At 74.5% G+C, this 54,825-nt stretch carries 52 protein-coding genes (1 of these 52 only partly in view); 26 read left to right on the forward strand and 26 right to left on the reverse strand.

What is annotated here, in order from left to right:
• Positions 1 to 111: 111 nt before the first annotated feature.
• A complete protein-coding gene (locus tag ABZ479_RS34580; protein ID WP_500465243.1) occupies positions 112 to 423 on the reverse strand; it encodes a hypothetical protein in 312 nt (103 codons plus the stop codon).
• Between the two features lie 164 nt (positions 424 to 587).
• Here ABZ479_RS34580 and ABZ479_RS34585 point away from each other — a divergent pair, with 164 nt between their 5' ends.
• Complete coding sequence (locus ABZ479_RS34585) at positions 588 to 1,385, forward strand: hypothetical protein (RefSeq protein WP_500465244.1); 798 nt, start codon at positions 588 to 590, stop codon at positions 1,383 to 1,385.
• Between the two features lie 47 nt (positions 1,386 to 1,432).
• Here ABZ479_RS34585 and ABZ479_RS34590 read toward each other — a convergent pair whose 3' ends face one another.
• Positions 1,433 to 1,636: a hypothetical protein gene (locus tag ABZ479_RS34590; RefSeq protein WP_500465245.1), complete on the reverse strand. Its 204-nt coding sequence runs from the start codon at positions 1,634 to 1,636 to the stop codon at positions 1,433 to 1,435.
• Between the two features lie 154 nt (positions 1,637 to 1,790).
• On the opposite strand from ABZ479_RS34590, the gene ABZ479_RS34595 reads away from it, so the two are divergent.
• Positions 1,791 to 2,798 carry a zinc-binding alcohol dehydrogenase family protein gene (locus tag ABZ479_RS34595; RefSeq protein WP_500465246.1) on the forward strand — a complete coding sequence of 336 codons (1,008 nt, stop codon included), beginning with the start codon at positions 1,791 to 1,793 and terminating at the stop codon, positions 2,796 to 2,798.
• A gap of 243 nt (positions 2,799 to 3,041) precedes the next feature.
• Here the strand turns inward: ABZ479_RS34595 and ABZ479_RS34600 are convergent, their stop codons facing one another.
• Both ABZ479_RS34600 and ABZ479_RS34605 read right to left on the reverse strand, forming a co-directional pair.
• Entirely contained in the window at positions 3,042 to 3,485 is a 444-nt protein-coding gene (locus ABZ479_RS34600; protein ID WP_500465247.1) for a group III truncated hemoglobin, read from the reverse strand.
• Positions 3,482 to 3,916, reverse strand: coding sequence for a hypothetical protein (locus ABZ479_RS34605; protein ID WP_500465248.1), 435 nt, complete (start codon positions 3,914 to 3,916; stop codon positions 3,482 to 3,484). Before ABZ479_RS34605 ends, ABZ479_RS34600 begins: the two co-directional genes overlap by 4 nt.
• A 176-nt stretch (positions 3,917 to 4,092) precedes the next feature.
• Here ABZ479_RS34605 and ABZ479_RS34610 point away from each other — a divergent pair, with 176 nt between their 5' ends.
• Both ABZ479_RS34610 and ABZ479_RS34615 read left to right on the forward strand, forming a co-directional pair.
• On the forward strand, positions 4,093 to 4,809 hold the full coding sequence (locus ABZ479_RS34610; RefSeq protein ID WP_500465249.1) for a class I SAM-dependent methyltransferase: 717 nt from the start codon (positions 4,093 to 4,095) through the stop codon (positions 4,807 to 4,809).
• Positions 4,810 to 4,848: 39 nt separating this feature from the next.
• Complete coding sequence (locus ABZ479_RS34615) at positions 4,849 to 5,187, forward strand: S26 family signal peptidase (RefSeq protein ID WP_500465250.1); 339 nt, start codon at positions 4,849 to 4,851, stop codon at positions 5,185 to 5,187.
• A gap of 114 nt (positions 5,188 to 5,301) precedes the next feature.
• Here ABZ479_RS34615 and ABZ479_RS34620 read toward each other — a convergent pair whose 3' ends face one another.
• A complete protein-coding gene (locus ABZ479_RS34620) occupies positions 5,302 to 5,973 on the reverse strand; it encodes an ATP-dependent DNA ligase (protein WP_500465251.1) in 672 nt (223 codons plus the stop codon).
• A gap of 270 nt (positions 5,974 to 6,243) precedes the next feature.
• Between ABZ479_RS34620 and ABZ479_RS34625 the strand changes: the two genes are divergently transcribed.
• Complete coding sequence (locus tag ABZ479_RS34625) at positions 6,244 to 8,073, forward strand: glycoside hydrolase family 15 protein (protein WP_500465252.1); 1,830 nt, start codon at positions 6,244 to 6,246, stop codon at positions 8,071 to 8,073.
• A 514-nt stretch (positions 8,074 to 8,587) separates the two neighbouring features.
• Here the strand turns inward: ABZ479_RS34625 and ABZ479_RS34630 are convergent.
• Positions 8,588 to 9,151 carry a GNAT family N-acetyltransferase gene (locus tag ABZ479_RS34630; RefSeq protein ID WP_500465253.1) on the reverse strand — a complete coding sequence of 188 codons (564 nt, stop codon included), beginning with the start codon at positions 9,149 to 9,151 and terminating at the stop codon, positions 8,588 to 8,590.
• A gap of 248 nt (positions 9,152 to 9,399) precedes the next feature.
• Here ABZ479_RS34630 and ABZ479_RS34635 point away from each other — a divergent pair, with 248 nt between their 5' ends.
• Positions 9,400 to 10,371 (forward strand): DUF8832 domain-containing protein, encoded by a 972-nt coding sequence (locus tag ABZ479_RS34635; RefSeq protein ID WP_500465254.1) that lies wholly within the window; start codon positions 9,400 to 9,402, stop codon positions 10,369 to 10,371.
• Positions 10,372 to 10,399: 28 nt separating this feature from the next.
• On the opposite strand, the gene ABZ479_RS34640 is transcribed toward ABZ479_RS34635, so the two are convergent.
• Together ABZ479_RS34640 and ABZ479_RS34645 are read right to left on the reverse strand one after the other, a co-directional pair.
• On the reverse strand, positions 10,400 to 11,377 hold the full coding sequence (locus ABZ479_RS34640) for an alpha/beta fold hydrolase (protein ID WP_500465255.1): 978 nt from the start codon (positions 11,375 to 11,377) through the stop codon (positions 10,400 to 10,402).
• 297 nt (positions 11,378 to 11,674) lie between these two features.
• Positions 11,675 to 12,517, reverse strand: a complete 843-nt coding sequence (locus ABZ479_RS34645; protein WP_500465256.1) for a prephenate dehydratase — start codon at positions 12,515 to 12,517, stop codon at positions 11,675 to 11,677.
• Between the two features lie 435 nt (positions 12,518 to 12,952).
• Between ABZ479_RS34645 and ABZ479_RS34650 the strand changes: the two genes are divergently transcribed.
• Positions 12,953 to 13,318: a DUF1330 domain-containing protein gene (locus ABZ479_RS34650; protein WP_500465257.1), complete on the forward strand. Its 366-nt coding sequence runs from the start codon at positions 12,953 to 12,955 to the stop codon at positions 13,316 to 13,318.
• On the opposite strand, the gene ABZ479_RS34655 is transcribed toward ABZ479_RS34650, so the two are convergent.
• Positions 13,301 to 14,245 (reverse strand): helix-turn-helix domain-containing protein, encoded by a 945-nt coding sequence (locus ABZ479_RS34655; protein WP_500465258.1) that lies wholly within the window; start codon positions 14,243 to 14,245, stop codon positions 13,301 to 13,303. The two genes, ABZ479_RS34650 and ABZ479_RS34655, sit on opposite strands and share 18 nt — an antisense overlap.
• Before the next feature lie 204 nt (positions 14,246 to 14,449).
• On the opposite strand from ABZ479_RS34655, the gene ABZ479_RS34660 reads away from it, so the two are divergent.
• Together ABZ479_RS34660 and ABZ479_RS34665 are read left to right on the forward strand one after the other, a co-directional pair.
• Positions 14,450 to 15,385, forward strand: a complete 936-nt coding sequence (locus tag ABZ479_RS34660; protein WP_500465259.1) for an alpha/beta hydrolase — start codon at positions 14,450 to 14,452, stop codon at positions 15,383 to 15,385.
• 40 nt (positions 15,386 to 15,425) lie between these two features.
• Complete coding sequence (locus tag ABZ479_RS34665; protein WP_500465260.1) at positions 15,426 to 16,091, forward strand: MBL fold metallo-hydrolase; 666 nt, start codon at positions 15,426 to 15,428, stop codon at positions 16,089 to 16,091.
• A gap of 69 nt (positions 16,092 to 16,160) precedes the next feature.
• Here ABZ479_RS34665 and ABZ479_RS34670 read toward each other — a convergent pair whose 3' ends face one another.
• Complete coding sequence (locus ABZ479_RS34670) at positions 16,161 to 16,805, reverse strand: class I SAM-dependent DNA methyltransferase (RefSeq protein WP_500465261.1); 645 nt, start codon at positions 16,803 to 16,805, stop codon at positions 16,161 to 16,163.
• A gap of 331 nt (positions 16,806 to 17,136) precedes the next feature.
• Between ABZ479_RS34670 and ABZ479_RS34675 the strand changes: the two genes are divergently transcribed.
• Positions 17,137 to 17,958 (forward strand): DUF1684 domain-containing protein, encoded by an 822-nt coding sequence (locus ABZ479_RS34675; protein WP_500465262.1) that lies wholly within the window; start codon positions 17,137 to 17,139, stop codon positions 17,956 to 17,958.
• A 151-nt stretch (positions 17,959 to 18,109) separates the two neighbouring features.
• Here the strand turns inward: ABZ479_RS34675 and ABZ479_RS34680 are convergent, their stop codons facing one another.
• From ABZ479_RS34680 to ABZ479_RS34695, 4 genes are all read right to left on the reverse strand, one after another.
• Positions 18,110 to 19,486, reverse strand: coding sequence for a CoA transferase (locus ABZ479_RS34680; protein WP_500465263.1), 1,377 nt, complete (start codon positions 19,484 to 19,486; stop codon positions 18,110 to 18,112).
• A 29-nt stretch (positions 19,487 to 19,515) separates the two neighbouring features.
• Entirely contained in the window at positions 19,516 to 20,439 is a 924-nt protein-coding gene (locus tag ABZ479_RS34685) for an acyl-CoA thioesterase (protein WP_500465264.1), read from the reverse strand.
• Positions 20,440 to 20,611: 172 nt separating this feature from the next.
• Positions 20,612 to 21,802, reverse strand: a complete 1,191-nt coding sequence (locus ABZ479_RS34690; RefSeq protein ID WP_500465265.1) for a hypothetical protein — start codon at positions 21,800 to 21,802, stop codon at positions 20,612 to 20,614.
• A 20-nt stretch (positions 21,803 to 21,822) separates the two neighbouring features.
• Entirely contained in the window at positions 21,823 to 22,335 is a 513-nt protein-coding gene (locus ABZ479_RS34695; RefSeq protein ID WP_500465266.1) for a 4-hydroxylaminobenzoate lyase, read from the reverse strand.
• A gap of 212 nt (positions 22,336 to 22,547) precedes the next feature.
• On the opposite strand from ABZ479_RS34695, the gene ABZ479_RS34700 reads away from it, so the two are divergent.
• Positions 22,548 to 23,768 carry a PP2C family protein-serine/threonine phosphatase gene (locus ABZ479_RS34700; protein WP_500465267.1) on the forward strand — a complete coding sequence of 407 codons (1,221 nt, stop codon included), beginning with the start codon at positions 22,548 to 22,550 and terminating at the stop codon, positions 23,766 to 23,768.
• Positions 23,769 to 23,805: 37 nt separating this feature from the next.
• Here the strand turns inward: ABZ479_RS34700 and ABZ479_RS34705 are convergent, their stop codons facing one another.
• Both ABZ479_RS34705 and ABZ479_RS34710 read right to left on the reverse strand, forming a co-directional pair.
• On the reverse strand, positions 23,806 to 24,507 hold the full coding sequence (locus tag ABZ479_RS34705; RefSeq protein ID WP_500465268.1) for a nitroreductase family protein: 702 nt from the start codon (positions 24,505 to 24,507) through the stop codon (positions 23,806 to 23,808).
• Positions 24,508 to 24,608: 101 nt separating this feature from the next.
• Entirely contained in the window at positions 24,609 to 25,271 is a 663-nt protein-coding gene (locus ABZ479_RS34710) for a TetR/AcrR family transcriptional regulator (protein ID WP_500465269.1), read from the reverse strand.
• Positions 25,272 to 25,538: 267 nt separating this feature from the next.
• Here ABZ479_RS34710 and ABZ479_RS34715 point away from each other — a divergent pair, with 267 nt between their 5' ends.
• Positions 25,539 to 26,417: an alpha/beta fold hydrolase gene (locus ABZ479_RS34715; protein WP_500465270.1), complete on the forward strand. Its 879-nt coding sequence runs from the start codon at positions 25,539 to 25,541 to the stop codon at positions 26,415 to 26,417.
• 45 nt (positions 26,418 to 26,462) lie between these two features.
• On the opposite strand, the gene ABZ479_RS34720 is transcribed toward ABZ479_RS34715, so the two are convergent.
• Complete coding sequence (locus tag ABZ479_RS34720) at positions 26,463 to 27,695, reverse strand: FAD-dependent oxidoreductase (protein ID WP_500465271.1); 1,233 nt, start codon at positions 27,693 to 27,695, stop codon at positions 26,463 to 26,465.
• A 121-nt stretch (positions 27,696 to 27,816) separates the two neighbouring features.
• On the opposite strand from ABZ479_RS34720, the gene ABZ479_RS34725 reads away from it, so the two are divergent.
• Complete coding sequence (locus ABZ479_RS34725) at positions 27,817 to 29,049, forward strand: cytochrome P450 family protein (RefSeq protein WP_500465272.1); 1,233 nt, start codon at positions 27,817 to 27,819, stop codon at positions 29,047 to 29,049.
• A 118-nt stretch (positions 29,050 to 29,167) separates the two neighbouring features.
• Here ABZ479_RS34725 and ABZ479_RS34730 read toward each other — a convergent pair whose 3' ends face one another.
• The 3 genes from ABZ479_RS34730 to ABZ479_RS34740 form a co-directional block, all read right to left on the reverse strand.
• Positions 29,168 to 29,638: an SPW repeat protein gene (locus ABZ479_RS34730; protein WP_499609406.1), complete on the reverse strand. Its 471-nt coding sequence runs from the start codon at positions 29,636 to 29,638 to the stop codon at positions 29,168 to 29,170.
• Between the two features lie 195 nt (positions 29,639 to 29,833).
• The gene (locus ABZ479_RS34735) at positions 29,834 to 30,223 is read right to left on the reverse strand and encodes a hypothetical protein (protein ID WP_499609414.1); all 390 of its coding nucleotides are present in this window, start codon (positions 30,221 to 30,223) and stop codon (positions 29,834 to 29,836) included.
• Positions 30,220 to 30,504: a ribbon-helix-helix domain-containing protein gene (locus ABZ479_RS34740; protein ID WP_499609416.1), complete on the reverse strand. Its 285-nt coding sequence runs from the start codon at positions 30,502 to 30,504 to the stop codon at positions 30,220 to 30,222. The genes ABZ479_RS34735 and ABZ479_RS34740 overlap by 4 nt, the downstream gene beginning before the upstream one ends.
• A gap of 130 nt (positions 30,505 to 30,634) precedes the next feature.
• Between ABZ479_RS34740 and ABZ479_RS34745 the strand changes: the two genes are divergently transcribed.
• The 3 genes from ABZ479_RS34745 to ABZ479_RS34755 all read left to right on the forward strand — a co-directional run bounded on the left by ABZ479_RS34745 (position 30,635) and on the right by ABZ479_RS34755 (position 32,937).
• Positions 30,635 to 31,300, forward strand: coding sequence for a maltokinase N-terminal cap-like domain-containing protein (locus tag ABZ479_RS34745; RefSeq protein WP_500465273.1), 666 nt, complete (start codon positions 30,635 to 30,637; stop codon positions 31,298 to 31,300).
• Positions 31,301 to 31,609: 309 nt separating this feature from the next.
• Positions 31,610 to 32,404, forward strand: coding sequence for an SDR family NAD(P)-dependent oxidoreductase (locus tag ABZ479_RS34750; RefSeq protein WP_500465274.1), 795 nt, complete (start codon positions 31,610 to 31,612; stop codon positions 32,402 to 32,404).
• A gap of 89 nt (positions 32,405 to 32,493) precedes the next feature.
• On the forward strand, positions 32,494 to 32,937 hold the full coding sequence (locus ABZ479_RS34755; protein ID WP_500465297.1) for a GNAT family N-acetyltransferase: 444 nt from the start codon (positions 32,494 to 32,496) through the stop codon (positions 32,935 to 32,937).
• A gap of 67 nt (positions 32,938 to 33,004) precedes the next feature.
• Here ABZ479_RS34755 and ABZ479_RS34760 read toward each other — a convergent pair whose 3' ends face one another.
• Positions 33,005 to 33,391, reverse strand: a complete 387-nt coding sequence (locus ABZ479_RS34760; RefSeq protein ID WP_500465275.1) for an Imm32 family immunity protein — start codon at positions 33,389 to 33,391, stop codon at positions 33,005 to 33,007.
• Positions 33,392 to 33,441: 50 nt separating this feature from the next.
• On the reverse strand, positions 33,442 to 34,752 hold the full coding sequence (locus tag ABZ479_RS34765; RefSeq protein WP_500465276.1) for an amidohydrolase family protein: 1,311 nt from the start codon (positions 34,750 to 34,752) through the stop codon (positions 33,442 to 33,444).
• Positions 34,753 to 34,851: 99 nt separating this feature from the next.
• Between ABZ479_RS34765 and ABZ479_RS34770 the strand changes: the two genes are divergently transcribed.
• The 9 genes from ABZ479_RS34770 to ABZ479_RS34810 all read left to right on the forward strand — a co-directional run bounded on the left by ABZ479_RS34770 (position 34,852) and on the right by ABZ479_RS34810 (position 43,342).
• Positions 34,852 to 35,610, forward strand: coding sequence for an IclR family transcriptional regulator (locus ABZ479_RS34770; RefSeq protein ID WP_500465277.1), 759 nt, complete (start codon positions 34,852 to 34,854; stop codon positions 35,608 to 35,610).
• A complete protein-coding gene (locus tag ABZ479_RS34775; protein WP_500465278.1) occupies positions 35,607 to 36,557 on the forward strand; it encodes an ornithine cyclodeaminase family protein in 951 nt (316 codons plus the stop codon). Before ABZ479_RS34770 ends, ABZ479_RS34775 begins: the two co-directional genes overlap by 4 nt.
• A gap of 35 nt (positions 36,558 to 36,592) precedes the next feature.
• Positions 36,593 to 37,792 carry a CaiB/BaiF CoA transferase family protein gene (locus ABZ479_RS34780; RefSeq protein ID WP_500465279.1) on the forward strand — a complete coding sequence of 400 codons (1,200 nt, stop codon included), beginning with the start codon at positions 36,593 to 36,595 and terminating at the stop codon, positions 37,790 to 37,792.
• Positions 37,793 to 37,947: 155 nt separating this feature from the next.
• Positions 37,948 to 39,846 carry an SMI1/KNR4 family protein gene (locus ABZ479_RS34785; protein WP_500465280.1) on the forward strand — a complete coding sequence of 633 codons (1,899 nt, stop codon included), beginning with the start codon at positions 37,948 to 37,950 and terminating at the stop codon, positions 39,844 to 39,846.
• Between the two features lie 29 nt (positions 39,847 to 39,875).
• Complete coding sequence (locus ABZ479_RS34790; protein WP_500465281.1) at positions 39,876 to 40,106, forward strand: hypothetical protein; 231 nt, start codon at positions 39,876 to 39,878, stop codon at positions 40,104 to 40,106.
• A complete protein-coding gene (locus tag ABZ479_RS34795; protein ID WP_500465282.1) occupies positions 40,100 to 40,699 on the forward strand; it encodes a hypothetical protein in 600 nt (199 codons plus the stop codon). The genes ABZ479_RS34790 and ABZ479_RS34795 overlap by 7 nt, the downstream gene beginning before the upstream one ends.
• A gap of 74 nt (positions 40,700 to 40,773) precedes the next feature.
• Positions 40,774 to 41,265, forward strand: a complete 492-nt coding sequence (locus tag ABZ479_RS34800; protein WP_500465283.1) for a hypothetical protein — start codon at positions 40,774 to 40,776, stop codon at positions 41,263 to 41,265.
• A gap of 74 nt (positions 41,266 to 41,339) precedes the next feature.
• Positions 41,340 to 41,975 carry a TetR/AcrR family transcriptional regulator gene (locus ABZ479_RS34805; protein ID WP_500465284.1) on the forward strand — a complete coding sequence of 212 codons (636 nt, stop codon included), beginning with the start codon at positions 41,340 to 41,342 and terminating at the stop codon, positions 41,973 to 41,975.
• The gene (locus tag ABZ479_RS34810; protein ID WP_500465285.1) at positions 41,975 to 43,342 is read left to right on the forward strand and encodes an MFS transporter; all 1,368 of its coding nucleotides are present in this window, start codon (positions 41,975 to 41,977) and stop codon (positions 43,340 to 43,342) included. Before ABZ479_RS34805 ends, ABZ479_RS34810 begins: the two co-directional genes overlap by 1 nt.
• A gap of 101 nt (positions 43,343 to 43,443) precedes the next feature.
• Here the strand turns inward: ABZ479_RS34810 and ABZ479_RS34815 are convergent, their stop codons facing one another.
• The 3 genes from ABZ479_RS34815 to ABZ479_RS34825 form a co-directional block, all read right to left on the reverse strand.
• On the reverse strand, positions 43,444 to 46,746 hold the full coding sequence (locus tag ABZ479_RS34815; protein ID WP_500465286.1) for a family 78 glycoside hydrolase catalytic domain: 3,303 nt from the start codon (positions 46,744 to 46,746) through the stop codon (positions 43,444 to 43,446).
• A gap of 67 nt (positions 46,747 to 46,813) precedes the next feature.
• Positions 46,814 to 50,215 carry a glycosylhydrolase-like jelly roll fold domain-containing protein gene (locus ABZ479_RS34820; protein ID WP_500465287.1) on the reverse strand — a complete coding sequence of 1,134 codons (3,402 nt, stop codon included), beginning with the start codon at positions 50,213 to 50,215 and terminating at the stop codon, positions 46,814 to 46,816.
• Between the two features lie 66 nt (positions 50,216 to 50,281).
• Complete coding sequence (locus ABZ479_RS34825) at positions 50,282 to 52,894, reverse strand: glycoside hydrolase family 127 protein (RefSeq protein ID WP_500465288.1); 2,613 nt, start codon at positions 52,892 to 52,894, stop codon at positions 50,282 to 50,284.
• A gap of 497 nt (positions 52,895 to 53,391) precedes the next feature.
• Here ABZ479_RS34825 and ABZ479_RS34830 point away from each other — a divergent pair, with 497 nt between their 5' ends.
• Positions 53,392 to 54,300, forward strand: coding sequence for an aldo/keto reductase (locus ABZ479_RS34830; protein ID WP_500465289.1), 909 nt, complete (start codon positions 53,392 to 53,394; stop codon positions 54,298 to 54,300).
• A 37-nt stretch (positions 54,301 to 54,337) separates the two neighbouring features.
• Here the strand turns inward: ABZ479_RS34830 and ABZ479_RS34835 are convergent, their stop codons facing one another.
• Positions 54,338 to 54,825 carry the 3' portion of a universal stress protein gene (locus ABZ479_RS34835; RefSeq protein WP_500465290.1) on the reverse strand. 439 nt of this gene lie beyond the right edge of the window, so only the last 488 of its 927 coding nucleotides appear in the window; its start codon lies off the right edge, out of view; it ends in the stop codon at positions 54,338 to 54,340.

Here is a 54,825-nt window from a genome sequence, read left to right on the forward strand (position 1 = left end):
CACCCCCCAGGTCATCCGTTCGACAGGGGGCAACAGTCATACCGGGCCCGGAGGCCAGCGGCCCTCTTGCAGGACCGCGAAAAACATAACGGGGCCGGTGCGGGAGGGGGGTCACCAGGAGCCGTAGCCGCCGAGGCACTCGTTGCGGACGTAGCCCCAGTCGCCCTTGCCGAAGTCGAAGGTGGCCGCCCAGCCGTTGTAGACGGGGTGCGCGCCGCGGGTGTGGCCCACCTTGTTGCCGTAGCCCAGGACGCGGATCAGTCCGCGGGGGCCGGAGGCGCTGTCGTAGTTGGCGTAGAAGCTGGCGCTCTGGCACACGATGACCGCGTGCTCGGGTGGCACCGCGGCGTGCGCGGGCTGCGTCGTCAGTGCGCACACCGCGGCGGTGGCGGCTGCGGCCAGCGTCTTGGTCACCGTTCCCATGGGGCTTCCTCTCGTGGGGGGTTCGCCGATCAGGATGGCCGCCCGCTGTCTATGCGGGTAGAGGGGCGGGGATGAAAATTACGTGGCCATGACATTCACATGCGGGCAACCGCTGCGCCAGGGCCCCCGCTCCGGCCGCCTTGCCCCGTCGATAGCATGCGCCCATGCCTGACGACGGCCTGATCGACGTGACGCTGGTCGACGCGGCGGACGGACAGCCGTTCGGCCGCTCCGAACTGCCCGCCGGACAACTCCCGGAAACCTTCACGCCCGAGACGCGGCTCGACCTCGGCGGCGCCGTGTGGGAGGTCGTCCGGGCCCAACCGGCGGACCGCACCGCCTTCCTGGCCGCGGGCCGGCTCGTTCTCACGCTTCGGCGGCTGCGGACGGTCGACCCCCGTCAGGTCGCGTACACCCTGCCGACCCTCTGCGCGGACCTGCCCCCGCTGACACCCCCGGACCGCGCCGCGGACGACCTGGAGATCCACGAGGACGACTGGCGCCAGACCGAACTGGTGGAACGCCGCTGCATCGCTCAGGTCGAGACCCAACTCGCCGACGTCGCACGGATCCTGCGCGACCACGCACGGACCGTCGGCGAGGACGGATCGGCCGTCCGGGTGTTCGACGCACTCCACCTTCGGGAGTCCCCGACGGAGCCGCTGACCGGGGCGCTCAACCGCCGGCGGCTCTTCGAACTGCTGCCGGTGTCGCACGAGTTCGCGGGCGTGGCGCTGCGGGAGGGCCAGGGACGGGTCGCCGACTCGTTCGCCGCCCGGATCGGTCCGGTCGCGGTGTACGGACGCTGCGCCGGCGACCGGGTCGTCACCCTGGGCCTGCTGCCGGCCTCGCGGGCCTCGCGGGCCACGGTGCGGGACGTCCCGGGACTGGCCGCCCTCATGCGGGAGTTCGGCCTGGTCCTGGTCGACTGGTGCGCCGCGCGGTACGAGGAGTCCGTGTAGCCGGCGGCCGCTTCAGGGCAGCAGCGGCGTCGTCAGGTCCGTCGTCGTCACGTCCACACGCCGGGCCCGGCCCCGCGCCATTCGACGACGTCCGGGTCGGCGAGGTCGACGGTGTCGGGATCGAGGCCGGCGCGCCGCAGGAACTCCTGGACGTCGCGGAGGTGGTACGCGATCCCCAGGATCTCGCCGTCCACACGGACGCGCCGGCCGCCGCTCGTCGATGGCGGCATCACGATGACGCGACGTTGCATTGCGTCAGGATGACTCGTCCGACCCCGCCCCGCATCCCGGCCGCCGGACGGCGCCCCCGCGGCGGCACCCGGATGGCCCGGCCGCCGCTGCCGGGTGCGGTCCGGCATGCCAGGCTGGCCTGGACCCGTCAGCGCAGCGAGGGAGCCTCCGGCCATGACCGAACGGACGATGCGGGCCGTCGCCTCCTACCGGGGCCTGCCCGTGGACGATCCGGAGAGTCTCGTCGACGTCGAGGTGCCGCTGCCGGAGCCCGAACCGCGCGACGTGCTCGTGCGGGTGCGGGCCGTGTCCGTCAACCCCGTGGACATCAAGGTCCGCGCCGGTCTGCCGGCCTCCGACCCGCCCCGCGTCCTCGGCTTCGACGCCGCGGGCGTCGTCGAGGCGGTGGGCGGCGAGGTGACCACCCTTCAGGTGGGGGACGAGGTCTGGTACGCGGGGGACATCACCCGCGCGGGCAGCAACGCCGAGTTCCAGGTCGTCGACGAGCGCCTGGTGGCCCGCAAGCCGCGCAGCCTGGGCTTCACGGAGGCCGCCGCCCTGCCGCTGACCGGCATCACCGCCTGGGAGACCCTGTTCGAACGGTTCGCGCTCGACGGCAGGTCGACCGGCACCCTGCTGGCCCTGGGCGGCGCCGGGGGTGTGGGCTCGATCCTCATCCAGCTGGCGAAGCAGCTGACCGGCCTGCGGGTGCTGGCCTCGGCCGGCCGCCCCGAGAGCAGCCAATGGGTCACCGGGCTGGGGGCCGACGCCGTGGTCGACCACCACGACCTCGCCGCGACCGCCGCCGCGGCGGCGCCGGACGGCGTGGACTACCTGCTCTCCCCGCACTCCGCGGGAAACGTCGACACCTACGCCCGGATCATGCGCCCGGGCGGGCACATCACGGCGATCGACGAGCCCGCGGGGCTCGACCTGCTGCCGCTCAAGGCGAAGAGCATCGCGTGGCACTGGGAGTTGATGTTCACCCGGCCGATGTTCCGGACCCCCGACATGATCGAGCACAAGAACCTGCTGCAGAAGATCGCGGCCCTGGTGGACGACGGCCGCATCCGCAGCACCGTCACCACGACCATCGAGGACTTCTCGGCCGCGGGGCTGCGACAGGCCCACGCGATGGTGGAGTCGGGCCGGAGCGTCGGCAAGGTCGTCGTCACCCGCTGAACGCCTCCCCGGCGGCGGACGCCCGAGACGGCGCTTGCCGGGCTCGACCGGTCGGTTTCTCCCGTGCCGGGCGGACCCCGCCGGACGGGGTACGACGGCCGCCTCCGGGGGCTCACCGACGCGTTCGCGCGGGACGTCCCGGAGCTCGCGCGGAGGGTCCTCGACGGACACCACCCGTGCCTCCGGTTCCTCGGGGACCGCGACGCAAGGCCCCTACCGGCCCGGACCGGGCGACGCGCGCCCTCAGAGGCCCTCCCCGCCTTCACGGCGGCGGATCGTGACGTACTCGCTCGCTGCGCGGCCCGCCAAACGGCGCTGGAGGGACCCGCCGATACGCCCGGCCTGCAGCTTGGCGAGTTCGGCCTTCTCACCCCGGAAGAGTTCGTCGACCGTCGTACCCCACAGCGCCAGCCAGCGTCCGAAGTGGTCGGGGCCCAGCGGGGTCATGCGGTGCAGGGCCTGGTGCGGGGCGAGCGCGTTGCGCCGGTAGCGGCCGGCGGCGAACAGCACCGACTCCCAGAAGTCGCACATGATCGGCATGTGCGCGTCGAGGTCCATCCGGGCCACCTCCAGGGGGTCGGCGAAGGCCCGTCGGTAGAAGGCGGTCACCAGGCGTTCGACGTCCGCGCGGTCCACGAGGTCGCGACCGGTGCCGTCCTGTGCGGCGACGGGCCCCGGCGCGCTCACAGCCGCTCCAGGACGAGGGCGGCGCCGCATCCGGCCAGGCACAGCGCCTTGACCACCTCGAGCGCGACGTACCGCAGATGGGCCCGGCTGCGCGGGCCGGTCTCCCCGGCGAGGACGGCGGCGGTACGCCGGTTCAACGAGGGCCGAACAAAGAGGAGTTGAGCCAGGAGCAGGGCGACGGCTCCCGCGCCCAGGGCCAGCGCGACGGGCCCCGGCACCTCCCGGGCCACCGCCACGGCGGCGATCGCGGCCAGCACGGCCTCGACGCGGTTCAGCGCGCGGAAGACGATCCGCCCGATGCCCAGGCCCAGGGGCACGGTGATGCCCTCGGCGCGGAACTTGAGGGGGGCCTCGAGGAACGAGATCCCGAGCACCATCCCCAGCCACACGAAGACCGCGGCCACCTGCGCCAGCACGGCGCCGGCGTTCACCGGGCGCTCCGCTCGGGGCGGCGCCGGGCGGTGCGGCGCGGGGGACGACGTCTGGTGCGGTGAAGGTCCATGCCCCCACCGTAGCCTAAATTTGCATCTGAGATGCAGATTAGAGTCCGCCGTCACCATCCCCAACCGGCCTGGCCGGCGGGCGCATCGGCACCGAGAATGGCCCGATGACCTCGCCCGACGCGCTGCTGCCCGACCACCGGCTCGAACTCACCGACGTCGTCGCCAACAACACCATGAACCGCGAGCGAGGCCTGGCCGGCACCAACAGCTACGTGCGGGAACTCGGCTTCGACCCGGTCGACCACCTGCTGGCCCGCGCCCCCGGACCCCGCTGGCTGGACCTGTGCAGCGGGGAGGGGCTGGCCCTGCGGGAGGCCGCGGGCCGTCTGCCGGCGGCGGCGCGGCTGACCGGGGTGGACCTGGTGGGACCCCTGGCGGCCGCACCCCTGCCGCCCGCGGTGGAACTGGTCACCGCGTCGGTGACGGCATGGGAGCCGGCCGTGCCATACGACCTGATCACCTGCGTCCACGGCCTCCACTACGTCGGGGACCGGCTCGGACTGCTCGCCCGCGCCGCCGGCTGGCTCAGGCCGGGCGGTCTGCTCGTCGCCCACCTCGACCCCGCCGCGATCCGCTGGGCGGACGGCGGCCCCGCCGGGCGCTCCGTCCTGGCCGCCCTGCGGGCCGAGGGCTTCGCCTACAGCACCCGCCACCACCGCCTCACCCTCACCGGCCCGCGCACCGTCCGGCTCCCGCTGCGCTACGTCGGGGCCGACCCGGACGCGGGACCGAACTACACGGGCCAGCCCGGCGTGGCCGCCCACTACCGCCGCGCCGCCCGTCCCGCCGCGGACGGGCCGTCAGGCGGGCCCCGGCGATGATGGCTTGGCGGGCCGGGCGGGATGCGTCACGATCGCCCCATGGGAGCGCTTGACGCGGTGGCGGGCGGGGCGACGGTCGAGTTCCGGCCCAGTGGATCGTCGATGGTCCCCTTGGTGCGCAGCCGTCAGCAGGTGACGGTGGCCCCGGTCGACCCCGCGAAGCTCGAGGTCGGCGACATCGTCCTCGCCCGCGTCGCGGGCACGGTGTACCTGCACCTGGTGTCGGCGGTGGATCCGGCCAGGAAGCGGGTGCAGATCAGCAACAACCGGGGCCACGTCAACGGCTGGACCGGCCACGGCCGGGTCTACGGCATCTGCACGGCGGTCGACGGCGTCCCCCGCCCCCGGACGGCCGGCAAGGCCCCCGTCGTCCCGTGACAGGTCTGCGACGGACGGCGTCATGACCTCGACGCGCGAGGGTGGTCACCGCCATCGCCCTCGGTCTGTGACCCCGGACGCACGGACGGTGACCGCGAGCGAGCGGCAATCCCCTCAGGAGCCGTCGGCGTGCAGGTTCTTGACCTTGATCCAGTCACGGCTGCGGCGACCGGGCAGATACGTACTGGTCAACCGCTTCGCCACCACCCCGTCATACCCCTCCTGCCGGATGTAGTGCAATGCCTCACTCGCCATCGCCGGCCAGTACGGCGGCACCACCACCCGCTCCCCCGACACCCCCAGATCATCCAGCAACGCCCGCCGCGCCGTGTACGGCGCATGCAACACCGGCTCCCCCAAATACAAGATGTCGTACACCACCAACCGCACCGGCATCACCTCCGCGGCCTCCGCCACCGCCGCCGGATGCCGCAGACTCATCCGCCGCTGCAACCGCTCCACCGACACCCCACCATGCTTCCCCAACGCCACCACCTCCCCGTCCAGCACCCCCACCAGACCCGGCGGCAACACCCCCGCCAACCCCCGCAACTCCGGATACCCCCCCGTCACGTCCTGCCCGATCCCCGACACCAACCGCACCTGCCCGTCCCCCGGCAGATACACCAGCACCCGCGCCCCGTTGAACAACGGCTCGAACCCGTACTCCGCCTCCACCCCCGCCCCCGGCAACGGACCCGCCACCGCCAGCATCGGCGACCACGCGGGCAGATCCGACCGAGCCACCGACCCCGCAGGAACACGCGTACCCATATACACCAGCATCCCCCCACACCCCCCGACCGGCGAATCAAACACCGCACACCCCCGCACGACCGGTCGCCCGCCGCCGTGCGGGGCACACTGGAGGAATGGACGTGGCCGGCGGGACCGGTCTGCCGTGACGGGCCGGGGACATCGGGACGGCCGTGGGCGAACTCCGCCCGCGGCCCGCGGTGTTGGCGCAGCCGGCGCCGGTGCTCGCGTGGCCGGCGCGGGCCGCCGGGTACGGCGCCGGCCGGCCGGTCCGCCGGGGCACCGTCCGTGGGAGCTGCCATGAGTTCGACCGCGATCGCCGACTACGCACTGATCTCCGACCGGCATTCCGCCGCGCTCGTCAGCCGGGACGGCTCCGTCGACTGGTTGTGCTTCCCCCGCTTCGACAGCCCCTCGGTCTTCGCGCGGCTGCTGGACGGCGCGGCCGGTCACTGGTCGGTCCGGCCGTCGGTCCCGTACGAGGCGACACGGACGTACGTGGACCGGTCCATGGTGCTGGAGACGACCTTCCACACCGGGTCGGGGACCGTCACCCTCACCGACGCGCTGCTGACCGGCCCGGGCGGCGACGGGCACAGCCTCGGGGCCGGCGCACCACGCCTGCTGGCCCGCCGGCTGACCTGCACGGAGGGCGAGGTGCCGGTGGAGACGGAGTACCGTCCGCGCCCCGAGTACGGGCTCGTGGCGCCGATCCTGTCGGGCACCGAGGGCGGGGTGACGTCGCGGGGCGGGGCCGAGTGGCTGGTGCTGACCACCCCGCACCGCATGGACCTCGCAGACGCCACCGCCCGCGGCGCCTTCACCCTGCGGGCAGGCGAGTCCGTCTGCCTCGGTCTGCACCGTTCGACGCTCGAGGAACCCCCGGCCCACGTCTGGACGCAGGACCGACTCTCCGCCCTCCTGGACTCCACGATCGCGGCGTGGCAGTCGTGGTCGGACCTGCACCAGGCCTACGACGGACCCTGGCGCGACCTGGTGCACCACAGCGGACGGGTACTGCAGGCGCTGTCGTTCCAGCCCAGCGGCGCCATCATCGCCGCCGCGACCACCTCGCTGCCGGAGGGCGTGGGCGGCGAGCGCAACTGGGACTACCGCTACACCTGGGTCAGGGACGCCTGTCTGACGATGGAGGCCCTGTGGGTGGCGGCCTGCCCGGACGAGGCGCACGACTTCTTCGACTTCCTGGCGACGGCCGCGCCGTCGCTGGGCGAGGACCGGACGCTGCAGATCATGTTCGGCGTGGGCGGTGAACACGACCTGAGCGAGCGCACCCTCCCCCACCTGCGGGGATGGCGGGACAGCCGGCCGGTGCGGGTGGGCAACGGCGCGTGGTGCCAGCAGCAGATCGACGTCTACGGGGAACTCCTCGACGCGGCGTACCGTCTCGCGGACCAGCTGGACCGGATCGACGACGACACCCGGCGCTTCCTCGTGGCCTGCGCGGACGCCGCCGCGGAGCGCTGGACCGAGAAGGACCAGGGCATCTGGGAGGTCCGTGGCGAGCCCCGCCACTTCCTGTACTCCAAGGTGATGTGCTGGACGGCGCTCGACCGGGCCGTCAGGCTCGCCGCGCCTCTCGGCGCGCCCCGCGCGAAGGTGGCGGGCTGGCGCAGGACGCGGGACGAGATCCACCGGACCGTGCTGCGCGAGGGCTGGAGCGAGGAGGCGGGTGCGTTCACGCAGTACTACGGCTCGACCGCGCTCGACGCGTCGAACCTGATGATGCCGATCGTCGGTTTCCTGCCCGCCGACGACCCGCGGATCCGCGCCACCATCGACGCGACGGAGCGGGGACTGACGGACGGCGCGGGGCTGGTCTACCGTTACCGCCCCGAGGAGGGTCTCGACGGCATGGCCGGGGACGAGGGCACCTTCCTGCTGTGCACCTTCTGGCTGGCCCAGGCACTGGCGCTGGCGGGCCGGGCGGAGCGGGCCAGTGACGTCTTCGCCCGGGCGGCGTCGTACGTGAACGACGTGGGCCTCCTGGCGGAGGAGATCGACCCGGTCACCGGTGAACTGCTCGGCAACTTCCCGCAGGCGTTCAGCCACATCGGCCTGGTCAACGCCGCATGGGCGATCAGTGAGGCCCGGCAGCCCATCGCGGCCTGATGCAGCGTCAGGTGACGTGCGACGGAGCGGAGTCGGCCGGTGGGCGCGGGCGGGGGAGGTACGAAGCGGGCCCGGGGCCGTTTCATCGGGGGCCACTCCGGGGCCCCGGGCCGCTGATGCCATCAGACACCCGCCGGCAGCTTCCTGCGAGCCGGGCTGACCCACCCGGGGTCAACCGGGCACCGGGACGAGCGGTGTGACGGGGCGTCCGGAACGCCGCGCGGCACGGCGCCGCACACGATCGGCGCCGGCCGGAAGGGGGCCGGGCCGGCGCCGGATCGAAGCGGGGCCGTTCTCCTGGACCGCGGGCTCCGTAGGGACCGGACCGCTCGTCGGTCCCCGGCGGAGTCCCGCGTCAGGTCTCCCGCACCCGGTCCAACCGTGCGGCGGACCCCGTCATTCCCCCGTCGCCGCCGCCGTCCGGCGCGCCGTACTGCCCGTACCGCAGCCCTCCGGGCGCACACGTCGCGAACAGGCCCGGGAACGGGCCGGCGACGACCGGGAGCCGTACCCGTCATCCCCTGCCGGGTCCGGAGCGGGGCTTCCGCCGCTCCCAGTCGTCGGCGAGCAGGCCGAACAGCAGGTCGTCGGTCCACTCGCCCTTGATCCACGAGTGGGCCGGCCGGCGGCCCTCCAGCCGGAACCCCACGCGTTCCAGCAGCCGCGCCGAGGCGCTGTTGCGGGCGTCGCACTCGGCGGACACGCGGTGCAGACCGCACTCGGCGAAGAGCCGGTCGAGCAGCGCCGTGACGGCCTCGGCGGCGTAGCCGTGGCCCTGGTGCGCACGGGCGAGGGTGAAGCCGAGTTCGGCCTGCATCCGGTTGTCGTGCAGGCACACGCCGATGTCGCCGATCAGCTCGCCGCCGACCACGAGCTCCACCGCGTACTGGAACCATCCGGGCTCCGCCGGATCGCCCGCCGCGAAGGCCGCGACGAGGTCCGCGGCCTCCTCCGGGGAGACCGGTGCGCTCCAGCCCTGGTACCGGGCGACGGCGGGATCGGAGCGGTAGGCGGCCAGGGCCGGCGCGTCCTCGGGACGGAAGCGGCGCAGGCGCAGCCGGGAGGTCTGCGGGAACATGCCCGCGATGCTCTCATGCGACGGCACGCCTCCCGGCGCCCCCGCACCGCCCCGTCCCGTCCCGTACTGCCGGGTACGTCGCGTTGGTGCCGGCCCTGGCGCCCGCATGACGCACGCCTGACCGCCATACCCCCACCCCCTATCCCGAGAGAGCCCCCCGCCCTTTGCACATACCCCCTGGGGGTATATGTTGGTGCCGCGCGGCCACCCGGCACGCGTCCCCGGCCACGCCGTCCACGGAGCACCCTTTGAACACCGGAGCGAAGATCACCGCGTTCGCCGTCGTCCTGGCGGCATCCTTCGGCAGCGCCTACGGCGTGGGCGCGGCCCTGGACCCGGTGCGCGCCCCGGGATCCGGCGCGAACGCGCCGGGGGCGGCGCACGCGCACGGCGGCACCGGTACCGCCGGCGCCGCCCACTCCGCAGGCGACACGTCAGCGGCGCATCCCGTGGGCGGCCTGGCCGCCACCGAGGCCGGCTACACCCTCGACCTGCTCACACCGCGGGTCGGCTCCGGCCGCCCGGACCGCCTGCGCTTCGTCATACGCGACGCCGACGGCCACCCGCTCACGTCGTACCGGCGCGCCCACGAGAAGGAACTGCACCTGGTCCTCGCCTCGCGCGACCTCACCGAGTACCGCCATCTGCATCCGGTCCGCGCGGCCGACGGCACATGGAGCACCCCGGTCGGCCTCCCCCGCGCCGGGGACTACCGGGTCCTCGCCGACTTCACCCCCGCCGCGGAGGGCAGCCGCGAACTGACGCTCGGCGCCGACCTGTCGGTGACCGGGGTCCGCCGTCCCGCCGCCCCCGCGCCGGCCTCCCGGACCGCGACCGTCGACGGCTACACCGTGACGCTCGACGGGTCCCTGCGGTCCGGCGCCGAGCGGGAGCTCCGGCTGACGGTGACCAGGGACGGCCGCGAGGTCACGGACCTGCAGCCGTACCTCGGTGCGTACGGCCACCTCGTCGCCCTGCGCGCCGGCGACCTCGCGTACCTGCACGTGCACCCGGGCGGCACCCCCGGCGACGGCCGCACCGCGCCCGGGCCCGAGGTCTCCTTCACCGCCACGGCCCCGAGCACGGGCACGTACGGGCTCTTCCTCGACTTCAAGCACCGGGGGACGGTGCGCACCGCCGCCTTCACGGTCACGGCCGGCGAGGGCGGGGAACACGGGCACGCCGACGCGGACGGCGGCAGCGGTGGCCACGGCCACTGACGGCGGGCGCCGTCCGCGGGCTCGCCCCTCAGGCGGAGCGACGCCGCAGACGACGGACGCCGAACAGGGCGCCCGCACCGGCGGCCAGCGTGCCCGCGGCGACGGAGGCGAGTGCGGCGACGCCGGAACGACGTTCCGCGGAACCGGTGTCCGCCAGCTCGGGGCGGCCGCCCTCCGCGGCGCCGGCGGCCTGGAGGATCAGGTCGGCGACGGCGTCGGGCCGCGCGATCAGTGAGACGTGGCAGGTGTCGAGCTCCACGGTGTGCGAGTGCGCGCGCCGCGCCTGGAAGCGCTCCTGCTCCGGGTTGATGGTCATGTCCTGGCGGCCGACGAGCGCCCAGGACGGGATCGTCTTCCAGGCCGCGACCTCGGCCTTCTCCGAGAACGCGGTGGTGGCCGCGGGCCGCTGGGTGACGCCCAGCAGGTTCGCCTGCCCCTCCGGAAGGCAGGCGGCGAACACCGGGTGCACCTTGTCGCGCTCGAGGTAGAGGTCGGTACCGCTGACCCCGCCGCCCGCCCGGTACGGCACGGACCTGGTGGCGGTGCCGAGTGCGCTGGGGAACCGCTCGGCCAGCGACATGCCGCTCTCGCCGACGTCGGGCATCAGCGCCGAGACGTACACCAGCGACTTCACGTGGGGGTTCCCGGCCGCGGCGGAGCTGATCACGGCGCCGCCGTAGGAGTGACCGGCCAGGACGATGGGGCCCTTGACGCTCTTCAGCACGGAGGCGACGTACTCGGCGTCGCTGTGCAGCCCGCGCAGCGGGTTGGCGGGGGCCATGACGGGATAGCCGCGGGCCTCGAGCCGCTCGATCACCCCGTTCCAGCTGGAGGCGTCCGCGAACGCCCCGTGGATCAGGACGACCGTCGGCTTCGCGCCGGTCGTGTCGCCGTCAGCGGCGGCGGGGGCCGCGGCGGACGCGCTCAGGGCCAGGGCGCAGCCGGCCGCGGCGACGTGGGCGCGACGTATGCGACGCCGGGAACGGGGATCCAGAGTTGCCGCCATGCCGTATCTCGCTTTCCTCGGGGCTCAGGGCGGGGCCCTACGGCCCGGGGCCCTACGGCACCTGAGTGTTCACGGCCCAACGGCGACAGGCCCGGCCGCGTGTGCCGACCGGGTCACGTGCGGGGGCCGTCGGGGTGAAACCCGGCCCGGGAGGGTGTGACGTCCACGGTGCGTCACGTCACACGGCGGCAGCGGTGCGGCGGCCTTCGCCGTACCCACGGCAGGGCACGGCGACCGGAACGGCGAAGAGCGGGCCTGAAGCCCCCGGGGCCCCGCCCCGTACGACCGGATCCGGCGTCAGCCGTGGTCCAGGGAGCGGTGCGGATGCGCCGGGTAGACGCCCATGATCCGCACCTCGGAGGAGAAGAACCGCAGCTCCTCCAGGGCCAGGGCCACGCTGCTCTCCTCCGGGTGGCCCTCGATCTCGATGTAGAAGCGGCTGGCCTTGAGGCCCGCGCCCACCTGGTAGCTCTCGATCTTCGTGAGGTTCACCGCGTTGCTGGAGAAGCCGCCGAGCGCCTTGTAGAGCGCGCTCGGGATGTTGCGCACGGAGAAGAACAGGCTGGTCATCATCGGCGTGCCCGAGTCCTGCGGGAACGCGGCGTCGCGGGCGAGGACGACGAAACGGGTGGTGTTGTCCGAGGTGTCCTCGACGCCGCCGCGCAGCACCTGCAGCCCGTAGAGCTCCGCGGCTCCGGGCGGGGCCAGGGCCGCGTGCCGCCGGTCGCCGAGCTCGGCGACCTCGCGGGCGGCGCCCGCCGTGTCGTCGCTGACCAGCGTCTGCCAGCCGCCCTCGCGGATGATCTTCCGGCACTGCCCCAGCGCGTGCACATGGCTGCGGACGCACGCGACGTCCTCCAGCGTGGCGCCGGGCACGCCCATCAGGTCGAAGCGGATCGGCAGGAAGTACTCCGCGATGATCGACAGGTCCGCCTCGGGCAGCAGGTGGTGCACGTCCGCGACACGGCCGGCGGCCGAGTTGTCGACGGGGATCACGGCCAGGTCGGCGGTCACCAGCGCGACCGCCTCAAGCGCCTGCTCGAAGGTCGTGCAGGGCAGCTCCCGGCTGTCGGGGTACAGCCTCTGTGCGGCGGCGGCCGAGTTCGATCCGGGTTCTCCCTGGTAGGCGATGGTCACCATGTGCGCGTCGGTATCTCCGGATCGATGGACTGGGCTGTCGGCGGGGCCGTCTTCGCATGCTACTGCGCGGTGCCCGCCGACCTCGTACGCGTCCGAGGGCCGGACGGCCGCGGGGGTGGGCCGGGGATCCGGCCCACCCCCGCCGCGGGGTGCCCCGGGCGGCCCCCACCGCCCGGGGCCGTCGGCGCGCCGCCGACAAGGTGACGAGCCGGTCGACGGCGGCCGCCACCCACTGTGCGCGGCCCCGACCGCGGGTGGCAGTGCCCCGCTGTTCCTGGGAGCACCGGGACCAGGCACGTCACCCGGTAGGGGGCATCCCGGCGCCCGGGCGGCGCGTCGTGCGGCGGCCGGGCGGGCGCGTCACGTCGCCTGGTGACGGCGGCCGAAGGCCCGTGGCCGGACGCGCGCCGACGACACCCACCACGGAGGTCCGGCATGAGCACGTACCTGATCAACCACCTGCGCATCCCCGGCGGCATCCCGAACGAGGAGGGCCTGAGGTACCTGGAGCGCGTCGACGCCACCTTGCGGCCCTACGGCGGCGCGTGGCTCGCGAACGGCGAGCCGACGGTGGTGGAGGGCGCGTGGCCCGGCCTGGTCGTGCTGCTGGAGTTCCCCGACCGGGCCGCGGCCGAGAGCTGGTACGACTCGCCGGAGTACCGGGAGATCCTGCCGCTGCGCACCAGGAACGCGATCTCCGACCTGGTGCTGATCGACGCGGTCCCCGCGGGCTACACCGTCGCGGACTTCGCACGGCAGGTCAGGACGGCCTCCGCCGGGACGTCAGTTCCCGAAGGGTGACGCCGGGCCGCCGCCCCGGTGTGCCCGCCCCGGGGCCGCGCCGTCCGGCGTCGCGTCGTCCTCCCGCGCCCCGTCGCCGCCCGGCTGCCCCGCCGTCCACGAGGCGAGGATGCTCAGGGCGTCGTACGACGGGGTGCCGGGCTCGGCGGTCAGCACCATGAGGCGCTGCCCCGAGCCGTCGGGGCTGCTCCACGTGTCGCAGTCGAGCGTGAGGTCGCCGACCACGCCGTGCCGGTAGTGCTTGGTGCCGTAGGCGGCGGTGATGACGCGGTGCTCCGCCCACCAGGTACGGAAGTCGGCGTCCCGGACCGACAACTCGCCCACCAACCGGGCGAGTTCGGGGTCGTCCGCGTCCGCTGCGGCCTGCATGCGCAGCGCGGCCACGGCGTCGCGGGCGTCGTGCTCCCACTGCCGGTGCATGCCGCGGACGACGGGGTGGGTGAACAGCAGGTGCACGTAGTTGCGGCGGTCCGGCGGGACCTGTGCGAAGTCGGTGTAGAGGGCCGCGGCCGCGTCGTTCCAGGCCAGGACGTCCATCCGCGTGCCGAGGACGACGGCGGGCGTCGCGGTGAGCCGGTCCAGCAGGCGCCGCATCGCGGGCCTGACGCGCTGCGGGGGACGACGCCGCCGCGGATGTGCGTCGGCCTTGCCGGCCAGCTCGTACAGGTACCGCTGCTGGTCCTCGTCGAGGCGCAGCGCACGGGCGAGGGGGGCGAGGACCGCCGCCGACGCGCGTACCCGGCCCTGCTCCAGCCGCGTGTAGTAGTCGACGCTGATCGCGGCGAGTTGCGCGACCTCCTCGCGGCGCAGGCCCGCGACCTTGCGCGCGGAATCCGCCGGCGGCAGGCCGCATTCGTGCGGTGCGAGCTGTGCCCGGCGGGCCTTGAGGAAGGCTCCGAGTTCGCGAGGACCAGATGCCGCAGTCATGTGCCCCATTCTCCCGCGGGCTCCCCCGCCTGTGAGGGGGCAGGTTTCTTCCCGGGCAGGAACCCGCCTCTCCCGCCCGCCCCGGCCAGGGCGGATGGTCGGGAAGTGCCCGGCACGGAGCCGGGCCGCGGCGGGCCCGCCGGACGGGCGCGGCCCCGCGGAACACCGCACACGCGACACGAGACACGAGACACGGAGCATCCTGTGGCCCAGACCACCGTCACCTTCGACAGCGCCGGCATCCCCCTCGCCGGCCACCTCCACTCCCCCGACGCCCCCGCCGCGGCGGGCCCGCGGCCCGCGATCGTCGTGGGCCACCCCGGCACCGGCGTGAAGGAGCAGACCGCGGGCCTCTACGCACGGCGCCTGGCCGAGGAGGGCTTCGTCACGCTCGCCTTCGACGCGGCCCACCAGGGCGAGAGCGGCGGCGAACCCCGCGGCCTGGAGGACCCGGCCCAGCGCGTCGAGGACCTCAAGGCGGCCGTCTCCTACCTCACCACCCGCGAGGACGTCGACGCCGGGCGCATCGGCGCCCTCGGCATCTGCGCCTCCGGCGGCTACGTCCTTCCCGCCGCGGCCGGCGACCGTCGGATCAGGGCCGTCGCCACCGTCAGCGCGGCCGACATCTCGCGCCAGTTCCGCCTGGGGGCGGACGGCACCCAGGACGCGGCCGTGTTCGAGGGGATGCTTGAGGCCGCCGCCGCCGCACGTACCGCCGAGGCGCGCGGCGAGGAGCCGCCCGTCCTGACCCTGTTCCCCGGCACCGCCGAACAGGCCCGCGCGCTGGGCGGGGAACACGGCGTCGAGGGCTTTGACTACTACCGCACCCCGCGCGCCCGGCACCCCCGGTCGGCCGACTTCTTCACCTGGTCCAGCGTCGACAGGTTCGCGGCCTTCGACGCCTTCGCCGCCGTCCCCCTGATCGGCCCGCGTCCGCTGCTGATGGTCGCGGGTTCCCGCGCGGTCACCGCCTGGATGAGCGTCGACGCGTTCCAGCGCGCCACCGGGCCCAAGGAGTTGCACTGGATCGAGGGCGCGAGCCACGTCGACCTCTACGACCGGGAGCAGTACGTCGGGCCCGCGGTCGACAAGCTCGCCGCATTCTTCGCCGCGAACCTGGGCGCGGCCGCGGAGCACTGAACCGGACGACCCGGACTGCGTGTGCCGGTAGGGTCCGCGCATGCGCGAACTCGCCCGCGGCGTCTGGCACTGGCAGGCGCCGCACCCGCAGTGGACGCCCGACGAGCGGTGGCCGCGGGAGGTGTCGTCGTCCGCGATCGACGACGGCACCCGGCTGCTCCTCTTCGACCCGCTGTCCGTACCGCCCGGACTGCTCGCCCTCGCCGCCGACCGGGAGCCGGTGGTGGTGCTCACGGCGCCCTGGCACGAGCGTGACGCGCGGCGTCTGGTCGAGCGCCTCGGCGCACCGGTGTTCACGCCGCCGCCCGACACCGCCGACGACCTCGTGCGGAAGTTCGGCGTCACGCGCGAACAGGCCGGCGACGGCAGCCCCGACCTCACCTGGCTCCGCACGGGCGGCGACGGCCCCGGCCACCTGTACGCCGCGGGCGACCGGCTCCCGGCGGGGGTCGAGGCGTTCGCCGGACGGGAGCGGAACGACCTGGTGCTCTGGGACGGCCGGGCGCGGGCCGTCGTCCCGGGCGACACCCTGGTCGACTTCGGCCGCGGCCTGCAGGTCAACGACCGGTTGCGGGACGGCGTCACGCGCGAGCAGGTGGTCGAACGCCTGCGTCCGCTGCTCGCCCTCCCGGTCGGGTTCGTCCTCCCCGCACACGGCGCACCGGCCGACCGGACCGCGCTGGAACGCGCGTTGTCCCCGCTCTGACCGCAGCGGACCGGTCCGGCACGGGGGCTTTCGCCGCGATGCCGCCGGGGACCGCGCCGGCCCGTGGACTCACGCGTCGCGGTGGGCGAGGAGGATCCCCCCGAGCCTGCTCTCGGCCGAGGTGAGCGTCATCTTCGCCTCGACGGTGAAACCGGCGTCGGCGAGCCGGGCCGCCATGTGGCCGGTCCTGCGGAGGTGGACGCGGACCTTCATCGGGTGGCCGCCGTAGCCCTGCGTCTTCAGTCGCGTCTCCTCGCCGACGTGGAAGGCGAGCAGGAGCGGGCCGCCCGGCCGCAGCACGCGCCGGAAGTGCGTGAGGACGGTGCCGAGCGCGTCGTCGGGGACGTGGATCAGGGAGTACCAGGCGACCAGGCCCGCCGTCGAGGCGTCGGGGAGGTCGAGGTCCGTCATGGACCCGACGTCGAACCGCAGGCCGGGGTGCTCGCGCCGGGCCACCCTGACCATCGCCGGTGACAGGTCGATGCCGAAGGCGTCCACGCCCAGGCCGTGCAGGTGCGCCGTGATCCTCCCGGGTCCGCAGCCCACGTCCGCGACCGGCCCTCCGCCACCGCTCCCGACCAGGTCGGCGAAGAGCCCGAGGACCGCGCGTTCGTACGGTGTCCCGTCCAGCAGCCCGCGCACCTGGTCGGCGTAGTCCTCCGCGACGGTGTCGTAGGAGGCGCGGGTGTCCGCCAGCCAGTCGTCGGTGTCCATGGCCGGCCACGGTAGCGGGGCCGGCCGCGGCGTGCAGCGAGGGCCACGCGGCGCCCGACGGCGGCCGGCAACCTCCGCACGGGCCGGGCGCGTTGACCCGCGCCGGGGGAGGCACCACCCCGTCCGGCGCAATCGCCACGCCCTCCGGCCTGCGCGGCCGGCGCGGACGGGGCAGCCTGGAGGGCGGAGCCCGCCCGGTCGTCCTCGCACGCCGACCGGGCGGGCCGCTGCCGTCTGCCGTCGCTGCCTCCGACGCCGGCGGGATGACTTCGCGGTCCGCGGCGGTTGTACGGAGCAGGGAGTACACCCGGCACGCGAGGGAGCAGCGGACATGACCGCGCAGGACGTCGACCGCACCGGATTCGCCGAGGACTGGGAGCACTGGCACCGCGCCAAGGAGGAGGTGCTCGCCGGTCCGCACGGCTTCCTGGCGATCACCAGTCTGCGCTGGCTCGGCCCGGGGGCCGAACGCTTCGACGACGCCCCCGGCGCCTGGTCGGCCGCCGACGGCCATGTGGTGGTCGAGCTGGGCGACGGCGAGGAGTTGACCGTCGACGGGACGGTCGTGCGCGGACGCCACGACTTCGGCGTCATCGCCGAGCGCGACAGCGTGTACGCCGGGTTCGGCGACGCCGTCGTCGAGGTCGCCAAGCGCGGCGGGCACGACGTGCTGCGGCCGCGCCACCCGGACAACCCGCTGCGCACCGGCTTCACCGGGACGCCCGCCTACGCACCCGATCCCCGCTGGGTGCGCGAGGGCCGGTTCGTGCCCTACGACGCCCCGCGTCCGGTGACCGTGGGCGCGACGGTGGAGGGGCTGGAGCACGTCTACGACGCCCCCGGGCACGTGGAGTTCGAGGTGGACGACGCGACGTACCGGCTCACCGTCTTCAACGGTTCCCGGCCGGGCGCCCTGATGGCCCTGTTCACGGACGCGACGTCCGGGGTGACCACCTACGCGGCGAACCGCTCCCTGCAGATCGGCCCCCCGGACGCCGAGGGACGGGTGCGCCTGGACTTCAACCGCGCGGCCAACCTGCCCTGCGCCTACACCGACCTGGCCACCTGCCCCCTCCCGCCCGCCGGCAACCGGCTTCCGTTCGCCGTCGAGGCGGGCGAGAGGATCCCCCTGGAACGCGGCGGACGGCCCTGAGCCCCGCGCACTGCGGGCACGGTCTTCCTCCGTCGGTCGCCATGCCGCCCCTCCCCTTGATCGTCTTCGGCCGGGGCATCGTAGGGGATCGGCCCGCGGCCCGACGCGGCGGACGGCCGGGGACGGGGCCGGGCTCACGGACGGGGTCCGGTCAGGGCTGCCCCCAGACCGCGGGATCGGTGCCCCAGCGGCCCGGCGGGCGGCTCCAGTCCGCCGGGGCCCCGCGGTAGCCCAGCGGCGGCCGGGCGTGGACCAGGCGTCCGTACGCGGAGTCGGCGGCGGAGAGCCAGGGGGCGGGGTCGTGGTCCTCGCCGGGAACGGCGTCACCGGGGCCGATGCCGTGGGTCAGCCAGGAGGCCGTGCCCGCCAGCGACAGCCTCAGCAGGCGGCCGCCGCCGTGCCGGCGGGAGTCGGTCAGGGCGCGCAGGACCGCCGCGGCCAGCAGGTAACCGGTGCCGTGGTCGAGGGCCTGGGCGGGGAGGACGCCGGGGCGGCCGTCCGGTCCGGCCTCGGCCGAGGCGATGCCGCAGCGCGCCTGTACGAGGCTGTCGAATCCGCGCCGCCCGGCCCAGGGCCCCGAGCGCTCCCAGGCGCGGAGCTGCGCGACGACCAGTCCCGGGCGGCGCTCGCGCAGTGCCTCCGGCGCCAGTCCGTGGCGGTCCAGCGCGCCGGGGCGGTAGCCGGTCACGACCACGTCGGCGGTGGCGAGGAGTTCCTCGAGGACCGTGCGGCCCGCCCCGGACAGGTCGAGCCGCGCCGACCGCTTGCCGAACCCGGTGTCGGCGTGCGCCCACTCGTCCTCCGGCAGGGCGGGGCTGTCGACCCGCAGGACGTCCGCGCCGAGCAGCGCCAGCGTGCGCGTGGCGACCGGGCCGGCGATGACCCGCGTCAGGTCGAGCACGCGGACGCCCGCCGCGGGCAGCTCCGCCGGGGGCAGGGGGCGCACCGGGGCGTCGTCGGTCCGCTCGGTCTCCACGAGGGGCTGCCCGGCGGGGCCCGGCTCCTCCCGTACGGCGACGGCCAGTCCGCCCGCCGCGTAGACGGTCTCCTCGACCTCCGCCGCGGTGCGCCCGGCCAGTTCGGCCGCCAGCAGCCGTGGCGTCACGTCCGCGTCGCCGCCCTCACCCGCGTCGGGAATGCCGAGGGCGGCCGTCAACCGGGCACGGTGGTGCGGGTAGTTGGCGTGGGTGCGCACCCACCCGTCCGCGGTCCGCCAGAAACCGGACAGCGGTGCGAAGGACGTGCCCGCCCGGCCGTCGATCCGCAGGTGCCGCTCGCTCACGAAGGCCGTGGCCACGGCCCCCTCGTCCACCCGCACCGGGGGCGGCGGCCCGCCGGAGCGCAGGGCCAGCAGTTCGGCGGCGGCGAGCGAGCAGACCCCGACCGTGGCCCGGGCCAGGCGGCGGACCGGCAACCGCGCGGGCAGCACGCCGCGGGCCTCCCGGTACGTCACGTGGTGGGCCGGCCCGGGGGCGCCGCCGAGGGCTTGCCAGGCGTGCGCGGTCGGGCCGTCGGGGGACTGCGGCATGACGTCCTTCCTTCCTCGGGGGCGGCGGTTCAGCGGGGCGGGCGCCGCCGGTACAGGCCCTCCTGCACGACGGAGGCGACCAGACGGCCGTCCCTGGTGAAGAACTGGCCCCTGGCCAGACCCCGGGAGGACGCGTACGTCGGGCTCTCCATGGCGAACAGCAGCCACTCGTCGGCGCGGAACGGCCGGTGGAACCACACGGCGTGGTCGAGCGAGGCGGCCTGCCGCTCACCGGGGTGGTCGGCGTAGGGCAGGCCGGCCGTCGCGAGCAGCCGGATGTCGGAGATGTACGTCAGCGCGCAGGCCTGCAGCAGCGGCCCCCCGGGCAGCGGGGCGCGGGTGCGCACCCACAGCTGCTGGCGCGGCCCCTGCCCGATGCCGGGCAGCCCCTTGACGGGGTCGCCTACGCAGCGCGACTCGAGGACGGCCTCGAAGACGGACACGCCCCGTCCCCGCCGCCCGGACTCCCACAGTTCGGGCAGCCCCTCGGGCCCGGGCGCGTCGGGTGCGTCCGCCTGGTGCTCGTCGCCGTCCTCGGGGCGGTGGAAGGAGGCGGAGAGGCTGAAGATGGCCTCGCCGTCCTGGATCGCGACCACCCGCCGGGTGGCGAAGGAGCGTCCGTCCCGGGTGCGGTCGACCTCGTAGACGATGGGGCGGTCGGTGCGGCCCGCGCGGATGAAGTACCCGTGCAGCGAGTGGACGAGCAGGTCCGGGACGGGCGCGACGGGGGCTGCCGGGGCGGGGGCAGGCGCGCTCGCGGCGGGGGCGTTCGGGACGGGCAGCGTCGACCCCGCAGCGATCAGCGACTGCGCCGCGACCTGGCCGCCGAACGCCCGCAACGGCATCCCGGCGTGGCAGGAGCCGCGGTAGAGGTTCTCCTCCAGCCGCTCCAGGGCCAGCAGTTCCGCGAACGACGTGTCCGTCTCGGCGGGATCCGGGACGTTCCGCTGCATGGGTTCACCGCCAGGGTGCGTACGGCCGGGCGCCTACCGCTCGCCCACGTGTGTGCATGACACACATGGTAGGGCCGCCGACCTGCGTGGACCCGGCGGGGGCGGGCCCCGGAGCCGGGCACGATCGCGTCCGGGCGCGTCGGAGGGAGGCGGCCCGCGATCCCTCGCGCGGTCAACGGCGTTCCGCGGACCAGCGGTTGAGGGTGGTGCCGTCGGAAGCCAGGGTGAGCCAGGTGCCGTCCCCGAGCGCGACGGGGTAGTCGCTCGTGCCCGTGTCCCCCTCTCCGCCGGGGTAGGCGACCGGGCCGAGTGGGCGCAGCGTGAGCGCGTCCAGCAGCCAGTGCCGCGCGGCCGCCCCGTGGTGACGGGCCTCGTAGGCGCTGGCGATCACGGTGTGCCCGTCGACGAAACCCGCGACGAAGTCCCAGGCCGGCTCGGGGCCTTCGCCGTCGTCATCGTTCTCGTGCTCACCGTCGCCGCCCGCGAGGTCCGCGGCGTCCCGTTCCATCAGGACGCGGCCGTCCGTGAAACGGTGCAGCAGGAGTGGGTCGTGGCCGTGCGGGGTGCTCAGGAACGCGCCGCCGCCGGGATGGACGGCGACGGGGACGCGGAAGCCGTCGCCGACCTCCTGGACGGTGAGCGCGGAGCCGTCCCAGTGGCCGGCGTAGGCCGGGGAGCCGTCCTGGCCCTGACCCGTGCCGAGGATCATCCGGGAGCCGTCGGGGTGCGGGAGTTGGTGGGAGCCCTGGGAGCCGCCCTCGACGCGGGCGAGGCCGAGCACGGTGCCGTCCGCGGCGTCCAGGACGACCCACTGCTCGTACGAGTCGGCGGCCGGGTCCCCGTGGTCGATGTCCGGGAGGACGTGCGCCCAGACGAGCCCGCCGTCCGCGCCGGCCTGGACGGACCCCCGGGCGAAGCCGGGGCATGGCGCGGGGCCGTCGTGCCGGTGGGGTCCGTCGCCCCAGCAGCCGTGCCGGTACTCCCAGCGGGTACGGCCGTGGGCGTCCAGGGCCAGCACCGAACGCTGCCCGGAGAGGACGACGAGTGCGCCGTCGGCGCTCGCCGAGCAGGCGCTGTTGCGCCACCCGGGCCAGGGGTCGGCGACGGTGGCGAGCACCGCGGGCCGGCCGGCGAAGGCGGCCTCCAGGTCGACCAGCGCGATGGCGCCGTCCTGGTGCAGCAGCGCGTGGTGCGCGCCGCCGGGATGCCGCAGCAGCGCGTGGCCGGCGGTCACCGGTCCGGCGCCGGGCAGCCGGGCCGTGCCGACCCGACGCGCGGGGACGATCGGTTGACGGCCGGGCAGCGGGTGCCGCCGCGCGTCGTCGCCGGCGGCCCGGCGACGAGGGGGTTCCACGGAGTCCACGCCCGCAGCCTAGGCCAGGCCTAGTCGCCGCCCGGCGCGCTGATGTCGTACGAGATGCGCCCGGCGGGCAGGTAGAACAGCGCGATGAGGGCGCCGCCGCGGACCTCGGGGTAGTGGTGGCTGCCGGGGGCGGGGGCGGTCCAGCCCGGGCCCTGCCAGCCGCTGGGGCCGGCCAGTTGCGCCCCGGGGTCGACGGGGGCCACGAGGTTGATCTCGCCGTAGGGGTGGGCGTGGTACTGGCCCCGGTAGCGGGCCTCGGCGTTCATGTAGACCGCGGTGATGCTGAAGTACCGCGTCTCGGCGGAGGGCGGCGCGATGAGGCTGCGCCGGTAGTCCGGGCCGTCCACTTCGACGTTCGCGGCCCAGCCCTCCTCGACGCCCAGCCGGGCCAGGCGCGCGAGGTGGTCGTAGAGCTCGCCGTGCGGACCGTGGGTCGCGTTCAGCCAGTCCTCGAGTTCCTTGCCCGGGGTCCGGTTCATGACCTCGTCCAGGAACGGGATGCTGCGTTCGATCAGCTCTCGCCTGTGGTCCATCGTCCGTCCTCCTCGGTGCCCGGGGTGACCGTCGCCCCTCGGGGTCAGCCTGCCAGGCGGTTTCGTTATCGTCAATGACTGTAACGAAACCCACCATCGCGCCGGAACCCCCCGAACATCGGTTAACGTTACATGTCCTAAATGTAACGAAACGCCCGTCTAGGCCCGCTCTCCCGAAGCGAGGCTGCGGACCGGGCGAGGAGGTCAGACCCGTGCACAAGCTCGTCCGGCGTGCGGCAGGTCCCGCACCCGCCGCATCCGTCCCGGTCGCCACGAGGGCGCCCCACGGCCACCGCGCCGGGCGCCCCGCGGCGCACCGCGGGCGGAGGCCGTCCGGGACCTGGCGGGCGCTGCGGTTCTCCGAGCTGAGCGCCCCGGTCGCGCTCGTGCTGATCATCACGGGGATCGGTCTCGTCACGTCCACGAACGTGCACCTGGGGTCCCTGCTCATCGCCGCGCCCGCCCTGGCGGCGGCGATCTCCTCGGCGCGGGCCACCTGCGGGGTGGCCCTGCTGTCGCTGGCGGCGGCGGTGGTCTGCGACGTCCACGACGGCCTGCTCCGGTCCTCCATCCTGCCGATACACCTCGCCGCCCTGCTGGTGGTCTCCGTCTTCCTCGTCGCCTTCTGCGGCACCCGCGACCGCAGCCGCCGCGAGGCGCGCCAGTTGCGGGCGATCTCCGAGGCCGCCCAGCACGTCGTCCTGCGGCCCCTCCCCCGGCGGATCGACGGCCTGAGGGTCGCCTCGGTGTACCGGGCGGCCGAGAGGATGGCCGAGGTCGGGGGCGACCTCTACGCCGCGGCTCGGACGCCGCACGGCGTCCGGCTCCTCATAGGCGACGTCAAGGGGAAGGGCCTGCGGGCACTGGACGACGCGGCGGCGCTGCTCGGCGCCTTCCGTGAGGCGGCGCACCAGCACCGCACCCTGCCCGGCCTGGCCGCGGCCCTCGAGGCCAGCGTGCGACGGCACGTGGCCGAGGCGGCCGAGGCCGACGCGGACGCGCCCGAGCGGTTCGTCACCGCGCTCCTGGTGGAGTTCCCGGCCGGCGGCGGCCTCGTACGGACGGTCAGCTGCGGGCACCCCCCGCCGCTGCTGCTGCGGGACGGCCGCGTCACCGCGCTCGCGGGACCGGCGCCGGCGCCGCCGCTCGGACTGGCCGGCCTCGACGCCGCCGCGTACCGGGAGGACTGCTTCCCGCTCGCGCCGCGCGACCTGCTCCTGCTCTACACCGACGGCCTCGCCGAGGCCCGGGACCGTTCGGGCGCCTTCTACCCCGTCCACTCCGTGGCCGACCGCGGCATCCCCCGGGACGCCGCCGGGTGCGAACCGGAGTCGCTGCTCGACGAGGTGCTGGCGGACCTGCTCCGCCACACGGACGGGCGGCTCAACGACGACGTGGCGCTGGTGGCGGTGCGGTGCCCGCCGACCGCCTGACGTGCGACGGCGTCGGCCGGTGCCGCGGCGCGCCCGCTCAGGACGCAGGGGGGTCGGGTTCGATGCGGGCGCCTTCGGCGTCCGGCGGCCACAGGGGCTCGGGGACCCGGGCGCCGAACGAGGCGCCCCAGCGGTTGCGCGACGAGACCTCGTGGACGGGACGCCGGTTCGCCGCGACCCCCCAGCGGCCCAGAGGGTAGCCGAAGGCCAGCATGGAGATCATCCGCCAGCCGTCCCCGGCGGGGACGCCCAGCAGTTCGCACACGGTGCCGGCCTCGTAGCGCAGCACCGTGGTGAGCACCGCGCCGATGCCCTCGGCGCGCGCGGCCAGCATCGAACTCCAGATCGCCGGGTAGATGTTCGCGCCGCCGTGGTCGTCCACCGCGAAGACGAAGACCAGCAGGGGGATCTCGGTGAAGTGCTCGGTGAAGCGGTCCCCGGACCTCCTGATGCGCGCCAGGGACTCGGCGCGCAGCTCGGCGTCCTCGTGCGGCGCCGCGCCGAGCAGGCCGGCCGCGATGTCGTCGTACTCCTGCCGCCGGCAGGAGGCGTAGAGCCCGGCGAGCCGGGCCTTGAGCGTGGGGTCGTCGACGGCGAGGAAGTGCCATCGCTGGGTGTTTCCGCCGTTGGGCGCGCGGATCGCGGCGTCCAGGATCCGGCACTGGCTCTCCAGCGGGATGGGGTCCGGCTTCATGCGGCGCATGATCCGGGTCGTGTAGAGCGCCTCGTGAACGTCCACCGGTCGGCTCCCAGGGCAGGGGTGGCGGTTCCGTCGCAGGTACCCATCGTCACACGGACCCGCCGCCCGGCACGCCCGGAGCACGCCCGGAGCGCGGCCGGTCAGCCGGCGGGACGTGCGGCGACGGCGGGCCAGAGGGTGGCGACGACGCGGTCGGCCACGTCCGCGCCGGAACCGCCGGTGCGCAGGTAGTCGGCGAAGTAGCTGCCGAAGCAGAGCGTCACGACGGTGTCGAGGTCGACGTCCTCGCGCAGCTCACCGCGCTCGCGCAGCCGCAGCAGGGTCCGCGTCAGCTCCTCGCACCGGGGCCCCACCCCGTGCTCGCGCAGCTGTTCCAGCAGGCCGGGGGCGCGCTCGACCTCCGCCATGAAGTTGCCGTGCAGGGCCATCGCACCCCTGTTGTGGTAGCGGGGGTCGAGGCGCCGCACGGCCTCCCGGAACGCCTCGACCCCGGGCAGCGCGTCCATGTCGACGTCCGGGTACGCCTCGCGCTGGGCGCGGAAGCCGTACGCGAGCGCGTCGACGACCAGGTCGTACTTGTTGGCCCAACGCCGGTACAGCGTGGGGCGGGTGACCCCGGCGTCGGCCACGATGTCCCCGATGGTCATCTGCGAGTAGCCGTCGGCGACCAGGCGCTTGCGGGTCGCCCGGATGATCGCCTCCTCGATCGCCGGGTCCCGCGGCCGGCCACCGGCCCGCGCGCCGGCACCGCGGCCGGCCTCCCGCTCGTCCCCGGCGTTCCCGGCGCGGTCCTCGCCGCTCATCCGCGGTCCTCTCTGTGCCGGGACACGGGCCCCATGCCGATCGATAGCGGGCATTACATTACATAAGTGTAATGTAACGACCCCTCACTTCACCATGCGAACGGCCCGCGCACCAGGGTGCGGACCCCGGACGCCGCGGGCAGCATGAACCCAGCCTTGCCCTCGGCCACCCCTCGCACCGGGGGGTGCCGCGCGGGGACGGCGCGACTATCGTACCGACTGGACGGTATGAGCCGGTCCCCCGTCGCGAGCCCCCAGGAGCCCCGCATGCCCCGCGCGAAGTCCAACGGAATCGAGCTCGAGTACGACACCTTCGGCAGCCCCGGCGATCCGGCGCTGCTGCTCGTCATGGGCCTCGGTGCGCAGATGACCCTGTGGCGGGCGGAGTTCTGCGCCGCGCTCGCGGACCGCGGCTTCTTCGTCGTGCGCTACGACAACCGTGACGCGGGCCTGTCGACGGGGCTCGACGAGCACCCCGTCCCGGACATCGGCGCCGTGCTGTCCGGCGACCGCTCGGACGTCCCCTACCTGCTGGCCGACATGGCCGACGACGCCGTCGGGCTGCTGGACGCGCTGGAGATCCCGGCGGCGCACGTCGTCGGCGCCTCGATGGGCGGCATGATCGCCCAGCAGCTGGTGATCGACCATCCCGGCCGGGTGCTGTCGCTGTGCTCGATCATGTCGACCACCGGCGACCGGTCGGTCGGCCGCGCCTCGGCGGAGGCCATCGCGGCGATGCCCGGCGCGAACGGCGTTCCCCTGACGCGTGAGGCCGTCATCGACGAGGGGGTGCGCCGGGCCGCCGTGATCGGCTCCCCCGGCTACCCGCAGTCCCCCGAGGAGCTGCGCGAGCGCGTGACGGCCGCGCACGACCGCGCGTACCGGCCGGAAGGCTATGTGCGCCAGTACGCCGCGATCCTCGCCTCCCCCGACCGCACCGCGGGTCTGCGGGCGGTGGCGGTGCCGACGGTGGTCGTGCACGGCGAGCAGGACCCCCTGGTCGACCACAGCGGCGGCCGGGCCACGGCGGCCGCGGTCCCCGGCAGCGAACTGCTGCTGATCCCCGGCATGGGCCACGACCTGCCCGAAGAGGTGTGGCCGGCGGTCGTGGACGCGATCGCCCGCAACGCCGCCCGGGCCGTCTGACCCGCGGACGACACCACCGGCCGGCCCCCGGAGGCCGGCCGGTGCCTACCGCACGGACGCCGCCGGCGGGTGCTCGCGCAGGGCGCCGTAGCCGATGAAGTACGCGGGCACCCGCTTCAGCCAGGGCGTCGAGTTGAGCAGTCCGGCGAGCCTTCCCGCCCGGTCGGCGTCGCCGAGCGGGGAGCGGCCGGCCAGCACCGGGGCGATGAAGCGGCGGTGCGCCAGCCGCTGCAGGCCCTGGGTGGCGACCGTGGTCGGCCACCGCCGGAGCTGGACGGCGCGGACGTCGCGCAGTCCGACGCTGCCGCGGCGCAGCGGCTCGACGAGGTGCCGCGCGGTGGCGACGGCGTCCTCGACCGCGAGGTTGATGCCGATGCCGAACACGGGCGACATGGCGTGGGCGGCGTCGCCGATGCACAGCAGGCCCGGGCGGTGCCAGCGCTCCAGCCGGTCGCAGCGCACGTCGAGCAGCTTCACCTCGTCCCAGGAGCGCACCGCCCGTACGCGGTCGCCCAGCCACGGCACGGCCGCCGCGAAGGCGGCGAGGAACCGGTCGAGGCCCGCCGCCCGGAGGCCCGTGTCGCTCCCCTTGGGGATCAGCGCGGCGCACTGCCAGTACTCGCCGCGGTCGATCATCGCGGTGAGGAAGCGGTCGCCGACCCCGGCCACCAGCCCCTGCGGGTCGTCGGGGTGCCGCGGCACCCGGAACCACCACGCGTCCATCGGGCAGCCGAACTCCCGCAGGCCCAGCTCCGGGCGGGACCGGGCGAGGGACCCGCGGCCGTCGCAGGCCACGGTCAAGGTGGCGCGCAGTTCGCCCGTGCGGCCGTCGGCGGCCCGGTGGCGCACGCCCGTGATCCGGCCGCGCTCCTCGATGAAGGAGGTCGCCTCGGTGCCCATCCGCAGGGTGAACGAGGGCTCGCGGGCCGCCTCGTCCGCCAGGAGGGCGAGCAGGTCCCACTGCGGCACCATCGCCACGTAGTTGTACGGGCCGCGCAGGGTGCCGACGTCGGAGACGGTGACCAGGGACCGGCCGGGACCGATCGGCAACTGGACGGTGGTCACGCGGCGTTGCGGCAGCGCCGCGAAGCGCTCCGCCAGGCCGAGCTCGTCCAGCAGGGTGAGGGTCGACGGGTGCACGGTGTCGCCCCGGAAGTCGCGCAGGAAGTCGCCGTGCTTCTCCAGCACGGTGACGTCCACCCCCGCCCTGGCCAGCAGCAGGGCGAGCACCATCCCCGCCGGACCGCCGCCCACCACGCAGCACGTCGTCCGCTCCATCTCCCCGCCCTCCGCCGCCGTCCCTGACCGCATCCCTGACCGGACACAACGGGACATATTATCCTTGAACGATGCACATTAGTGTTGCCGTCATGAGGTGCCACGCACTCCCGGAGGCCTGATGAGCCAGCAGCCGGTCACCCTTCCGTTCACCGATCCGGCCTTCGCCGCCGATCCCTTCCCCCTGTACCGGGAACTACGCCAGGAGGGCCCGGTGCGCCGCGCGGTCATCCAGGGCGAGCTCGAGGCCTGGCTGGTCACCCGGTACGAGGACGGCCTGGCGGCCCTCACCGACCCGCGGCTGAGCAGCGACGTCCGGGACGCCGCCGACCCGCGGCTGATGGAGCGGCTGCCGACCACCGAGCGGGAGTCGATGATCCGCACGATGCTGCGCGCCGACCCGCCCGACCACACCCGGCTGCGCCGGCTGGTCTCCAAGGCGTTCACCGCCCGCCGCGTGGCCGAACTGGAGCCGCGCGTCCAGCGCATCGCCGACGAGCTCCTGGACGCGATCCTCCCGGCCGGACGGGCCGACCTCGTCGAGGACTTCGCGGTGCCGCTGCCCGTCACCGTCATCAGCGAACTGCTGGGCGTCCCCGTCTCCGACCGCTACGACTTCCAGCGGTGGACCGACGACATGGTCCTGCAGGGCCCCCAGCCCCCGGACCCGGCGAAGATCGAGGCCGCCTGGCAGCAGATGCACCGCTACCTCACCGCGCTGCTGGAGGCCAAGCGCGCGGACCCCGGGGACGACCTGCTCAGCGCGCTGATCGCGACCCACGACGACGAGCAGCGGCTGGACCGGCACGAACTCGTCTCGATGACCTTCCTGCTCCTGGTGGCCGGCTACATCACCACCGTCAACCTCATCGGGAACGGCATCGCCGCGCTGCTCACCCACCCCGACCAGCTGCGCATGCTGCGCGAGGACCCCGAGTTGCTGCCCGGCGCGATCGAGGAGTTCCTGCGCTGGGACGGACCGGTCAACCCCGGCATCGCGCGCTTCGCCCGCGAGGACCTGACCATCGCCGGGGTGGCGATCCCGCGCGGCGCGACCGTGGTGGTCGCCTCCGCCATCGCCGACCGCGACCCGGCACGCTTCGCCGACCCCGACCGCCTGGACGTCACACGGGCGGACAACGCCCACCTCGCCTTCGGCCACGGCATCCACTACTGCCTGGGCGCGCCGCTGGCCCGGCTGGAGGGCAGGATCGCCGTCGGCACCGTGCTGCGCCGGCTGCCGGGCCTCGCGCTCGCCGTGCCGGCCGAGGAGCTGCGCTGGCGGCCCCGCGTGCTGCGCGGCCCCGCACGGCTGCCCGTCACCTTCGGTCCCGCGGCGGGCGGGACGCCGTAGCCGCGCCGCTGCCGCCGGCCGAGGAGGGCGGCAGCAGCGGAGGAAGGCCCCGGAAAGCCGACCGCCGGGCGGGCGCACGAGGCGCTCGTCCGGCGGAACGGTTTCCGGCGGGAGCCGGTCAGATGCGCGAGCCTCCCGTGGGTCCCCTCATGTCCGTGGGGGTCCCACGACCCGTGGACGGCCGCATCGAGGCCGCCGCAAGGGCGAGCACCAGCGCGATGACGCCGACCACCACGTTGTTGATGATCGTGCGCGTCGTGGCGACGTTCCCGGCGATGCACCACGGCGAGATGATCGTCCACAGGCCGATGATGGCCGCGGCCCATGCCATGGAGTGCGTGCGCTCGAAGGCCCTGCCCACGCCGCCCATGAGCATGGCGTACGCGATGCCGGCGATCAGGGTGCCGACGGCTATCGTCGACAGCCCGTTGAAGCCCACGATCCAGGGGGACGCCGCCAGGTAGGTGCCGGTCACCAGGCCCATGGCCTCGATCGCCTGGCCCCGGTTGGTGGCGGTCGTCCTTTCGTACTCCGCGCGCAGCGCCAGCAGGTCGGGGTGCTGCTCGATACTCGGTCGGGTAGAGGCCATCTAAACCATCCCCACTCATTTCGGACGTTTCACCACACACTTACCCACGCTGTGGCGGTCGAGACGTGGAGATTCGTCCGGGACGGTTCCGGACCCCACCGCGAGGCGGCCCCGCGCCCGGGAAATCGGCCTCGTACGGCCGTCGAACGGGTGCGGATCTGATTCATCGGACCGGCTGCCGGTCCGGCAGCGGGATCAGAGGATCTGCTCGGTGTCGATCCGGGCGTCCACGCGCTTGTAGGCGTCGGGCTGCTGGGTGAGGACCGGCAGGCCGGTGGAGAGCGCGAGGTGCGCGGCGTGGGCGGTGGCGATGTCCGTGGCGCGCTCGTGGGCGATCTGGGCCACGGACCAGCAGGTGGCCTCGCCGAGCGCCCGGAAGACGAAGCACGGCGCCGCCAGGGCGTCCTGGAGGCGTTCGTACACCTCACCCAGGACCGACTCGGTCAGGCCCTGCGCGAAGGGGACCGCCGGGACGATCAGCGGCACCGCGGTCTGCGCCGAGCGGATGACCCGGGCCACCATGTACGGCCGCCCCAGGGCCAGGGCGCGGACGGCGGTGTGGTCGAGGATGTACCCGCCGCTCACGCCGCCTGACCCGGGTCGGCCGGAGGCGCGGTCTCGAAGCCGCGCCGCGTGTCGGCCGAGGCCACGGCCTCGAGCGCGGCCTCCCACTCGCCGGGATGGTCCTGACGGGCCCGGGCGGCGAGCCAGTCGACGGCACGCAGGGCGCGTTCGGTGCGCTGGAGCCGTTCGGTGACGGCCGCCTCGATGAACGCGGAACGGTTGCCGCCGGGGCCGCCGGCCAGCTTGTCGACCGCCGCCACGGTGTCCTCGTCGAGCGTGATGGTGACCTTCTGTTTCGCCATACGGTCACCTTACCGACGTATGGCCCCACGGGCGCTGATCGTCACCCGGCCGGCCGGACGTCCGCGTGTCGGACCCGGATGGGACGATGTCCCCGCCGCACGTACGGACTCAGGGGAGGATCCACCGGCCATGTCGCTCATCCACCGCACGACTCTGACGCCCACCAAGCTGGAACTGCTCACCGACTGGCTCCCCAGGCAGCCCTGGTACGCGGGCGCCGGGCGGCGACCGGAGCTCGTGAGAGCGGGCGGCTTCCGCCTGGACGACCCCCTGGGCGAGGTCGGCGTGGAGTTCATGGTGGTCACCGACCAGGACGGCGCCGCCTACCACGTGCCCATGGCCTACCGCGGCGCGCCGCTCGCCGGCGCGGAGGACGCGCTCATCGGGACCACGGAGCACGGGGTGCTGGGCCGGCGCTGGATCTACGACGGCGCGCACGACCCGGTCGTGGTGGCCCAGTTGACCGCCCTGGTGCGCGGTGAGGCCGAGGCCCAGGCCCAGAGCGTCAGCGACACGCCCGACCCGACCGTCGCCCGCCACTACGCGGGACCGGCGGACGCCGCCGTCTCCGGCGCCGCATCCGTCGCCGACGGCCCCGGGGCCACCACCGATGTCACCGTCGACGCGGGCCCGGCCGGCCGCCTGGTCCTGCGCCTGACGCGTGCCCTGCGGCCCGGCGCGGCCGACGGCGCCGCGGGCGACGTGCTGGGCCACGTCGAAGCGGGCTGGCAGCAGCCGGACGGCACCGGGGTCCGTGCGGTCTTCGCCAGCCTGCGCAAGGACACCGAGGGCTGATCCGGGGGACGCGTACCGCCGAACCGGCCCGCGTGGACGGCGCGTTCGCCGACCCCTGGTCCGTCGCGGTGGAGGGGGCGGGTCCGTCCGGCGCCCCGGACTGCCGGGCCTCCCGGCCGCGTTGAGGGTGCCGGCCTGCGCCGCCGCCGCGGTACGCGTCCTGCCGCAGGTCACGGTGTCCTGGGGGCACCGCCGTCGCGGAGCGGCGTCCCCGTCGCTCGCCGCGCGGCGGGACGGCGCCGGGCGGAGACTGGGAGGAGCACGCGCGTGCTGCCGTGATCGTCGACCGGCTCGCCCCAGGGAGCGGACATGCGCATCGACCTCACCGGACGGACCGCCTTGGTGACGGCGTCGACGCAGGGCATCGGAGCGGCCATCGCCGCCGGGCTCGCGCGGGCGGGCGCCCGCGTCGGCGTGAACGGCCGCGACCCGGGGCGGGTGGAGCGGGCGCTCAAGGAGTTGCGGGACGAGGTGCCGGACGGCGATTTCGTCGCCGTCGCAGCCGACGCGGCCACCGAGGAGGGCGCCGAACGGGCCCGCGAGGCCGTGCCGGACGTCGACGTCCTCGTCAACAACCTCGGCGTCTACGGCGCCAGGGACGCCCTCGAGATCGACGACGCCGAATGGCGCCGGTACTTCGAGGTGAACGTCCTGTCCGCCGTCCGCCTCACCCGGATGTACATGCCGCGGATGCTGGAACAGGACTGGGGCCGCATCCAGTACGTCTCCAGCGAGTCCGGCGTGGCGATCCCCGTCGAGATGGTCCAGTACGGCATGACGAAGACGGCCATGCTCGCCCTCGGCCGCGGCTTCGCGAAGAAGGCCGCGGGGTCGGGCGTCACGGTCAACTCGGTCCTGGTGGGCCCGACCCGCACCGCCGGGGTGGAGGAGTTCGTCCGGGGGCTGGTCGGCGACGAGTTGCCCTGGGAGGAGGCACAGCGCCTCTTCATGCGCGAGCACCGCCCGCAGTCGCTGCTGCAACGACTCATCGAACCGGCGGAGATCGCCAACATGGTGGTGTACCTCAGCTCCGACCTCGCCTCGGCCACCACCGGCGGCGCGCTGCGCGTCGACGGCGGCTGCGTGGACGCCATCGTCACCTGAAGCGCCGTCGTCGGAGCGGGGCGGAACCCCGTGCACGGCGCAGGGTGCGCGCACGGCAGACTGGCCTCGTGAGCACGGTGGACTGGGACATGCGGCCGGCTGCGGCGACGGACGTCGAGGCGGTCGCGGAACTACGCGCCGTGGTGATGCGGCCCGACTTGGAACGGCTCGGGCGCTACGACGAGCGGCGCGTGCGGCAGCGCCTGCGCGACGCCTTCGTACCGGAGCACACCTGGGTCGTCGACGTGGACGGCGCCTTCGCCGGCTGTGTCGCCCTTCGGCCCGCCGACGACGCGCACTGGCTGGAGCACTTCTACCTGGCCCCGCACCTGCAGGGCGGCGGCATCGGCACGGCCGTCCTGCGGACGCTGCTGGAGCGGTGCGACCGCGACGGCGTCCCCGTCCGGCTCAACGTGCTGCGCGGCAGCGGGGCGCGCCGGCTGTACGAGCGGCACGGGTTCACCGTCGACACCGAGGACCTGGTCGACGTGTTCATGGTGCGCGAGCCCGGCACCGTCCCGTACGGCGGTTGATCCCCCGGGCGCGGCCCGGCGGTCCGTCCGCTCAGCCGCGCCGGCGCGGATGCCGGCCCGGGCCCGGTCACCTGGCCGGCATGCCGCCGTGCGGGCTGTTCACCACCAGGGACACCGATCCCTCGGCCAGGTAGGGGTGGTCGGGGAAGTGGTCGACGTGGACGTGACCGCCGTCCGTCGCGGCGGCCATCGCGTGCAGTTCGTCCGCGAGGACTGCCCTCGCACCGGGGTCACCGCTGATCACGAGAACGCGCCGCGCGGCATCGACCCCGATCCGCACCCCCGCACCGGCCGCCGTCCGCACGTCGACCCCGGCCAGGAACCCGTCGCCCGCCGGCGCCGTGGCCCCGATGAAGCCGTCACCCGCGGCCACCGCGTCCGCCAGGGCCGTCAACTCCCCTGCTGACGCCGCGAGATCCACCTCGCCGTACACCGGGTCGACGGTCAGTCTCACGTGTCGTGCTCCTCCGGTCCCGTCCGGCGAGCCGGATTCCCGGGGCGGATTCACCGGCTGTCCTCGAACTCGGCGCGGGGGAAGCGGTGTCCGCGCTTGACGGTCAGGGTGACGCTGCGCAGGTGGGCGATGTCGCGCAGCGGATCCTCGTCCAGGACGACGAAGTTGGCCAGCTTGCCGGGTTCGACGGTGCCCATGACGGCCTCGGTGCCGGCGGCGCGGGCGCCGATGAGCGTGGCCGAGCGGAGGACGTCGGCGGTGGGGATGCCGCAGCGCCGGACGAGGAAGGCGAGTTCGTCATGAAGGGCGGGGAAGGGGGCCCCGGGGGCGGTCTCGTGGTCGGTGCCGGTGGAGACGGCGACGCCGGCCCGGTGGGCCTGGGCGGTGACGGCGGCGGCGAGTTCGCTGTTGGCGCGGGCGCGGGCGGCGTCCTCGGGGCCCTCGCCGGCGAGTTCGTCGCTCTCCCACATGGCGGCGGTGGCGTCCAGGACGGTGCCCCGCGCGCGCATGAGAGCGAAGAGCCGCTCCAGGTGCGGGTCGTCCCCGGCGGCGAACCGGGCGTGGTCCACGGGGGGTTTGGTCCTGTAGGTGGTGAGCCCTGCGGGGCTGCCCTCGAAGGCGAGCAGGGTGGCGTGGGAGACGGTGTCGACGCCGGCTGCGACGACCTGGCCCGGGGTCGCGGGGAACACGGTGGCGTGGGCCCAGACGGCGATGCCCTGGCGGTGGGCCTCGACGGTGACGGCGGCGACCAGGTCCGCGTCGAGGTCCGCGTAGACCTTGATGGCGGCGGCGTACGTGCCGCGCGCCAGGGCGACCGCCAGGGGCAGGTCGGTCGCGGCGGTGACGGCCTGCATCCAGGGCACTTCGCCGGGCACGGCGCCCTGGGAGACCTGGTGGGTGCGCGGGTCGTCGAAGAAGCCGGGGCCGGCCATCAGGGCGGCGTAGCGGATGTCGGGGCCGGGGATCTCGCCGACGAGGGTGGCGCGGGCGAGGTCGCCGATCTGCCGCAGGTCGTCGGCCATGTCCCGGACGGCGGTGACGCCGCTGTACACGTGGCGGCGCAGCGCCGCCTCGGCCGCGGGGCGGTCGGGCGGGGTGGCCAGGTGCTGGTGGGTGTCGATCAGGCCGGGGACGACGAAACGTCCGCCGAGGTCGAACACCTCGGCGCCGGCGGGGAGCCGCGAGGCGAGGCCGGTGTCGGGCGCGACCGCGCGGATCGTCTCGCCGTCGGTGACGATCGTGGTCGCGGGCCGGGGCGGGCTGCCGGTGCCGTCGAAGAGGGTCGCGCCGCGGTAGACCGCGGTCGTGCCCGCGGCGGGCGCCGCGTGGGGAGTGGGGGCGCCCTGGGACCGGTCGGCCATGCTCACCTCGACTGTTGCAGCCTGCGTGACATCTGTATCGTCTGCCGAAACGGTCGGTACTGTACTCCAGCCGCCGCAGGACGAGGAGGAGTGCCCGCGATGTCCGAGGCCCCGCGCACCGCGGTGGACAAGGCGCTCGACCTGGTCGAGGCCGTCACCCGCGCGCCGCGTCCCGTCCGCCTGACGGACCTGGCGGTCGAGGTCGGCCTGCACCGGGCGACGGCGTACCGGATCCTGCTGGACCTGGTGCGCAGGGGCTGGGTGCTGCGGGCGGGCGACCGCTACCTGCCCGGTACCGCGGTGCTGCGGATGTCGGCGGCCGCGGCGGGGAACTCGCTGACCGCCCTGGCCAAGCCGGTGCTGCGGGAACTGTCCGACGTCACGGGGATGATGGTCAACCTTCAGGTCCTGGAGGCCGACCGGTCCCGGGTGGTCGACGTCGTCCGGCCGGAACGGCTGGCGGTGATCAGCCACTTGCTGGGCGAGGCGCTGCCCGTGCACCGTTTCGCCGGGCCGCTGGCGCTGGTCGCGGCGCTCGAACCGGCGGCCCGCGCACCCTACCTGCGTCCCGCCGAGGCCGACGGGCATCCGCTGGACGGGGAGGCGGGGCTGCTGGCGGACATCGCGCGCACGGAGCGGACCGGGGTCGCCGTGGAGCGCGGGCGCAACGAGAGGCTGATCGCCTCGGTCAGCCGCGCGGTGACGCCCGGCCCCGGCGCCCCCGTCTGCGCGCTGACCGTCGTCGGGCCGGACGCGGAGTTCGACGGGGCCCGGCTGCCCGCCCTGGAGCGCGCGCTGCGCGACGCCGCCGACGAACTCCTGCGGGTGCTGACCGGCCCCCAGGGAGGCGCGGCGTGAGGGGTGTCCTCGTCCTGGACCGCGCGCAGACCCGGGCCGCGCTCGACACGCGCCGTGTCGTCGATGCCGTGGCCGTGGCCCTCGTCGCGATCAGCCGCGGCGAGGTGTCGGCCCCGCCACGGATCGCCGCGCGCACCCCGGCGGGGCTGCTGGGCGCGATGCCGGGCCACGTGCCGGGGCTGGGCCTGGCGGCGAAGCTCGTGTCGGTGTTCGGGGACCCGGCGCGGCCCGGGCGCGGTGCGCACCGGGGCGTGGTCGCGTTCTTCGACGAGCACGACGGACGTCCCCTGGCCCTGATGGACGCCGAGTCGCTGACGGCCGTGCGTACCGCCGCCGCGGCGACGCTCGGCGCGCGCGTGCTGGCCCGCCCCGGGGCGGTGCGCCACACCGTGGTGGGCACCGGGGCCCAGGCGCGCACCCAGATCGGCCTGCTGGCGGAACTCCACCCGGGCGCGGAGGTCGTCGTCGCCGGCCGCGATCCGCGGGCCGTGCGCGAGGCCGCGGCCCGCCATCCGGGGGCGCGCGCGGCGGAGGGCGTCGAGGAGGCGGTGCGCGGGGCCGACGTCGTCTTCTGCTGCACCGGGGCAACACGTCCGGTCGTACGCCGCTCGTGGCTCGCACCGGGCACGCACGTGAGCTCGGTCGGCGGATCCCACGGCCCCGAGATCGACGCGGACACCGTACGGGACGCCGCCCTGTTCGCCGAGTGGCAGGGCGCCGCGGGCTCCCCTCCCCCGGCCGGGGCCCACGAACTGCAGGACCTCTCCCCCGGCCGGGACGTCGTCCTGCTCGGCTCGGTGCTCGCGGGCGACCACCCCGGGCGCGGCGAGGGGGACGGGCTGACCCTCTTCAAGTCCACCGGGCACGCGGCGCTGGACGTGGCCGCCGCCCACGTCGTCCACGCCGTGGCCCGCGCGGAGGGACTGGGCACGACCGTGGACCTCTGACCGTTCCCGACCGCACCCAGACCAGGAGCGCGACCTTGCAGCAGTCACAGCAGCAGTCTCGGCACCGGGCAGTGCGGCAGCCACTGGACGGTGTCACCGTCGTCTCCCTGGAGCAGGCCGTCGCCGCGCCGTTCGCGACCCGCCAACTCGCGGACCTGGGCGCCCGGGTGATCAAGGTGGAACGGCCGGGCGGCGACTTCGCACGGGACTACGACAGGGCGGCCCGGGGGCAGTCGGCGTACTTCGTCTGGTGCAACCGCGGCAAGGAGAGCGTGGTACTGGACCTCAAGCAGGACGCCGACCGGGCGCTGCTGGACAGGATGCTGGCCGGGGCCGACGTCTTCGTGCAGAACCTCGCCCCCGGCGCCGCGGGCCGCCTGGGCCTGGGCGCGGAGGCACTGCGCGCACGGCATCCACGGCTGATCTGGTGCGGTGTCTCCGGCTACGGCGACCACGGACCCTACGCGGCGAAGAAGGCGTTCGACCTGCTGGTGCAGTGCGAGTCGGGGCTGGTGTCGCTCACGGGCACACCGGACAGCCCCGCGCGGGCGGGCGTCTCCATCGCCGACGTCGCGGCCGGGATGTACGCGTACACCGGCATCCTCACCGCCCTGTACGAACGCGAACGCACCGGCGAGGGGAGCGCCTTCGACGTGGCGATGCTCGACGCGCTCGGCGAGTGGCTGGGGCAACCGCTCTTCCACGGCCTGTACGGGAACGCGCCGCTGGCCCGCAGCGGTGCCCGGCACCCGTCGATCTCGCCGTACGGCCACTACCGGGCGGGCGACGGCGCGGAGGTCTTCGTCTGCGTGCAGAGCGACCGGGACTGGGTCGCGCTGTGCGAGAAGGTGCTGGAGCGGCCCGAACTCGTCCGCGATGCGCGGTTCGCGGACAATCCGCTGCGCCACGCCCACGACGACGAGTTGACCGCGATCCTCGAGGAGCACTTCGCCGCCTTCCCGGCGGACGCACTCCTGGAGCGGCTGGACGGCGCCGGGATCGCCAACGCCAGGCTGCGGTCGGTCGCGGAGTTCGCGGCCCACCCCCAACTGGAGGCCCGCGACCGCTGGCGGGAGTTCGCCACGCCGTCCGGCCCGCTGCGCGGACTGCTCCCGCCGGTGACGGTACGCGGCCGCGAGGCCCTGATGGGGGCGGTGCCAGCCCTGGGCGAGCACACCGACGCCGTCCGCGCGGAGTTCTCCGGCACACGGGAAGGCGCGGAACGCGACCGGTGAGCGACCCCGCGGCGATCCGCGGGCGGCACGAGGTCGCGCGGTCTCGGAGGCCGCCGAACCCTCCCGATGCCCCGTCAGCGGCATGACCGCAGGTATCCGACACCCGTACGGGACGGGCACGGGGCGTTGTCGGTGCCGCATGTCAGGATCGACGGGTGACGGACACCGACTTCGACTGGCGGTCCTTCCTCGCACGCTGGAGCGGGGAGTGGGCCGATGCGCAGGATCCCGACGCGTCTCCCTCCGAGGACGAGGCGCGGGCCCTGCGCGAACGCTGGCTGGGCTTCGCCCCCGCGAGCCCCGAACGCATGGCGGAGGCCGAGCGGCGGTTGGGGCGCCGGCTGCCGCCGTCCTACCGGGCGTTCCTGGAGGTGACGGACGGCTGGCGGCACGCCGGCGGATTCGTCTCGCTGCTGGCCGGCACACAGGGGGCCCGCTGGTTCGAGGACGAGGTCGGCTTCGCGGAGCTCTACGAGGACGCCCTGGACGAGGACCCGACGCCCGAGGAGGCGATGCGTGCCGGAATGTGGGCCCGGGCGCTGCAGTTGGACGTGGAGTCCGACATCACCTATGTCCTCATGGACCCGGGCGACGTCGACGAGGACGGGGAGTGGGCCGTCTCCCACTACAAGGGATGGTCCGGTGACCTCCCCGAACGCCACGCGTCGTTCCGGGATTTCATGGAGGCCATGTACGCCGAGTTCCACCAGTTGTCGGTGCACCGGGGCGAGCGTTCCGGCCGGGAGTTCGTGAACGCCACGACCGAGGCGCTCGACGCGGACGTCGAGGCGGCCAGGCGCGATGCGCTGGCCGGACGGTACGCTCGGGCCGAGACCGTGCTCGCGCGGGCCGAGGAGTTCGGCCGGCCACGGGCGAAGCCGCTGCTCGACCAGATCCGGTGGCTCCTGGGACGCCGTTACCTCGCGGACTTCGCGGGCCTGGCCCTGCACCCGGTGTACGGCGCCGAGTTGCTGCCGCTGCTGGCCATGGAGCACGTCCGCTCCTCGCACGACGAGGCTTCATGGGGTTTCCGGATGCGCGGCGCGACGGACGAGGCCCGCCGGGCGGGGGACGCCCTCGTGGAACGGACCCGCGACGGGGCGTTCCAGTACACCGCCGCCGGTGTGTTCGGACGTGCCGTGGACGAGGCGCGCGAGCACGCCCGCTGGGGCCGCACGGACACCGCGTGGCGCGTCCTGGCCCGCGCGCTCCCGCAGTGGGAACCGCTCGGACCGGACCACCTCGCCCCCGTCGGCCTGCTGGCGGACCCGGTTCTCGCTCCCGTCATCACGGAGGCCCGCGGACGGCTGATCCTGTCGACCCCCCGTGCCGGTGAACCGGGCGAGGCGCCGGCGCCGGACGCCGAAACCGAACCGGACGGCTTGGCCTGGCTCGCCGCCCAACCGGAGTACGAGCGGGGGTACCGCTTCGTCCTGGTGGAGGGAGTGGCGCCCGCGGACCTGCCGGCCCGCCTGGGCGACGCGGAGGGCGGCGGGCTCCAGGAGCCGGTGTTGGTTCAATCGTCGGCCATGTGGCACCGCCAGTCGGGCTCCTCGCACGAGGACAGGGCACTGGTGGCCGTCGGCAGCGCCGGGGACGGCTGGAGCTTCGCCTTCGACGGACGGCCGGGCGGATTCGCCGACCAGCGCTTCGTCTCCCCGGTGGCGGCCGCGTCCGGCACGGGGCGCGCGCTCGTCGTCTGGAGCGCGCCCGGTACACGGTTCGACGGGACGCAGGACGTGTTCCACCTGTCGGTCGCCGAGGGTGGCGAGGAGCGCTACGCCTTCACGGTACGCAGGACCGAGGTCAGCAGCAGCGGGCACGTCCCGGAGGCATTCGAGCCCGGGCGGCTGTTCACGCCGGAGGACTTCCACCGCGAGGGCGAACTGCGGGCGCTCCGCGCCGTGGCGGAGCACTTCGGGGTGTCGCTGCCGCGCTTCGCGCTGACCCGTGGACGTCTGCACACCTTCCGTACCCGGTCGTGGACGCGCCCGCCCGCTCCGGGCGAGACGTACCTGACGGTCTCCGTGACCGCTCACCGGAGCGGGGAATGAGCGACGCGGCGTCACGCGACACCCGTCCGGTGGATTGGTTCGAGCAGGCCGAGGCAGCGGAGGAGCGCCGGGATCGGGATGCGGCCATCGCGTTGGCCGGGGCCCACGCCGAGTGCTGCTCCCCCGATCCGTACCGGCACGACTCCCATCTGTGGCACATGGATCTGCTGCTCCGTGCGGGACGGCTCCCGCAACTCGCCGAGCTCGCCCGCACGGACGTCCACGCAGGCGGGATGCCTCTGGAGGGCCGATCGTGGTGATCAAGAGCGAAGTCGATTCCGGAGTCGCCGAACGGGACGAGTGGTCCTATACGCCGGCTGTCGGCGTCGGACCGTTCCGGTTCGGCATGGGCGTCGACGAAGTGGTCGAGGCGGCCGAGGGTTTCGGCCGGACGAGGGTCGGCGAATGCGCACGGGACCACTCCGTCTTCACGCCGACGTGGAAGGTCGAGGTCCACCGTCCCGGGGTGGGTGCTCCTCAGCCGGCCGTCACAGCCTATGTGAGCCAAGCCGTGGGGCTGTTCTGCGTCGCTTCCGACGCCGTGAACGGTCCCCAGGTCGCGTACGACGGAATCCCGCTGGTCGGGAGGGATCTGGCGGAGCTGACGAGCGACGCGATCGCGGACGCCGAGGCAAGGGGCGCGGGCTTGCGGTACACGCCGGAGGGCTGCGCGCTACCGGATGTCCCCGGGGTCGTCCTGCGCGCACAACGGGTCGGGGCGGTCCTCCGGTCACGTCAGTTGTTCATGGTGACACGCGACGGCGCGTACACGGAATGGGATTCGCTGCCCTCCGAGGAGTACCGCGCCCCGTCAGGTGAGGATGGCAGTCCCGCGCTCCGCGGCGAGCTCTGATCACGGGCGGATCGGCCGCCCGAGGGACGGGGCAGGTGGGCCGGTCACGTGTGCGGCCTGGAATCCTCGTGCCCATGAGCGAGACGAGCGAGCGCCGGGATGTCCCGAGGGACCGTTGGGTCTTCGGTCTGGAAGAGATACCGGCCACCGACCGGGGCGAGGACGGGACGTTCCATCGTGTCGCCGGTGCCTTCGGCACCACCGTCATCAGCGCTCCCGACGGCGCGCCCCAGGAACTCGTCTGGGCGGCGGAGGAGATCGTCTCCCAATGCGGGCCGGACTGGGCGGTGTCCTCCGTCCTCCTGCAGTGGCTCAGGATCGAAGCCGGCGAGGAACTCCGGCTGGGGGTGGAAAGCTGCCGGCTGGAGCGGGTCTCCGAGGATCAGGTTCGCCTGCACGCCCACTACAAGCAGTGGGAAGACCTGGTCGTCCCCCTTGCGGACGTTCGCCGCATGCTGATCGACATGATGACCTTCCTCCACACGGAGGCCCGTCACCCGCTGCCGAGCTGGCGCATCCGGCGCCTCGGGGAACGGGACTGGACACGGAAGCGCAACGCCCGGTAGCCGGGTGCCCGCCGGTCACGGACGAGAACGCCGCGCCGTAGACAGTGTCTACGACGGCTGGTAGACACTCCCCCATGACCGATGGCGGCTCCCTGCGGGAGCGACTTGTCGATGCCGGGGTGGACCTCGTGATGGCCGGGGGCACCGCGTCGGTGGGGCTGCGCGAGATCGCGCGGCGGGCGGGGGTGTCGCACGGCGCGCCGAGGCGCCACTTCCCCACGCACGACTCCCTGTTGTCCGCCATCGCCCGGCGCGGCTTCGAGGACCTGCACGGGCGGTTCGCGACCGCGACCGCCGGGGCTGCCACGCCGCGCGCCGGGCTGGAGGCCGCCGCCCGGGCGTACGTCGGGTACGCGCTGGACCACCGCGGCATGTTCGAGCTGATGTTCCGCCACGACCTGCTGGACGGTGCGCCGCAGGCGGGCGGCGGTCCTCGGCTGCGCGAGACGTCACTGCCGCTCTTCGGGGCCCTCGTCGAGCTGGTCACCCGGTGCCGGGCCGAGCAGGACGCCGCCACGGCCGCCGCCGCGCCGCCCGCCGCCGTGACGGCGGCGGCCCTCTGGTCGAACCTGCACGGCCTCGTCCAGCTGTGGACCTGGGGCAGTCTCCAGGTCGTCCTGGGCGCCGACGACCCGGGCGAGGAGTCGCTGCGCCAGGAGCAACTCCTCACGGCCGTCCTCGACTCCCACCTCGGGCCGGTGCCCTCGTGATGATCTCCCCCGCACGGCAGCGGCTCGCGCTGGCGGCGAGCGTGGCGGGCGCCGCGATGGTCGCCCTGGACGGCGGCGTGCTGCTGGTGGCGCAGCCCAGCCTGCAGCGGGATCTCGGCGCGAGCGTCGCCGAGGTCCAGTGGACCAGCACCGGCTACCTGGTGGCGGTGGCGGCGCTGCTCGTGCTCGCCGGACGGCTCGGGGACCGCTACGGGCACCGGCGTCTGCTCTGCGCGGGGGCGCTCGGCTTCGGAGCGGCGTCGGCCGGGATCGCCGTCGCGGGGAGCGTCGGCTGGGTGATCGCGCTGCGCGTGGCCCAGGGTGTGTTCGGCGCGCTCCTGCAGCCGGCGACGCTGGCGCTGCTGAGGCTGGCGTACCCGCCGGACCGGCTGGACGGGCCGATCGCCGTCCGTACGAGCGCGCTCGCGGTGGCCGCCGGGGCCGGCCCGGTGCTCGGCGGGCTCGTGGTGACGCACCTGGGGTGGCGCGCCGTGTTCTGGGTCAACGTCCCCGTGGCGCTCGCGATCGCCGCGCTGACGCTCGCCGTCCGCGTGCCGGCGCCGCGGCGGCCGCACGGCGGAGGGCGGGTCGGCGTGGCCGGTGCGGCCGGTGCGGCCCTGCTCGCGACGGCGCTCGCGGCCTTCGTCCACGCGCTGTCGGGCATCCCCGCGCGGGGGTGGACGGACGGCGGGACGCTGCTCGAACTCCTCGCCGCGGCAGTCGCCCTCGCACTGCTCGTCGCGTACGAACGGCGTGCGGGGAACCCCAACGTGCCGCGCGCGGTGGCCCGTTCGGTGCCCGTCGTTGCGTCCGTCGGCATCCTGCTGGTGACCACCGCGGGCCTGTTCGGCACCCTGTTCCGGGCCACGTTCCAGCTGCAGGACGTACTGCGTCTCGACCCGCTGGCCGCGGGCCTGCGGGTGCTTCCGCTGACGGCGCTCATGGTGCTCGGCGCGCCCGTCGCCGCTGCCGCGCTGCGCCGGTACGGCCCGCGGCGCACCGCGGTGTGCGGCACGCTCCTGGTCGTCCTGGGCATCGCGTCGCTCGCGCGGTCGGGGGCGGGCGGTGCGTGGGCCGCGACGGCCGCCGCGTTCGCCGTGCTCGGCGCGGGCTTCGCGACCGTCATGGTGACGGCCACCGCCTCCGTCGTGGGCGACGCGCCGCCCGGTTACGCCGGGGTCGTCGGGGGCCTGAAGCAGACGGCGATGAACGTCGGGCCGGCCCTCGGCATCGCCGTGGCGGCCGGGACGACGGGCTCCGCCGGGGTGCCGGGCGCCACGACGGGCACCACGCTGTTCCTCCTCGCCGCGCTCGCCGCCCTCGGCCTCCTCCCGGCGTCGCTGCTGCCCCGGCCCACCCGGGCATAGGCCGGGCAGGGCCCGCCGGGCGCAGGCCGGGCCGGACCCCGCCGCCCCGGCCGGCCGCATGGGGAGGAGCGGCCGTCCGGGGCGTGCCGTACCGGCCGGGGTCAGGCGCCGGCGCGGTAGGTCGAGGTGAACGTCCAGTCGCCGGAGCCCACTTCGTAGACCCGCTCCCCCTCACTGGAGCGGACGAGGCGGGCGTCCCTGGGCGCGGCGACGTGACCGGACGTCACCGGCACGTGCACCTCGGCCGTGGTGCCCGCGGGCACGGTGAGCCGCAGGCGGTACGCGTCCCCGTCCAGGCGCCATGCGGTGCTGACCGTGCCGTAGGGCGTGCGGTACGAGCCGGAGGCGGAGGTGAGGCCGGCCACGAGGGCCGGGTCCACGAGGAGTTGGCGGTAGCCGACGGAGCCGGGCGCCTGCTGGATGCCGGCGAGGCGGGCGGTGAACCAGGCGTCGATGGCGCCCAGCATGAAGTGGTTCTGCGACTGGCCGGGGCCGCCGTCCCAGCTCTCGCCGAGCGTGGTGTTGCCGTGCAGCACCTGGTAGCCGTAGCTGGGGCTGGTGGTCTGGGTGGCGATCCGGCCGACGACGTCGTCGTGCCCGGACTCCGACAGCACCCGGAACGCGGCGGGCAGCGATATCTCGCCCAGGTTGAGGTGGAAGTCCGCCGCCTCGACGCTCGCGACGAAGTGGCCGAGCAGCCGCTCGCGCTGGTCGGCGGGGACGGCTCCCATGTCGAGGGCGAGGGCCTCAGCTCCGTGCCCGCCGCCCCCGAAGGTGCCGGTCGCGGGGTCGTAGTACTTGTCCGCGAGGGCCTTGGCGGTGGCGTCGGCCTTGGCCCGGTACTCGGCCGCGGCGTCCTGGTCGCCCTGGAGTGCGGCGATGCGGCTCATCGCGTCCGCGACGCGCCAGTAGCCGTAGGTGCCGGCCACCGCACGGGGGAAGGTGGTGTCCGGGGTGAACCAGTCGCCGAGCCCGTAGTCGAGGATGCCGCCGGAGACCTTCTCTTCCAGGAAGGTGACGTACTTCCGCATCTGCGGGTAGTACGTGGCGAGGGTCTGCTCGTCGCCGTAGGTGGTGTAGAGCTGCCACGGCACGAGGACGAAGGCGCCGCCCCAGTTGGAGTCGTTGCGGTAACCGCCGGGCAGGGCCGTGTATTCGGGGGTGGTGGAGGTGATCAGGCCCTCGGGGGTCTGGCCGTCGGCCATGTCGCGGACGATCTTGCGGAGCTGGGACTCCATGTCGTAGTTCGCGGCGAGCGTGGGGAAGACGAGCTGGTCCTGCTCCAGCCAGCCGAGCTTCTCACGGCTCGGGCAGTCGGTGAGGACGCTCATCATGTTGCCCTCGATGGAGCGGCGGATGATGGAGTGGATGCCGTTGACCAGGTCGTTGGAGCTGGTGAAGTCGCCGGCCGAGGCGTTGTCGGTGTGCAGGACCTTGCCGCGGACGGTGACCGTGGCCCCGGCGGGCAGGCCCTTGAGCTCCAGATAGCGGAAGCCGTGGTAGCCGTACTCCGGGTGCCAGGTCTCGGCGCCCGGGCCCGCGGTGGTGTAGCTGTCCCACAGCGGGCCGCCGACGTTGCTGATGGACTGGAAGGCGTGGCCGTCCTTCAGGCTCTCGGCGGGCACGATGCGGACGGTGGTGCCGGCGGGGGCCTTCACCGTGATCTCGGGCCAGCCGGCGATGTTCCTGCCCACGTCGAAGACGCGGCTGCCCTCGGCGCCGGGCACCTCCTTGGCGGTGAGCGTCTCGATGACCCGGATCGGTTCGGTCTCACGGGCGCTGAGCCGGGCGGGCGCGTCGGCGGTGCCGGGACCGGCGACGGTGACGGCCGGGTCCCAGCCGGCGCGGCTGCCGCGGGGCTCGTCCCAGTGCGGGATCACGCGGCGGGCGTCGTAGTCCTCGCCGCCGTACCAGTTGGAGGAGGTGGTGGGGCCGAGCGTGGTGCGCCAGTCGTCGCCGCTGCTGATGCGGCGGACGGTGCCGTCGGCGAGGGTGACCTCCAGCTGCGCGATCAGCTTGGGGTCGCTGATGTTGCCGTAGAGCTTGCGGTAGCGGTCCGCGGTGCTGACGACGTTGGAGATGCCGTTGCCCAGCGAGACGCCGACGGTGTTGCCGCCGCTGCGCAGCAGGTCGGTGACGTCGTAGGTGGCGTACTGGACGCGCTGGGTGAAAGTGGTGTTGGCGGGTTCGAGGACGGCGTCGCCGACCTGCCTGCCGTTGATCGTGGCGTCGTGGATGCCGAGGCCCGAGACGTACAGGCGGGCGCTGCGCACGTGCTCCGGCAGGGCGAAGTCCTTGGTGAACAGCGGCAGTCCGGACGGCAGCCAGGGCTTCGGCGGCTGCTGTCCGGTGACGGCGGCGGCCTGGGTGAAGGGCCCGGCGGGGGTGTCCGCGGTGGCGAGGGTGTAGTCGGTGGGGAAGCCGGGGACACCGCCGTCGTCGGTGAGGACGTCGGCGCGAGGGTAGAGCGCGACCTCGTCGAAGGTCTTGGCGGACTTGAGGTCGAGGGTGAGCGTGATGGGCTGCTGGGAGACGTCCGGCCCGGTGTGCGCGGCGCTGGAGTAGCCGGCGGCGGTCTGGAGGCCGCTGTTGGGCAGGCCGTCCACGGCGAGGGCCGGCTCCCAGGTCTTGCGCAGGGTGTTGGACTCGGAGGCGGTGACGGCGGCGCCCTTGGCGAGGCCGGTCGTGCCGGAGGCCGCGTCGCGGACGTCGATCTCGCCGAGCTGCAGGCGCCAGGTGCGGCCCGGGAAGTCCTCCTGCAGGGGCAGGCCGAGGCGGGTGACGTCGAGACGGACGTAACGGGCGGTGGTGCGGGGCAGCTTGACGACCACGGGCGTGACCTCGCGCTTGCCCAGCTGCCAGTCGGCGTTGGTGATCCAGTCGGCCTGCCAGTCGCCGCTCCTGGTGAGACCGGTCTCGAAGGACGCGGGCGCGCTCCAGTCGGCGGCGTGGTCCGGGCCGTGCAGGTCCTTGCCGTGAAGTCCTGTGCCGTGCGGGCTCGTCGCGGACCAGAGCATCACGCGCCAGTAGACCCGGGTGCGGGAGCCGAGCTCCTTGCCCGCGTAGACGGTCTGCGGGACGGCGGAACCGACCTTCCCGGAGTCCCACAGGTCGGGGCGTCCCTGGCGGAGCCTGGTGAGCGAGGTGGCGGCCTGGACCCGGTAGGCGGTCTGGACGAGCCCCCGGGAGCGGCCGGTCAGGGCCCAGCTCAGTTCGGGGGTGGTGTCGTCGATGCCGAGGGCCTGGGTGAGCTTCTGGGTGCGCAGGGTGGTCGCGCTCAGCGACGCGGGGGCGCCGGCCTCCGCGGTGACGGCGGTGGGCAGGATCGTGACGAGCGCGGTGAGTCCGGTGGCGACGGCGAGGGCCGGGCCGCGCCGGGCGGCTCTACGCGGGGGACGGGGCATGCGGGTGCTCCTTGACGGTGGTGCGGTGGGCGGTTGCTGCGGGTCGGGCCCTGCCGGCGACGGCACGTCAGATCCGGTGCAGGGTGGCGGTGACCCGGCGGTACGGCCGCAGCGTGACCGGGCCGAGGAGCCCGGACGGCAGCGGCTTGTTGCGCTCGTTCGACAGGGTGTTGGAGACCCGTACCGCGAGGGTGTTGCGGCCCGCGCGCAGCAGGTCCGTCACGTCGGCGGTGTACGGGGTCCACAGCAGCGGGGGCAGTTCGGTGCCGTTGACCGTGACCGAGGCGACCTCCCTGACCTGGCCGAGGTCGAGGCGGAAGCCCCGGCCGTCGAGGGTGCCGGCGTCGAGGTCGAGGTCGGTGGTGTAGACGCCGCTGCCGGAGAACAGCGGTTCCACCGTCGTCCAGCTGCCGAGCGGGCCCGTCACGGGGGTGGCTCCGGGGCGCTGCAGGGTGAGCGTCCAGTCGCCGCCCACCGGGACGGGGGTGAGCGGGTCGGTGACGCTCACCGTGCCCCGGTAGGCGCGGCCGCCGTCGGTGCCGGTGAGCACGTGGTCGCCGGGCGCGTCGACGACGGCGGCGACGCGCAGGGTCTGCCCCGCAGCCGTGACGGAGCCGATGGAGGCGGCGGGCAGGGTGCTGTCGGTGAGGTGCGGCCGGGGCTTCGCGCCGGCGCGGACGACGACGGCGAGGGTCTCGTAGGGGGCGAGGCGCAGCGGCAGCCGGACGCCGCCGTGCTTCTGCTCCCGGTGGACGGGCGCGGGTCGTACGGTGCCGGTGACGGGGTCCCAGAGTTCGGGGACGCCGTCGGCGGGCAGCACGGCGACGGTCTCGACGGGCGCCGCGCTCTCGTTGTTGAGGAGGAAGGCGACGTCCTTGCCGCGGGTGGTGCGCAGCACCCGTACGGCCGGGGCCGGCGGTTCGAGGACGGCCGCGGCGACGCCGGCGTCGCGTGCGGCGTCCCCGAGGCCGGCGGTGCCGGCGACGCGTACGGCGGTTCCCGCGCCGACGCGCCGGCTGCCCGGGACGGTGTCGCCGAAGAGCGCGGACAGCGCCCGCTCCAGGGTGCGGTCGCGCCCGTCGGCGTCCTCCAGGGGGAGGGTGCCGACGGCGACGACGGTGCCGCCCTGCCGGGCGAAGGCCTCCAGGCGGCTGACGGCGGCGGCGTCCAGGGTCGGGGTGACGGGAAGGACGGCGAGGTCGTAGCCGGCCTCGCCGACGACGAGGCATCCTTGGTGGACGCGGGCGTGGGCGAGCAGTTCGGGGTCGCCGGACAGGGCGCCTTCGTGGACGAGGTCGAAGTCGACCTGGGCGCTCTCCAGGGCGTACGCGGCGTCGGTGAAGGCGCCGTCGACCTCGCCCTGGCGGGTGGTGCCGCGCCACTGCTCGGCGGCCCGCTGCGGCTGGACCAGGGCGGTGCGGGCGCCGGAGGTGCCGCGGGCCACCTCCATGACGCGGCCGATCCAGTCGGCGATCGGTTCCATCGCCCACCACCAGGGTGCGCGCGGGCCGAACGGCGGCGGGAAGAAGACGCGCTGCTCGTCGGTCCACAGGGCGTGCAGCACGGTGAGGTTGACGCCGCGGGCGGCGTTGGCGCCGACCAGCGCCCGCACGAAGTCGGGTGCGACCTGCCAGCCCATGTTGCCGAAGCACTCCAGCAGGGCCCGGTCGCGGCCCATCTGGTGGGCGACGCTCACCGGGTTGCGGGGGATCATGGTGGGCTGTCCGGCCACGTACTCGGCGGTGATGATGTCGCCGCCGGGGACCTGCGCCCACTGGTGGACCTTGTGCAGGTCGCCGGTGGAGACGATCCGCTTGGACGGCGAGGTCTCGTCGTACAGCGGGTTGGTGATGAGTGCGACGCCGCGCTTCTCGTACCACTGGGACTGCTTGCGGAAGTAGCCCGCGAAGCGGTCCGAGACTGCCTGCCAGTAGCGGCCCCGGGTGATGCGGCCGGTGCGGCCGAGGTCGTCGAAGGCCGTCGCGTAGGCCGTGCCGGGCTCGGTACCGGTCTTCCGCAGGGCGGCGGCCAGGGTCGGCGACCACGGGAGGCGCTTGAAGTGCGCCTCGGCGGAGGCGAAGAACGGCTCGTCGTCCCAGAAGCCGGGGATGACGTTGCCGAAGTAGCGGGCGAACCTGCGGTGGTACTCGCCGGGCACGATGTCGAGGAACAGCTCCACCGGCTCGTCGTCGAGGAGGTCGACGTAGCTGCGGCTGTAGCCCTGGGAGTCGTCGATGAGCGGGGTCCCGCCGAAGACGTCGATCAGCCAGTCGCCCTCGGGGACGTGCCAGGTGCGGCCGTCGCCGAGCTCCCGGGTGAGTTCGATGACCTGGTCGCTCGATGTGGCACCGACAGGGCGGGCGGCGGCCGCGACCGGTGCCGCGGCGCCGGCGGGCGGGATCCGGGCGGGGAAGTCGCCCGCGGCGGCGGGGTCGTCGAAGGTGGTCCTGGTGTGGAGGGCGGTGCCGTCGGCGGCGGTCACGACCAGGCTCGCCCACAGGGCGCGCTGGGTCCCGGCGGCACGGACGCCGACGCCGCCGGCGGGGTGGGTGGGGTCGGTGACGGTGCCCTTGGCCCTGCCGTCGAGGGTCACGGTCAGGGTGGGGCCGCTGACGGTGACGGCGAGGGTGTGGAACTTGGTCTTGTTGAAGCCGTCGGTGCGGGTGGAGCGGGCGAGTTCGACGGGGTCCCGGTCCTTCGCGAGGAGCGAGACGGTGACGACGCCGGTCTGGTCGAACTCGACGGCGTAGCCCGCGCTGCCGTCGGCGGCAGCCCGTACGACGAGGCCCGCGGCCACCTGGTCGGCGCGGGCGCTGCCGGTGACGGTGTAGTCGCGCCACTCCGTTCCCCCGTGCAGCACGGCGGCGCCGCCCAGGACGGCGGCGTCGGCGACCAGCGAGGTGGCGTCCACGCCGACGCCCGTGGTGGTGCGCAGGTCGACTGCGGCGGGGCCGGAGACGACGGTGCTGGACCGCCACAGGGCCTTCAGCCGCAGGTCGGGGCGGGGCTTGTAGGTGCGCGAGCCGACCTGGCCGCCCTTGACGATGTACTCGCCGGAGCGGCCGCTGGGGAAGTGGTCGTCGTTGAAGATCCACACCCGCATGCCGGTCTTCTCGGCGGTCTGCAGGACGTGGCCGACGATCGCGAACCATTCCTCGGTGAAGAAGACCGGCTGCATCTCGGCGTTGTCGAAGGGGAAGAGCACGACCTCGTACATCCCCTTGTCCCGCAGGTCGGCCATCTGTGCGTCGACGAGTTCGGGGGTGACGGGGCCGTTCCAGTACCAGTAGACCGTCGGGCGGCTGTCCTTGGCGGGGTCGGCGAAGCGTGCGGGCGACCAGGTCGCCTCCGTCGCGCCGTGGTGCTGCTGCGCGGCGTACGCGGGGAGGGGCAGGCCGGACGCCAGCGCGGCTCCGGTCACTCCCGCGGCGGCCACGAAACGGCGTCTGGACAGGGGGAATTCAGGCATGGCGGTACTCCGTGAGGTGAGGGCGGGGAGGCGGGAGGGCGGGCCCTTGCGCTCCCGCCGGCCGTGTCAGGGGGTCGCGAGGGCGGCGACGTCGGCGGGCGCGAGGGCGCGGTTGTGCAGCCGGAAGCCGGCGACCGCACCGGTCAGGTAGGGGTGCGTGGGGTTCTGCGAGCGGCCGAGGTAGTTGTGCGTGGTCGTGCCGAGCAGCAGCGGGCTCGCGGCCATCGCGGGGTTGCGGCCGGCCTCGGCGCCGTCGACGTAGAGGACGCCGGTGCGGTCGCCGAGGGTGAGCGCGACGTGGGTCCAGCGGCCGGCGGGCAGCGGGCCCGTGGCGTCGATGACGTCCTCGGCCTCCATACCGGCGATCTTCAGGGCCGCCCGGGCGCGGCCGGCGCCGGTGCGCGGGGTGAGGAAGAGGTAGGTGTCCTTGTGGTAGCCCAGGTCGAAGACGCGGGCGGAGTTGGCCAGGACGTCCACCCGCACCCACATGCTGACGGTCAGTTCGGACAGTGCCGACGGCAGGGCCGGGGCCAGCGCGACGTGCCCTCCGGCGCCGTCGAGCGCGACGGCGGGCCGTCCGCCCGGTCCGTCCGCGGTCCAGGAGGCGCCCGCGGCGAGCGTCGCGGGGGCGAACGTCCGTGTGGTGTCGGCGGCGGTGGTGCCGGTGCCCTCGTCGAGGGGGTAGCGGGCGACGTCCCGCTCGCGGGCGGCACGGGGGGCGACGGCCCAGTAGACGGTGTAGTTCTCGTGGTGGACCCGGTGGAACGGCTTCAGGGTGACCGCGCCGTCGGCCGTCTCGGCGGTGAAGGTGCCGTCACCGCCGCGTACGGGGCGCAGGGACTGCGGGGTGATCTCCGGGACGGTCGTCAGCTGCGTCGAGCCGTAGGTGCCGGCGAGTACGAGCGGGCCGTACGACAGCGAGCGCACCTGCGGGTTGTCGGGCGCGGGACGCCACACGGGTTCGCGGGGCAGGGTGAGTTCGACGGTGTCCCCGGCCCGCCAGTGGCGGTCGAGGGTGAGGTGGGTGCCGGGCTCGACACGGCCGGTGTACGGGTGTCCGGCCACGCGGACGCGGGCCCGGGCCCGGCCGTCCGCCAGCCAGCCCGGTATCCGTACCTTGAGCGCGAAGCGGCCGCCGCCCTCGGCGACGGTGATCCGCACGGTGTCCTCGGAGACGGCGTGCTGACGGATCGTCACCCCTTCCTTCGGCCCGTGACGCCGCCAGTCCACCTCGGAGGGGATGAAAAGGTTGACGTAGAGCGCGTCGCCGGACTGGAAGTAGATGGTGTCCGCGAACTTGGTGTGGGTCTCCAGGCCGGTGCCGTGGTCGCAGGAGAAGTTGTCGTAGTCGCCGCTGTAGCTGCCGGGCGCCGCGCCGAGGCCGCCCTTGGGCTGCCGGTGCGAACCGGCCCACAGCCCGGTGTAGTACGTGACGAAGCCGTGCTCGGAGTCGGGGTCCTGCTCGCCGAGCATCTGGTTGTACAGGGTCCACTCGTAGTGGTCCAGGTAGGCGGTGCGGGTCGGCTCGTGCAGGAACAGCTGCCGGCCGAGCTTGAGCATGTTGTAGCTGTTGCAGTTCTCGCAGGTGTTCTCCGACAGACGGCTGACGATCTCGTCCGGGGGCCCGAAGAACTCCAGGTTGGAGTTGCCGCCGATGGCGTACGTGTGGTGCTCCACGACGGTGCGCCAGAAGGTGCGCGCGATGTCGAGGTAGCGGCGGTCGCCGGTGGCCTCGTAGGAGTACGGCGCCCCGACCACCTTGGCGATCTCGGTGTTGGCGTGCCGGCCCGCGAGTTCGTCGCGTCCGGCGGCGAGCGGCGCGTAGAGCTCCTCGTGGTCGAAGCGGCGGGCGGTGCGCAGGTGCGCGGGGTCGCCGCTGACGAGGTGGAGGCGGGTCAGGACGTCGTTCATGCCGCCGAACTCGACCTTGAGCACGGACTGCATGCGCTCGTACGACAGCGGCGCGGTGCGCGCCTCCGCCCAGCCGGCCATCCCCAGGAGCACGGTCATGGCCTGCTGGTTGCCGCTGAGGGTGTACTGGTCGAGCAGCCCGGCCATGATCTTGTGCAGGGTGTAGTACGGCGCCCAGGGCTTGCCGCCCGCTTCCAGGCTGTCGAAGACCGACTCGGGGAAGGCGGACAGGTACCCCTCGTGGAACCCGGCGGCGGGAGAGGCCGCCTGGCACTCGGCGAGCGCGGCGACGAGGACGCGGCCCTTGTCGGCGTAGGCCTCGTCCGCGGTGTTGGCGTGGGCCTGGGCGAGGGCGGACAGCAGGTGCCCGGTGGTGTGGCCGCGCAGTTGGACGTCGGGCGCCTCCCAGCCTCCGCAGGGTTCGGCGGACGAGGGAAGTCCCACGGTGCGGCGGAAGGTGTGCAGGAGCCGGTCGGCGTCGACGAAGCGCAGGTAGGCGCCGGTGCGCCGCATGTTGTCGCGGAAGGGGCTGTCGAGCAGCCGCACGGCCGACAACGGCAGCGGGGCGAGCTTCGGACGCACCGCGGGGGACGCACCGCCGTGGACGGCGTCCGCCGGCCCGGGGGCGCTCGGCCCGGGGGCGCTCGGCGCGGCGGCGGCCGGGGCCGCCAGCACGGCCTGGCCGGCGGACGCAAGGGTCGCGGCCGTCGCGACGCCGGCGGTCAGCACGTGCCTGCGGGACGGCTGGGAGGGGTGGGGTGCGGACATTCTCGGAACTCCTTCCGGGCACGGAGGAGTACCACCGGCCGGCGTGGGCCCGGCGGTGGCGCGGCCGTGGAACGCGGTTGCCGGGCAGCCCGATGCCCGGCCACTGGCCTGAGTGCGAATGAATCGTTTTTAGAGCCAGCGGCAACCTAGGGTGACTTCGCGGAGACCGTCAAGAGCCGCACCCCGATCCGGCACCCATGGCGCCACGCGTCCGACGAACCGTCACAAAAGGTTGCATTTACGGGCGATGGAGAACCCACGGGCCGCCCCCACGCGCGGGGAAAGACGCCGACGGCGCCCGGCGTCTTGTCGCGGCAGCGGTGGCCGCGTATGTTCCTGCCCGTCACTTGCTGAATCGTTCAAGTCTTGAGGGGGAACAGCAAGCGCGGTCACCGTGCCGCACCACGGAGGCCAGAGCGGACGTGGGCACCCGGCCGTCGTCCGGCGGCGCCGGACGGGAGGGGATACTCCGGGACGGCGAAAGGACGCACTCACCCATGACCACTGACAGGATCTCCGCGGCCGCGGCCGGCACCTGGCTCCTCGGCGACATGAGGGTGAACCGGATCGGCTTCGGCGCGATGCGGCTCACCGGCAGCGCGGCCTTCCACCTCGGCACCTCCAGCGACCGGGAGCGCGCCATCGGCGTGCTGCGCCGCGCCGTCGAACTCGGCGTCGACCACATCGACACCGCCGCCTTCTACTTCTCACGGCTGCGGTCGGCCAACGAACTCATCAACTCGGCCCTGGCGCCGTACCCGCGGGACCTGGTCATCGCCACCAAGGTGGGACCCGCACGGGACGCCTCCGGCGAGTGGGCCACCGCCGCCCGCCCCGACCAGCTGCGCGGCCAGGTCGAGGAGAACCTGCGGCAACTCGGCCGCGACCACCTCGACCTGGTCAACCTCCGCTTCATGGGCGGCACTTCCGTCGCCGAGCACTTCGGCGCCCTGGCCGAGCTGCGCGACGCCGGGCTCGTCCGCCACCTCGGGCTCTCCAACGTCCGCCCGGAACACCTGGCCGAGGCGCGGGCCATCGCCTCCGTGGTGTGCGTCCAGAACCGCTACGGCGTCGACGCGCGCGACAGCGACGACCTGCTGCGGGAGTGCGGTGCCCAGGGCATCGCCTTCGTGCCCTTCTTCGCCATCGCGGGCGGCGGGCGCGAACGCGGGCCCGGCGCCGCCGACGGCGGCGAGAGCGAGGCCGTCCTCGCCGTCGCGGCCGCCCACGGCGTCTCGCCCGCGCGGGTGCGGCTCGCGTGGACGCTCGCGCAGGGCGACCACGTGCTCGCCATCCCGGGGACGGGTGATCCGGAGCACCTGGTCGACAACCTGGCCGCGGGCACGCTGCGGCTGACGGCGCGGGAGACGGCGCTCATCGACGCGGCCGGCCGCCCCGCCCGCTGAACGGTACGGGGCGGGGCCGGACCGGGCGTACCGGCGGTCAGTCGTGCGGGACGACCGCCACGGGCGCCTTCGCGTGGTGCAGCACCGCGTGCGTCACCGGGCCGATGTGCAGTCCGGCGGCCGCGTGCCGCACACGGCGGCCGACGACCACCAGGGAGGCGTCGGCCGCCGCCTCGACCAGGTGGTGCGCCGCCCCTCCGGCGAGCGAGTGCTCCACGACCTCGACGGCGGGGTACTTCGCCCGCCACGGCGCCAGCACCTGCGTCAGCGCCTTCGCCTGGGCGTCGGTCAGCTCGTGCTCCAGGTCGAGCGCGATCGCGGCGGGGTTGTAGCCGTAGGAGGCCGGCAGGTTCCAGCCGTGGACGGCGCGCAGGCCCGACCCGCGCTCCACGGCGGCCTCGAAGGCGAAGGCCAGCAGATCGTCGTGGGGCCGGGCCAGGTCGATGCCGAGCACCACGTCGCGGAAGGGGGTGTACTCCGACACCAGCCCGTCGAGGTCCGGGCGGTGCTCGTCCTCACCCGTCT

This window comes from Streptomyces sp. NPDC005722 (genome assembly GCF_040630935.1).
Classification (GTDB): domain Bacteria; phylum Actinomycetota; class Actinomycetes; order Streptomycetales; family Streptomycetaceae; genus Actinacidiphila.

Excerpts from the sequence above, each read along its gene's own strand:
- ABZ479_RS34580 (WP_500465243.1), bottom strand. The coding sequence starts at position 423 with ATGGGAACGGTGACCAAGACGCTGGCCGCAGCCGCCACCGCCGCGGTG.
- ABZ479_RS34585 (WP_500465244.1), top strand. The coding sequence starts at position 588 with ATGCCTGACGACGGCCTGATCGACGTGACGCTGGTCGACGCGGCGGAC.
- ABZ479_RS34590 (WP_500465245.1), bottom strand. The coding sequence starts at position 1,636 with ATGCAACGTCGCGTCATCGTGATGCCGCCATCGACGAGCGGCGGCCGG.
- ABZ479_RS34595 (WP_500465246.1), top strand. The coding sequence starts at position 1,791 with ATGACCGAACGGACGATGCGGGCCGTCGCCTCCTACCGGGGCCTGCCC.
- ABZ479_RS34610 (WP_500465249.1), top strand. The coding sequence starts at position 4,093 with ATGACCTCGCCCGACGCGCTGCTGCCCGACCACCGGCTCGAACTCACC.
- ABZ479_RS34615 (WP_500465250.1), top strand. The coding sequence starts at position 4,849 with ATGGGAGCGCTTGACGCGGTGGCGGGCGGGGCGACGGTCGAGTTCCGG.
- ABZ479_RS34620 (WP_500465251.1), bottom strand. The coding sequence starts at position 5,973 with ATGCTGGTGTATATGGGTACGCGTGTTCCTGCGGGGTCGGTGGCTCGG.
- ABZ479_RS34625 (WP_500465252.1), top strand. The coding sequence starts at position 6,244 with ATGAGTTCGACCGCGATCGCCGACTACGCACTGATCTCCGACCGGCAT.
- ABZ479_RS34630 (WP_500465253.1), bottom strand. The coding sequence starts at position 9,151 with ATGTTCCCGCAGACCTCCCGGCTGCGCCTGCGCCGCTTCCGTCCCGAG.
- ABZ479_RS34640 (WP_500465255.1), bottom strand. The coding sequence starts at position 11,377 with ATGGCGGCAACTCTGGATCCCCGTTCCCGGCGTCGCATACGTCGCGCC.
- ABZ479_RS34645 (WP_500465256.1), bottom strand. The coding sequence starts at position 12,517 with ATGGTGACCATCGCCTACCAGGGAGAACCCGGATCGAACTCGGCCGCC.
- ABZ479_RS34650 (WP_500465257.1), top strand. The coding sequence starts at position 12,953 with ATGAGCACGTACCTGATCAACCACCTGCGCATCCCCGGCGGCATCCCG.
- ABZ479_RS34655 (WP_500465258.1), bottom strand. The coding sequence starts at position 14,245 with ATGACTGCGGCATCTGGTCCTCGCGAACTCGGAGCCTTCCTCAAGGCC.
- ABZ479_RS34665 (WP_500465260.1), top strand. The coding sequence starts at position 15,426 with ATGCGCGAACTCGCCCGCGGCGTCTGGCACTGGCAGGCGCCGCACCCG.
- ABZ479_RS34670 (WP_500465261.1), bottom strand. The coding sequence starts at position 16,805 with ATGGACACCGACGACTGGCTGGCGGACACCCGCGCCTCCTACGACACC.
- ABZ479_RS34675 (WP_500465262.1), top strand. The coding sequence starts at position 17,137 with ATGACCGCGCAGGACGTCGACCGCACCGGATTCGCCGAGGACTGGGAG.
- ABZ479_RS34680 (WP_500465263.1), bottom strand. The coding sequence starts at position 19,486 with ATGCCGCAGTCCCCCGACGGCCCGACCGCGCACGCCTGGCAAGCCCTC.
- ABZ479_RS34685 (WP_500465264.1), bottom strand. The coding sequence starts at position 20,439 with ATGCAGCGGAACGTCCCGGATCCCGCCGAGACGGACACGTCGTTCGCG.
- ABZ479_RS34695 (WP_500465266.1), bottom strand. The coding sequence starts at position 22,335 with ATGGACCACAGGCGAGAGCTGATCGAACGCAGCATCCCGTTCCTGGAC.
- ABZ479_RS34710 (WP_500465269.1), bottom strand. The coding sequence starts at position 25,271 with ATGAGCGGCGAGGACCGCGCCGGGAACGCCGGGGACGAGCGGGAGGCC.
- ABZ479_RS34715 (WP_500465270.1), top strand. The coding sequence starts at position 25,539 with ATGCCCCGCGCGAAGTCCAACGGAATCGAGCTCGAGTACGACACCTTC.
- ABZ479_RS34720 (WP_500465271.1), bottom strand. The coding sequence starts at position 27,695 with ATGGAGCGGACGACGTGCTGCGTGGTGGGCGGCGGTCCGGCGGGGATG.
- ABZ479_RS34725 (WP_500465272.1), top strand. The coding sequence starts at position 27,817 with ATGAGCCAGCAGCCGGTCACCCTTCCGTTCACCGATCCGGCCTTCGCC.
- ABZ479_RS34730 (WP_499609406.1), bottom strand. The coding sequence starts at position 29,638 with ATGGCCTCTACCCGACCGAGTATCGAGCAGCACCCCGACCTGCTGGCG.
- ABZ479_RS34740 (WP_499609416.1), bottom strand. The coding sequence starts at position 30,504 with ATGGCGAAACAGAAGGTCACCATCACGCTCGACGAGGACACCGTGGCG.
- ABZ479_RS34745 (WP_500465273.1), top strand. The coding sequence starts at position 30,635 with ATGTCGCTCATCCACCGCACGACTCTGACGCCCACCAAGCTGGAACTG.
- ABZ479_RS34750 (WP_500465274.1), top strand. The coding sequence starts at position 31,610 with ATGCGCATCGACCTCACCGGACGGACCGCCTTGGTGACGGCGTCGACG.
- ABZ479_RS34755 (WP_500465297.1), top strand. The coding sequence starts at position 32,494 with ATGCGGCCGGCTGCGGCGACGGACGTCGAGGCGGTCGCGGAACTACGC.
- ABZ479_RS34765 (WP_500465276.1), bottom strand. The coding sequence starts at position 34,752 with ATGGCCGACCGGTCCCAGGGCGCCCCCACTCCCCACGCGGCGCCCGCC.
- ABZ479_RS34770 (WP_500465277.1), top strand. The coding sequence starts at position 34,852 with ATGTCCGAGGCCCCGCGCACCGCGGTGGACAAGGCGCTCGACCTGGTC.
- ABZ479_RS34800 (WP_500465283.1), top strand. The coding sequence starts at position 40,774 with ATGAGCGAGACGAGCGAGCGCCGGGATGTCCCGAGGGACCGTTGGGTC.
- ABZ479_RS34805 (WP_500465284.1), top strand. The coding sequence starts at position 41,340 with ATGACCGATGGCGGCTCCCTGCGGGAGCGACTTGTCGATGCCGGGGTG.
- ABZ479_RS34810 (WP_500465285.1), top strand. The coding sequence starts at position 41,975 with ATGATCTCCCCCGCACGGCAGCGGCTCGCGCTGGCGGCGAGCGTGGCG.
- ABZ479_RS34815 (WP_500465286.1), bottom strand. The coding sequence starts at position 46,746 with ATGCCCCGTCCCCCGCGTAGAGCCGCCCGGCGCGGCCCGGCCCTCGCC.
- ABZ479_RS34820 (WP_500465287.1), bottom strand. The coding sequence starts at position 50,215 with ATGCCTGAATTCCCCCTGTCCAGACGCCGTTTCGTGGCCGCCGCGGGA.
- ABZ479_RS34825 (WP_500465288.1), bottom strand. The coding sequence starts at position 52,894 with ATGTCCGCACCCCACCCCTCCCAGCCGTCCCGCAGGCACGTGCTGACC.
- ABZ479_RS34830 (WP_500465289.1), top strand. The coding sequence starts at position 53,392 with ATGACCACTGACAGGATCTCCGCGGCCGCGGCCGGCACCTGGCTCCTC.